Below are 56,678 nucleotides of genomic sequence, written 5' to 3'. Positions count from 1 at the left end.
CGAAGTGGAGGCCGCCGACGGCGAGATCGCCCCACGGGAGACCAGGGCCCCTCGGGTGACAGTCACGGGCGGTGCGCGGGCGGGAGACAAACGGGCCGAAGGCGAAACCGAGGCCACGAGAAGGCTCGAAGGCCTCCTGCTCGGCCTGGCCGCCGGAGACGCCGCCGGCTGGCCCGCCGCCCGCCACAGAGCCGCCCGCATGCCCGACTGGACCCGCCGCCTCACCCGCGAACTGGACACCTTCGCCGAACACAACGCGACAACGACCCTCCCCGTGCCCATCGCCCTGAACCAGCCTCCGGAGCCCCTCCGGCTGGGCCCCTCCGACGACGCCGAGTGGGCGGCCTTCGCCGCTGAAGCCCTCCTGCGCGCCGGCGACGACACCGTCCTGAACGACCTCAGCCGAGAGCGCCGCACCCGCGCCGCCATCGACCTCACCTGGAACGCCCTCGCCAGTGAGGTCGCCGCGGCAGCACAACGCGCCCCCGAGATCGAGTCCGCCGTCCTCCCCCTGCGTGCCCGCATCTCCGTCCGCGCCGGCCTCGGCAACCTCGCCACCGGCCTGCGCCCGCCCGCCACCGGCCACGACAACCCGCACTACTTCGACGACGCCGCCTGCGTACGCGCCTGCGTCCTGGCCGTGGCCCACCCCGGCGATCCGGGACGCGCCGCCGGCCTCGCCGAGTTCGACGCCCGCTACACCCAGGACGGCGACGGTGTCCACGGCGCCCGCGCCATGGCGGCGGCGCTCGCCCTCGCCCTGGCCGGCGCGGACGTCGACGCCTGCGTCACGGCGGCCCTGGCCGAACTCCCCGCTGAGACGGAGATCGGCCGCAACGCCCGGCACGCCCTGAAGCTCGCCGCCGCCGCGGACAGCGCCTTCGCCCTGGTCCCGCCCCTGGAGCACCAGATCGTCGACCACGTCTACAGCTACGGCATCGCCGCCGCCGAGACGGTCCCGGTCGCCCTCGCCCTGGCCACCGCCGCCCGCGGCCGCATCGCCGAGGCGGTCCCCGCGGCGGCCTGCCTGTCCCGCGTCGCGGACTCCGCCCCGGCCCTGGCGGGCGCCCTGACCGGCGCCCTGGGCGGCGGCGCGTCGATCCCCGCCTCCTGGCGGGAGACCTGCCGCACCCTCTCCGGCTGCGCCCTGCCCCGTCTCACCGGCACGGACCTCGTGGAACTCGCCGACCTCCTGGAAGCCGTACAACCGGCCCGCCCGGGTGGATGATGCGGCCATGCAGCCCAAACCACATCAAAACACCCTCCTGGACGAGCGGATCACCGGCGCCCTGGTCGGGGCCGCGGTCGGCGACGCTCTCGGCGGTCCCGTCGAGGGCTACGCGCCCGAGCAGATCCTCGAACGCCACCGCGGCCGCGTCCACGGCATCGTCGGCCCCTGGCACGGCGACGACTGGCGCACGGCCCGCCCCCTCGCCCCGTACCACAAGGGCGACGGCCACGTCACCGACGACACCTTGATGACCCACGCCCTGATCCGCGTCTACACCCGGGTCCGCGACCACCTCGACGCCTACGCTATCGCCGACCACCTGGTCCCGGACCTGATGACCGAGCCGCGCTGGATCCCGGAACTGGAGTCCGAGGCCCTCCCCCTCCAGCGGATCTTCCTGGCGGAGAAGTGGCTGGTGACGAGGATCCACTACGGCCACACCGACCCCCGCGAGGCCGGCACCGGCAACATCGTCAACTGCGGGGCGGCGATGTACATGGCCCCGGTCGGCCTGGTCAACGCGGCCGATCCGCGTGCGGCCTACGCCGAAGCCCTCGACATCGCCGGCGCTCACCAGTCGTCGTACGGCCGTGAGGCGGCGGGCGTCCTGGCCGCTGCCGTGGCGGCGGCGTGCACCCCCGGCGCGACCCCGGACTCGGTCGTCTCGACGTGTCTCTCCCTCGCGAAGGACGGCACCCGGGCCGCGATCGAGCGGGTCTGCGAAGAGGCCCGTCGTCACACGGACTTCGAGTCGGCACTGCGCCCGCTGCGCGAGGCGGTGGCCCCCTACGACACGGTGGGCCCCGACTACCGTGCCCCGTCGCTCGGCGCCCGTCGCCCGTCCCGCCTCCATTCGATCGAGGAACTCCCCATCGCGCTGGGCATGTTGCTCGTGGCGCGGGGCGACTACCGCCACGCGGTCCTCGGGGCGGTGAACTACGGCCGCGACTGCGACTCCATCGCCACGATGGCCGGCGCGCTGGCAGGCGCCCTGGGCTCACCGGTCCCGGAGGAGTGGGCCAAGACGGTCGCGGAGGCGAGCCGCCTGGACCTCTGGGAACCGGCGGCCGCCCTCACCGCGGTGACCCGCGAGATCTTCGCCCGGGACGTGACCCGCCGCCGCACCCACGAGCAGGCCTTCGCGTCCCTCGGAGGCCAGGAATGCTCCGACTGACCTGGGTCCAGCCGGAGGACCTGATCGGCCACGAACTCCGCCAGGCGGCCCAGGACGGCCGGGAGCCGAAAGGTATCGCAGCCCGCTGGCGAGCGGCGGGCGGCCCGGAGGCTCCGGCCACCGCGGGCGCGTCCCCCACCCCGGCGTCCCGATACCTCCGCCAACTGGCTGAGGACCTCCTGGACGAACTGGCCGACCTCCCGAGCGCGTTGGCGGACGACGAACCAACGGAGCTGGAGAAGATCAGGTCCGCCTGCCCCGACTGGCCGGAGCCCGTGGGCACCCCGGCCACCACCCAGCACCGCCTCGAAGCCGCCTGGCTCGGCCGCGCCACCGGCTGCCTCCTGGGCAAACCGGTCGAGAAGCTCCCCCTCGACGCCATCCGCCGACTCGCCCGGTCCACCGGCAACTGGCCCCTCACCACCTACTTCACCGCCCGGGGCGTCCCCGAGGACCTCCTGAGGCAGCACCCCTGGAACCGCCGCTCGGCGAGCACCTCCCTCGCCGAGAACATCGACGGCATGCCCGAGGACGACGACCTCAACTACCCCCTCCTCAACCTCGTCCTCCTCCGACACCACGGCAAGGCCTTCACCACCACGGACGCAGCCCGCGTCTGGCTCGACGAACTCCCCGCCGGCCGCACCTTCACCGCCGAACGCATCGCCTACCGCAACCTCCTCACCGGCCTGGAACCCCCGCACACCGCCCGCCACCGCAACCCGTTCCGCGAGTGGATCGGCGCACTGATCCGCGCCGACGTCCACGGCTGGACCAACCCCGGCCACCCGGCCGCGGCAGCCGAACAGGCCCACCGCGACGCCGTCCTCACCCACACCGCCAACGGCGTCTACGCGGCGATGTTCACGGCGGCCGCCATCGCCGCGGCGGCGAGCGGCGGACACGACATCCACACCTGCCTGCGCACCGGCCTCGCCGTCGTCCCCCCACGCTCCCGCCTGGCCCGGGCGGTCCGCCAAGCCGTCCAACTGGCCCACGAGCGCGAAGACTTCGACACGGTCGTCGACGCACTCCACGCCCTCCACGCCCGCACCCACCACTGGGTGCACGCCGTCCCCAACACCGCCCTGACCGCCGCCGCCCTCACCCACGCGAACGGCGACTTCGCCGGCTCCATCTGCCGCGCCGTGAGCGGCGGCTGGGACACCGACTCCAACGGCGCCATGGCCGGCTCCATCGCCGGGCTGCTGGCCGGACACCCCGCGGCGCTTCCCCACCGCTGGACGGCACCCCTGAAGAACCGGCTGTCGACGTCCGTCGGCGACTTCAACGGCATCGGTTTCGACACCCTCGCCCACCTCACGCACCGGGAGACCCACCGCCCATGACCGCGCCCACGACCGCGCCCCTCACCGGCCTGCGCGTCCTCGACCTCGCCACCCTCTTCGCCGGCCCGATGGCCGCCACCCTGCTCGGCGACTTCGGCGCCGAGGTCGTCAAGATCGAGCACCCGAGGAAGCCGGACCCCTCCCGCGGCCACGGCCCGTCGAAGGACGGCGTGGGCCTGTGGTGGAAGATGCTCGGCCGCAACAAGCGCACCATGACCCTCGACCTGTCGAAGCCCGGCGGCCGCGCCACCCTCCTGCGGATGGCCGCCACCACCGACGTGATCATCGAGAACTTCCGCCCCGGCACCCTGGAGAAGTGGGACCTGGGCTGGCCGGAGCTGTCGGCCGTCAACCCCCGGCTCGTCCTGGCCCGCGTCACCGGCTTCGGCCAGTTCGGCCCCTACGCGCACCGCCCCGGCTTCGGCACCCTGGCCGAGGCGATGAGCGGCTTCGCCGCGATCACCGGCGAACCGGACGCGCCCCCGACACTCCCGCCGTTCGGCCTGGCCGACTCCATCGCGGGCCTGACGACGGCGTACGCGGTGATGACGGCGCTGGCCGCCCGCGAGCGCACCGGCGAGGGCCAGGTCGTCGACATGGCCCTGATCGAACCGATCCTGGCCGCCCTCGGCCCCCAGCCCCTCTGGTACGACCAGCTCGGGCACGTCCAGCCCCGCACCGGCAACCGCTCCCCCAACAACGCACCGCGCGGCGTCTACCGCACCGCGGACGGCACCTGGGTGGCCGTCTCCACCTCCGCCCAGTCGGTCGCGGAGCGCGTGATGCACCTGGTCGGCCGCCCGGAACTGATCGACGAGCCCTGGTTCGCCTCGGGCGCCGACCGCGCCCGGCACGCCGACGTCCTGGACGAGGCGGTCGGCGGCTGGATCGCCGCGCGCACCCGCGCCGACGTCATGGCCGCCTTCGAGAAGGCCGAGGCGGCGGTGGCCCCGGTCCAGGACGTCCGGGACGTGATGGCGGACCCGCAGTACCAGGCCCTGAACACCATCACCACCGTCGACGACCCCGAACTCGGCCCGCTGCGCATGCAGAACGTCCTCTTCCGGCTCTCCGCCACCCCCGGCGCGATCCGCTGGGCCGGCCGCCCGCACGGCGCCGACACCGACGAGGTCCTGACCGAGCTGGGCCTGTCGCCGGACGACGTCACGGCGCTGCGTGCGGAGGGCGCCCTGTGACGGCGTACCCGCTCACCTGGCTCTACGCCCCGGGCGACCGCCCCGACGTGGTGGCGAAGGCCCTCGCCTGCGGAGCCGACGTGGTCGTCGTCGACCTGGAGGACGCGGTCGCCCCCGACCGCAAGGCCTACGCCCGCGCCGCCACCGCCGACCTGCTCGAAGACGTGCCACCCGTCCCGGTCCATGTCCGCGTCAACGCCCTGGACAGCCCCTGGGGCGAGCAGGACATCGCGGCCCTGACCCCGGCTCCCGGGCTCTCCGGCCTCCGCCTCCCCAAGATCACCTCACCCGCCGGGATCACCCACGTCGCGCACCGGGCCGCTCGGGCCGATCTGTACGCGCTACTGGAGACGGCCCTCGCCGTGGAGCAGGCGTACGCCATCGCCTGCGCCCATCCGAACCTGCGCGGCATCGCACTCGGCGAGGCAGACCTGCTGGCCGACCTCGGCGTACGCGACGACACGGGCCTCGACTGGCCCCGCTCCAGGGTGGTCGTGGCGGCCCGGGCCGCCGGTCTGCCCCCGCCGCCCCAGTCCGTCCACCCGGACACCCGCGACCTGGACGGGCTCGCCGCCTCCTGCGCCCGTGGCCGGGCCCTGGGTTTCCTCGGCCGCGCCGCGATCCACCCCCGCCAGCTCCCGGTGATCGAACGCGCCTACCTGCCCACCGGGGCGGAGATCGAGCGGGCGGAGACGGTCCTCAAGGCAGCCGCCACGGAGCGGGGCGCCCAGGCGCTCCCGGACGGCCGCTTCATCGACGCGGCGGTGGTGACGGCGGCCCAGCGCACCCTGTCCCTGGCCCGCCGCCGCTGACATACAGAGAGCGCCCGGGATCCTTCCCCGGGCGCTCTCCGCATGTCACAGGAGGCAGACCGTCAGGTCTTCTTGCCCGACCCGGCCTCGTTCCTGGCCGCGTCAGCCTCGGAGTCGTCCGCGACCTCGTCGTCCTTGCCGGCGTTCTCGGGCTTCTCACCGCTGTCGGCGTCGTCTCCGGAGGCCGCGGCACCCGGTTCGACAACATCCTCGCGTCCGGGCCGCTTCTTCGACGACACCACCAGGTACGTCACCGCGAGCAGGAACACGAAGATCGCGGTCCAGACGTTCAGCCGGAGGCCCAGGATGTGGTGGGCGTCGTCGACCCGCATGTACTCGATCCACGCCCGGCCCGTGCAGTACGCGGCGACGTACAGCGCGAACGCCCGGCCGTGTCCGAGCCGGAAGCGGCGGTCCGCCCAGATGACCAGGAACGCCACGCCGACGCACCACAGCGACTCGTACAGGAACGTCGGGTGGTACGTGCCCGGCACCCGCCCGTCCGACGAGGAGGTGATCTCCAGGGCCCACGGCAGATCGGTGGGCTTGCCGTACAGCTCCTGGTTGAACCAGTTGCCCCAGCGGCCGATCGCCTGGGCGAAGGCGATGCCGGGTGCGATGGCGTCGGCGTACGCGGGCAGCGGGATGCCACGGCGGCGGCAGCCGATCCACGCGCCCACCGCGCCGAGCGCGATGGCGCCCCAGATGCCGAGGCCGCCCTCCCAGATCTTGAAGGCGTCCACCCAGTCGCGGCCCTCGCTGAAGTACAGCTCGTAGTCCGTGATCACGTGGTAGAGCCGGCCGCCGACGAGGCCGAAGGGCACGGCCCAGACAGCGATGTCGGCCACCGTGCCGGCCCGCCCGCCCCGGGCGATCCAGCGTTTGTTGCCGAGCCAGACCGCGACGAAGACGCCGATGATGATGCAGAACGCGTAGCCGCGCAGCGGAATGGGGCCGAGGTACAGCACCCCGCGCGACGGGCTGGGAATGAAGGCAAGTTCCATGGCAAGGTCGACGCTACCGTGCCGGGCCGGGCCCGGGGCGGGCGGCCCGGCTACGGGTCCATAACAGGGGCGGGTGAACGTCCCTCAGCCCTGGTTCGCCTCCTGCACCATCTTCTTCAGCTTGGCCGGGGTCATCGTCCGGTCCTGGTAGATGTTCTCGCCGTCGAACAGCACGGTGGGCGTACCCGAGAAGTTGCCCTTGTTGAAGGCCTGGTGGGACTTGGCGACCCAGGCGTTGTGCGTGCCGTCCTCGACGCAACGGCGGAAGGCCGGGGTGTCCAGGCCGTCGACCTTGCCGGCCAGCTCGATCAGCTTGCCGTTGTCCGCGTAGGCGTCGTCGACCTCCGGGGGCTGGTTGTCGAAGAGCACGTCGTGGTAGGCGGGGAACTTCCCGGCGTCCTGGGCGCAGGCCGCGGCGTTGGCGGCGTTGCGGGAGCCGGTGCCGCGCATGTTGCCGTCGATGAGGGTGACCAGGTGGTACTCGGTCTTCAGCTGGCCGGCGTTCGTCAGCTCGTGGATCACCGGCCGGTACGCCGTCTCGAAGGATTTGCAGGCGGGGCAGCGGAAGTCCTCCCACACCGTGAGCGTGGACTTGGCGCTGTCCTTGCCGACCGGGATCGCGAGACCGTCCTTGCCCTGCGCTCCCGAGGGGGCCACGACGGGGCCCGAGGCCTCGCTGCCGTCGTCCTTGCCGGCGTTGGCCGCGACGACGCCGATCACCGCCGCGAGTCCCAGGACGGCGACGACGGCCCCGCCCACGACCAGCGCGCGCCGGCGCTTGTCCGCGGACTTCTGCTTCTCGCGCTCGACCGCCAGCTTCTCCCGGGCGGTGCGCTTACCCTCACGGTTCTTGTCGCTCACACCCCGGAAACGACCCGGGGAGGCGCACCGCGCCTCCCCGGACCCAGGTCCACCCTTACGAGGGACCTGTATGACTTCCTGCCTTCTTACGCCTGTCCGCGCACGCCCTTGGCGAGATCGCCCGCGAGCCCGCGTACGGCTTCAAGACCGGCGGCGTCGTCCGGGGCGTCCAGCATCGCCTTGACGAAGGCCGAGCCGACGATCACGCCGTCGGCGAAGCCGGCGACCTCGGCGGCCTGGGCGGGGTTGGAGACGCCGAGCCCGACGCAGACGGGCAGGTCGGCGCGCGTGGCCCGAGTGCGTTCCACCAGGCCCTGGGCCTGTGAGCTGACGCTGGCGCGGGTGCCGGTGACGCCCATGAGGGAGGCGGCGTAGACGAAGCCGCTGCCCGCCGCGGTGATCTGCGCGAGCCGCTCGTCCTTGCTGCTGGGCGCGACGACGAAGACGGTGGCGAGACCGTGCTTCTCGGCGTGCTCCCTCCACAGTGCCGACTCCTGCACGGGCAGGTCGGGCAGGATGCACCCGGCGCCGCCCGCCTCGGCGAGCTCGGCGGTGAACCGCTCGACGCCGTAGCGGTCGATGGGGTTCCAGTACGTCATGACGAGGATGGGCTTGCCGGTGGCGGCATGGGCCTCACGGACCGTGCGCATCACGTCGGCGATCTTGACGCCGCCGCGCAGGGCGATGTCGTCGGCGGTCTGGATGACGGGGCCGTCGAGGACGGGGTCGCTGTGCGGCAGTCCCACCTCGACGACGTCGGCGCCGCCGTCGATGACGGCCTTGATCGCCTCGATGCCGCCGTCCACGGTCGGGAACCCGGCCGGGAGGTAGGCGATGAGCGCGGCGCGCCCTTCGGACTTCGCCGCGGCGAGGGTGTCGCTCAACAGCTGCAGGTTGCCGCTCACTTGGCGTCCCCCTCGATCTCGGCGGTGCCGGAGGCGTCCTCGGCGACCTCGGCGTCGGTGTCGTACAGGCCGAAGTAGCGGGCGGCGGTGTCCATGTCCTTGTCGCCCCGGCCGGACAGGTTGACCACGATCAGCCCGTCCTTGCCCAGCTCCTTGCCGACCTCCAGGGCGCCGGCCAGCGCGTGGGCGCTCTCGATGGCCGGGATGATGCCCTCGCTGCGCGACAGCAGGCGCAGGGCCTGCATGGCGGCGTCGTCGGTGACCGCGCGGTACTCGCCGCGGCCGGAGTCCTTCAGGTAGGAGTGCTCGGGGCCGATGCCCGGGTAGTCCAGACCGGCCGAGATCGAATACGGCTCGGTGATCTGGCCCTCCTCGTCCTGGAGGACGTAGGAGCGCGAGCCGTGCAGGATGCCGGGCTCGCCGGCGGTGAGGGTCGCCGCGTGCTCGCCGGTCTCGACGCCGTGCCCGGCCGGCTCGCAGCCGATGAGGCGGACGTCCGCGTCCGGGATGAAGGCGTGGAAGAGGCCGATGGCGTTGGATCCGCCGCCGACGCAGGCGACGGCCGCGTCGGGGAGGCGTCCGGCCCGCTCCAGGAGCTGGCGGCGGGCCTCGACGCCGATGACCCGGTGGAAGTCGCGGACCATCGCCGGGAAGGGGTGCGGTCCGGCGACGGTGCCGAAGAGGTAGTGGGTGTGGTCGACGTTGGCGACCCAGTCGCGGAAGGCCTCGTTGATGGCGTCCTTCAGCGTGCGGCTGCCGGACTTCACGGCGATGACCTCGGCGCCGAGCATGCGCATGCGGGCCACGTTGAGGGCCTGGCGCCGGGTGTCGATCTCGCCCATGTAGATCGTGCACTCGAGGCCGAACAGCGCACAGGCGGTGGCCGTGGCCACGCCGTGCTGGCCGGCGCCCGTCTCGGCGATGACCCGGGTCTTGCCCATGCGCTTGGTGAGCAGGGCCTGGCCGAGGACGTTGTTGATCTTGTGGGAGCCGGTGTGGTTGAGGTCTTCCCGCTTCAGGAAGATCCGTGCGCCGCCGGCGTGTTCGGCGAACCTCGTCACCTCGGTGAGGGAGCTGGGGCGGCCGGTGTAGTGGACCAGGAGGTCGTCGAGTTCCCTGGCGAACTCCGGGTCGTGCTTGGCCTTGTCGTACTCGACGGCCACCTCGTCGACGGCTGCGACGAGGGCCTCCGGGATGAACTTGCCGCCGAACGCCCCGAAGTAGCCTTCGGGGCTGGGGGTTTGACCCTCGGGGTCAGGGATGAAGAACTGGCTGGGCATGCGAATACCTCACGGTGAGTGTGTGTGGAATGCACTGGTCGCCGTGGGGGCGGGAAACGATGGTCGGCCGCGGGCCGTCAGTGGCTTGTCGCGCAGTTCCCCGCGCCCCTTACGGGGCGCTGCTGCCATCGCATGCCGTTGACCTGCCCGGGTTCGTCACCGATGACGTACCTCACCCGGCGGCCGTGTACGCGGCGCGCGGGCGCGCGGCAGCCGCGGGGGCGGCAGCCGCGCGCGAGGCGGGCGTACCGGTCCACGGTCGTCAGGGTGGCTGTCATCGGGGCAAGCCTAGCGGGTGATCAGCCCCGGCCGTGCCGGAGTGCGGGGTGCTCGCCGGCCGCCACCAGGTCCGAGACCGCCGTCCTCGGGTCCTTGCCGGTGACGAGGGACTCGCCGACCAGGACCGCGTCGGCGCCGGCGTTGGCGTAGGCGATGAGGTCGTGCGGGCCGCGGACGCCGGATTCGGCGATCTTGATGATGTGGTCGGGGATCTCGGGAGCCACCCGCTCGAAGGTGCCGCGGTCGACCTCGAGGGTCTTGAGGTTGCGCGCGTTGACACCGATCACGCGGGCGCCGGCGTCGACAGCGCGCTCGACCTCGTCCTCGTCGTGCACCTCGACGAGCGGCGTGAGACCGATGGACTCGGCACGCTCGATGAGGGACTCCAGCGCGGGCTGGTCGAGCGCGGCGACGATCAGCAGCACGACGTCGGCACCGTAGGCGCGGGCCTCCCACAGCTGGTACGACGTGACGATGAAGTCCTTGCGGAGGACCGGGATGTCCACGCGGGCGCGGACCGCCTCCAGGTCGGCGAGCGAGCCGCCGAAGCGGCGCTCCTCGGTGAGGACGGAGATGACGGCCGCGCCGCCCGCCTCGTAGTCCGCGGCGAGTCCGGCCGGGTCGGCGATCGCGGCCAGCGCGCCCTTGGACGGGCTGGAGCGCTTGACCTCGCAGACGACCTTCACACCGTCGCCGCGCAGTGCGGCAGCGCCGTCCTTGGCCGCGGGAGCCTTCGCCGCGCGCTCCTTGAGCTCGTCGAGGCTGACGCGCGCCTGCCGCTCCGCGAGGTCGGCACGGACTCCGTCGATGATCTCGTCGAGCACACTCACGCGAGCGGCCCCCTTCCAGACTCTTGACAGTTCCAGCGACCGATCGGAAAACCGATGGTCACTGCGATGGTATCCGCAGCGGGGCGTAGGCCTCACATCCGGTTGACGCCGGTCCCACTACCTGGACGTCCGCCCGTTGATCAAGGATGGAGCCAGCCACCGAAGGGCAGGTTCCGGACAACCGTGAAGACCAGCAGCAACGCCCCGAGGCTCCACACCAGCCCCGGGCGGGGATCGATCCGCAGCGGGCGCTCGCGAGCCGCGTGCACCACCCATACGGTCCACAGCACGGCGAATCCCAGATAGCCGAGGGTCGCGAGCGCGTTGGCGTGCAGCGCCGCCGGCACGTCCCCGTGCACGAAGGCGTGCGCGCTGCGCAGTCCGCCGCAGCCGGGGCAGTACAGGCCGGTGTGGCGCAGCAGCGGGCAGACGGGGTAGTGGCCGGGTTCGTTGGGGTCCACGGTGCCCACGTAGGCGAAGGCGGCGGCGACGGCCGCGAGCACCCCGGCGGGGACGGCCAGGCGGCTCGGGACGCTCCGCGTCACCCTTCGGCTCTCGGCGTTCACGGTATGCATTGTGCCCCGCACGTGCGTGAGGGGCGTCCCGGCACCCGTGTGCCGGCCGCCCCTCGTGCGACTGCGCGGTGTTCCGCCGGGTCAGCCCTCGGCGCGCGCCGGCTCGCGGTCGCCGGTCATCTCGTGCGGCCGGTGCAGCTCCTTGGGCTGGCCGAGGCCCATCATCCGCATGATGCCGCCGACGACACCGCCGAGGAGCACGACCACCATGCCCGCCCAGAAGCCCACCGGCTGGTCCATCACCATGAACGCGCCCGAGACGCAGAAACCGATGAAGGCGATCGTGACACCGGTCCAGGCGGCCGGGGTGTGACCGTGGCTGCTGCCCGCCATTGCTTGCTCCTCGTTGCTGTGTGCGTGTCTGAGCAGGACGCTCGGGGCCATTGTCCCGCACGCGCGCCCGCCGGGTGAGCGGGGGTACTCCCCCGGGTCCCCCGGGTGGGCTCAGGCCCCGGTCGGGTCCTCACCGCGGTCGAGTGCCTTCCACAGGTCCTCGGGCCGGTCGGGGTCGACGGCGGGGGCCTTGCGGCGCGGCTGGGGCGCGCCGCCGCGCTCGTAGCGGCCGGACATGGCGGGCCACAGCCGGCCGTAGCGCAGGGCGAGCAGTCCGGCCAGGAGGATCAGGACGCCGCCGGCGACCGCGACGTAGGGCCAGGCGGTGTGGCTGAGGGCGTCGACGGAGGCCGAGGTGTCGCCGGAGGCCTGGGCGGCCTGCTCGTCGAGCGCGGAGCTGTCGGAGGCGCCGAGCAGGGCCGCGGCGATGATGCCGGCGCCGGAGAGCGCCAGCAGCGCGGCGACGGCGAAGCGGCCGGTGCGGCGGACGGCGAAGACGGCGACGAGCGCGGCGAGGCCCACTATGGCGAGCGCCGCGGGAACGCCCGTGACGTCGCTGCCCTTGGCGGTCAGGGGGAAGGCGCCACCGGCCACCGTCGCGGTGCCCTGCGACCATTGCTGGCGGGTGGCGAGCAACGCCACGGCCGCACCGAGCGCGCCGCTCAGCAGCGCGACGGCGAGGCTCAGGCGGCCGGCCCGGGCGGATCCGGGGGCTTCGGAAGGGGGGTGAGGTACAGCAGTCACTACCCCACTATCACCCGGACCCCGGGCGAACCGTCACCCGGGGTTCGTCTCAGGCCGTTCCGAGCCGGTTCGCCGTGTGGACGGCCCGCAGCACCGCGGCCGCCTTGTTGCGGCACTCGGTGTCCTCGGCGACCGGGTCGGAGTCGGCGACGATGCCCGCTCCGGCCTGGACGTAGGCGGTGCCGTCGCGCAGGAGGGCGGTGCGGATGGCGATGGCGGTGTCGGAGTCGCCGGCGAAGTCGAGGTAGCCCACGCAGCCGCCGTACAGCCCGCGCCTGGACGGTTCGAGTTCGTCGATGATCTGCATGGCGCGGGGCTTGGGGGCGCCGGAGAGGGTGCCGGCCGGGAAGCAGGCGGTGAGGACGTCGAAGGCCGTGCGGCCCGGGGCGACACGGCCCGTCACGGTCGAGACGATGTGCATGACGTGCGAGTACCGCTCGACGGACATGAAGTCGACGACCTCGACCGAGCCGGGCTCGCAGACCCGTCCCAGGTCGTTGCGGCCCAGGTCGACGAGCATCAAATGCTCGGCGCGCTCCTTGGGGTCGGCGAGCAGCTCGTCGGCGAGGGCCTGGTCCTCCTGCGGTGTGGCGCCGCGCCAGCGGGTGCCGGCGATGGGGTGGACCATGGCCCGGCCGTCCTCCACCTTGACCAGGGCCTCGGGGGACGAGCCGACGACGTCGAACCCGTCGAAGCGGAACAGGTACATGTACGGGGACGGGTTGGTGGCCCGCAGGACCCGGTAGACGTCCAGCGCGCTCGCCGTGCACGGCGTCTCGAAGCGCTGGGAGGGGACCACCTGGAAAGCCTCGCCCGCCCGGATGCGCTCCTTGATGTCCTCGACGGCCACCTGGAAGTCGGGGCCGCCCCACAGCGCGGTGTACTCGGGCAGCTCGGAGGGCGGGAGGACGGCCGGGGGCTGGGCGACCGGGCGGGAGAGGTCGGCCTCCATGGCGTCGAGCCGGGCGACGGCGTCGGCGTGGGCCTCGTCGACGCCGGTCTCCAGGTCGTTGTGGTTGATCGCGTTGGCGATCAGCAGGACCGAGCCCTCCCAGTGGTCCATGACGGCCAGGTCGCTGGTGAGGAGCATGGTCAGCTCGGGCAGCTTCAGGTCGTCGCGCTCGCCGGGGCCGATCTTCTCCAGGCGGCGGACGATGTCGTAGCCGAGGTAGCCGACCATGCCGCCGGTGAAGGGCGGCATGCCCTCCTGGTGGGGCGTGTGCAGGGCTTCGATGGTGGCGCGCAGGGCGGCGAGGGGGTCGCCGTCGGTGGGGACGCCGACGGGCGGGGCACCGAGCCAGTGGGCCTGCCCGTCGCGTGCGGTGAGGGTGGCGTCGCTGCGGACGCCGACGAACGAGTACCTAGACCAGGAGCGGCCGTTCTCCGCGGACTCCAGCAGGAAGGTGCCGGGGCGCTCGGCGGCGAGCTTGCGGTAGAGCGCGACCGGTGTGTCGCCGTCGGCGAGGAGCTTGCGGGTGACGGGGATGACCCGCCGGTCGGTGGCGAGCTTGCGGAACGTCTCGAGGTCCATGGCGGCTGACCTTACTGATCCGTGGCGGAGCCGTCGGGACCGCCGTCCTCGAGCAGCACGTCGGTGTCGAAACACGTGCGCGCGCCGGTGTGGCAGGCGGCGCCGACCTGGTCGACCTTGACGAGCACGGTGTCGGCGTCGCAGTCCAGGGCGACGGACTTCACCCACTGGAAGTGGCCGGAGGTGTCACCCTTGACCCAGTACTCCCGGCGGCTGCGCGACCAGTAGGTGCACCGGCCGGTGGTCAGGGTGCGATACAGCGCCTCGTCGTCCATCCAGCCGAGCATGAGCACCTCGCCGGTGTCGTACTGCTGGGCGATGGCGGGCAGGAGGCCGTCGGGGCTGCGCTTGAGGCGCGCGGCGATCTCCGGGTCGAGGTGACTGGACATGCTGGTCATGGTGACCATTGTGCCGCGCGCCACCGACGGGCCCGATGGAGTGTCCACTGGGCGGACCGGGGGGCCGGCCGTAGGCTGGGGCGCATGTCGACCCATGCCAAGCGTGAACGACTTCTCCTCGCCGACCTGTTGGAGACCGCGGGCCCGGACGCGCCCACCCTGTGCGAGGGGTGGACGACCCGGGACCTCGCGGCGCACGTGGTGGTGCGCGAGCGCCGCCCGGACGCCGCCGGCGGGATACTGATCAAGCAGCTCGCGCCGCGCCTGGACAAGGTGATGGCGGAGTACACCGACAAGCCGTACGAGGAGCTGATCCAGCTGATCCGTACTGGCCCCCCGCGTTTCTCGCCCTTCTCCCTGAAGCCGCTCGACGAGGCGTCGAACATCATCGAGTTCTACGTCCACACCGAGGATGTCCGCCGCGCCCAGCCCGACTGGTCGCCGCGCGACCTCGACCCGGTCTTCCAGGATGCCCTGTGGTCCCGCCTGGAGCGCACCGCCCGCCTGATGGGCCGCGGCGTCCCGACGGGCCTGGTGCTGCGCCGCCCCGACGGCCAGACGGCGGTCGCCCACCGCGGTACCCCGGTGGTCACGGTGACCGGCGAGCCGTCGGAACTGGTCCTGTTCTGCTACGGCCGCCAGAGCGCTGCCAAGGTCGACCTGGACGGTGACGAGAACGCGATCGCGAAGCTCCACGAGACGAAGCAGCTCGGGATCTGAGAAAGCCCCGGCCGCTCGGGGCGGCCGGGGCTTCCGCAAGGCAGGGGGGCGTCACCGCACCGGGTGGCCCGCCTCCCTGAGCGTCTGCTTGACCTGGCCGATCCGCAGGTCGCCGAAGTGGAAGACCGATGCCGCCAGGACCGCGTCCGCGCCCGCCTCGACGGCCGGGGGGAAGTCGGTGAGCGTGCCGGCGCCGCCCGAGGCGATGACCGGGACCGTGACGTGCTTGCGGACGGCCCGGATCATCTCCAGGTCGTAGCCGTCCTTGGTGCCGTCCGCGTCCATCGAGTTGAGCAGGATCTCGCCCGCGCCGAGTTCCGCGGCCTGGTGGGCCCACTCGACGGCGTCGATCCCGGTGCCTTTGCGGCCGCCGTGGGTGGTCACCTCGAAGGAGCCCGACTCCGTGCGGCGCGCGTCCACCGACAGGACCAGGACCTGGCGGCCGAAGCGCTCGGCGATCTCACGGATCAGCTCCGGGCGGGCGATGGCGGCGGTGTTGACGCCGACCTTGTCCGCGCCCGCGCGCAGCAGCTTGTCCACGTCCTCGGCCGTGCGGACACCGCCGCCGACCGTGAGCGGGATGAACACCTGCTCGGCCGTGCGGCGCACCACGTCGTACGTGGTCTCGCGGTTGCCCGACGAGGCGGTGATGTCCAGGAACGTCAGCTCGTCGGCGCCCTCGGCGTCGTACACCTTGGCCATCTCGACGGGGTCGCCCGCGTCGCGCAGGTTCTGGAAGTTGACGCCCTTGACGACCCGGCCGTTGTCCACGTCCAGGCAGGGGATGACTCGGACCGCCAGGGTCATGAATCCTGCTCCTCTAGTGTCCCTCTGAATGCTTCCACTTCCACCGACACCAGGACCCGGGAGTCGATGAAGCCCTGCACGACCAGCAGGGTCGTGACGGGGCGTACGGCGTCGAACAGTTCCTTGTGGGCCCGGCCCACCGCGTCGACGTCCCGGGCGTGTGCCAGGTACACACGGGTGCGGATCACGGACTCGACTCCGAGCCCGAACTCGCCGATCGCCTCCAGGGCGGTGGCGAAGGCCACCTTGGCCTGCTCGTACGGGTCACCGTCGCCGTAGACGACGTCACCCTTGAAGGAGGTCGTACCCGCGACCAGCACCCGGTCGCCCACCGCGACGGCTCGTGCAAAACCGAAGGACTCTTCCCAGGGACTTCCGCTCTGCACACGCCGTACGGTCATGACGACACAGCCTCCAAGGCTTCTTCCAGGGTGAACGCCTTCGCGTACAGCGCCTTCCCGACGATGGCGCCCTCGACACCGAGCGGGACGAGGTCGGCGATGGCCCGCAGGTCGTCGAGCGAGGAGACCCCGCCGGAGGCCACGACCGGGCGGTCGGTTGCGGCGCACACGTTGCGCAGCAGTTCCAGGTTCGGGCCCTGGAGTGTGCCGTCCTTGGCGATGTCGGTGACGACGTACCGCGCGCAGCCCTCCTTGTCGAGGCGCTCCAGCGTCTCGTAGAGGTCGCCGCCGTCTCGGGTCCAGCCGCGGCCGCGCAGGGTCGTGCCGCGGACGTCGAGACCCACCGCGATCTTGTCGCCGTGCTCGGCGATGACCTTGGCGACCCACTCCGGGGCCTCCAGCGCGGCCGTGCCCAGGTTGACGCGCTTGCAGCCGGTGGCGAGGGCGGCGGCGAGGGTGTCGTCGTCGCGGATGCCGCCGGACAGCTCCACCTTGATGTCCATCGCCCGGGCGACCTCGGCGATCAGCTCGCGGTTGTTCCCGGTGCCGAACGCGGCGTCCAGGTCGACCAGGTGCAGCCACTCGGCGCCGGAGCGCTGCCAGGCGAGGGCGGCCTCCAGCGGGGAGCCGTAGGAGGTCTCCGTGCCGGACTCGCCGTGCACCAGGCGGACGGCCTGGCCGTCGCGGACGTCGACGGCGGGGAGGAGTTCGAGCTTCGAGGCCATCAGAGGGTTCCGATCCAGTTGTTCAGCAGCTGGGCTCCGGCGTCGCCGGACTTCTCGGGGTGGAACTGCGTGGCCCACAGGGCGCCGTTCTCGACGGCCGCGACGAACGGCTTGCCGTGCGTGGACCAGGTGACCTTGGGGGCCTCCATCGCCGGGTTGTGCGTCTCCAGCGACCAGTCGTGGACGGCGTAGGAGTGCACGAAGTAGAAGCGGGCGTCCGCGTCCAGACCCGCGAACAGCTGCGAACCGGGCGCCGCCTCGACGGTGTTCCAGCCCATGTGGGGCACGATCTCGGCCTGGAGCGGCTCGACGGAGCCTGGCCACTCGTCGAGGCCCTCGCTCTCCACGCCGTGCTCGATGCCGCGGGCGAAGAGGATCTGCATGCCGACGCAGATACCCATGACCGGGCGGCCGCCGGACAGCCGGCGGTCGACGATCCAGTCGCCGCGGGCCTCGCGCAGGCCCGTCATGCAGGAGGCGAAGGCGCCGACGCCGGGCACCAGCAGGCCGTCGGCGTTCAGGGCCTTGTCGTAGTCACGCGTGATCTCGACGTCGGCTCCCGCGCGCGCGAGAGCACGCTCGGCGGAACGGACGTTGCCGAAGCCGTAGTCGAAGACCACGACCTTCTTCCGCGTCTTCAGGGGGGTGCTCAATTCCACACCTCCAGCCTCACGACACCGGCCGCCAGGCACATCGCGGCGCCGATGGAGAGCAGCACGATCAGGCCCTTGGGCATCTTCTGCTTGATGAAGGAGTAGATCCCGCCGAGGAGGAAGAGGCCGACGACGATCAGCAGGGTCGAGGTGCCGTTCACAGGGCGCCCTTCGTGGACGGGAGGATGCCGACCGCACGCGGGTCGCGTTCGGACGCGTAGCGCAGGGCCCGGGCGAGCGCCTTGAACTGGCACTCCACGATGTGGTGCGCGTTGCGCCCGTAGGGCACGTGCACGTGCAGCGCGATCTGCGCCTGGGCCACGAAGGACTCCAGGATGTGCCGGGTCATGGTGGTGTCGTACTCGCCGATCATCGGCGCCATCTTCTCGGGCTCGGTGTGCACGAGGTAGGGGCGGCCGGACAGGTCGACGGTGACCTGGGCGAGGGACTCGTCCAGCGGGACCGTGCAGTTGCCGAAGCGGTAGATGCCGACCTTGTCGCCGAGGGCCTGCTTGAAGGCGGCGCCGAGAGCGAGGGCGGTGTCCTCGATGGTGTGGTGCGAGTCGATGTGCAGATCGCCCTCGGTCTTCACGGTCAGGTCGAACAGACCGTGCCGGCCGAGCTGGTCGAGCATGTGGTCGTAGAAGCCGACGCCGGTGGAGATCTCCGTCTTGCCGGTGCCGTCGAGGTCGATCTCGACGAGGACCGAGGTCTCCTTGGTCGTCCGCTCCACGCGTCCGGTGCGGCTCATGAACTCTGCTCCTTCTTCAGTGCACGTACCGCGTCGAGGAACGCGTCGTTCTCTTCGGGGGTCCCGGCGGTGACCCGGAGCCAGCCGGGCACGCCGTTGTCCCGGACCAGGACGCCCCGGTCGAGGATCTTCTGCCAGGTCTCGTGGGAGTCCTCGAACCGGCCGAACTGCACGAAGTTCGCGTCCGACGCGGTCACCTCGTACCCGATCGCGAGCAGTTCGGTGACCAGGCGGTCCCGTTCGGTCTTGAGCTGTTCGACGTAGCCCAGCAGCGTTCCGGTGTGCTCCAGGGCGGCCAGGGCGGTCGCCTGCGTCACGGCCGACAGGTGGTAGGGCAGCCGGACCAGCTGGACGGCGTCGACGACGGCGGGGTGCGCCGCGAGGTAGCCCAGGCGCAGGCCCGCCGCGCCGAACGCCTTCGACATCGTGCGGGAGACGACGAGGTTCGGGCGGCCCTCCAGCAGCGGCAGCAGCGAGTCGCCGTGGCTGAACTCGATGTACGCCTCGTCGACGACCACCATCGAGGGCTTCGCCGCCTGCGCGGCCTCGTACAGCGCCAGGACCGTCTCGGGCGGGACGGCGGTGCCCGTGGGGTTGTTGGGGGTGGTGACGAAGACGACGTCCGGCTGGTTCTCGGCGATGGCCTTCCGGGCGGCGGCGAGGTCGATCGTGAAGTCCTCGTGGCGCGGGCCGGAGATCCAGCCCGTGCCTGTGCCGCGTGCGATGAGGCCGTGCATCGAGTACGACGGTTCGAAGCCGATGGCCGTGCGGCCCGGCCCGCCGAAGGTCTGCAGCAGCTGCTGGATGACCTCGTTGGAGCCGTTGGCCGCCCAGACGTTGGCCACGCCGACCTCGTGGCCGGAGGTGTCGGTGAGGTACTTCGCCAGCTGCGTGCGCAGCTCGACCGCGTCCCGGTCCGGGTAGCGGTTGAGGTTCCGGGCCGCCTCACGGACCCGCTCGGCGATCCGCTCGACCAGCGGCTCGGGCAGCGGGTAGGGGTTCTCGTTGGTGTTCAGCCGTACGGGGACGTCCAGCTGGGGCGCGCCGTAGGGGGACTTGCCGCGCAGCTCGTCCCGTACGGGGAGATCGTCGATACGTACGTCGTTCACTTGCCCTGCGGAACCTTCCAGTCGAACCTCGCCTTGATCGCCGCGCCGTGTGCCGGCAGGTCCTCCGCCTCCGCCAGCGTCACCACGTGGTGTGCGACCTCGGCCAGCGCGTCCCGCGTGTAGTCGACGATGTGGATGCCGCGCAGGAAGGACTGGACGGACAGGCCCGAGGAGTGGCAGGCGCAGCCGCCGGTGGGCAGGACGTGGTTGGAGCCGGCCGCGTAGTCGCCGAGGGAGACCGGGGCCCAGGGGCCGATGAAGACAGCGCCGGCGTTGCGGACCCGGTCGGCCACGGCCGCCGCGTCGGCCGTCTGGATCTCCAGGTGCTCGGCCCCGTACGCGTCGACCACCCTCAGGCCCTCGTCGATACCGTCGACCAGCACGATGGCGGACTGCCTGCCGGACAGGGCCGGGACGATCCGGTCGTCGACGTGCTTGGTGGCCGCGACCTGCGGGTCCAGCTCCTTCTCGACCGCGTCCGCGAGGTCGGCGGAGTCGGTGACGAGGACGGCGGCGGCCAGCGGGTCGTGCTCGGCCTGGCTGATCAGGTCGGAGGCCACGTGCACCGGGTCGGCCGTGTCGTCGGCGAGGACCGCGATCTCGGTCGGGCCGGCCTCGGCGTCGATGCCGATCTTGCCGGTGAAGTAGCGCTTGGCTGCGGCGACCCAGATGTTGCCGGGGCCGGTGACCATGTTCGCGGGGGCGCAGGACTCGGTGCCGTAGGCGAACATCGCGACGGCGGTGGCCCCGCCGGCCGCGTACACCTCGTCGACGCCGAGCAGCGCGCAGGCGGCGAGGATGGTCGGGTGCGGCAGGCCGCCGAAGTCGGCCTGGGCGGGAGAGGCGAGCGCGACGGACCCGACGCCGGCCTCCTGCGCGGGCACCACATTCATGATCACGGAGGACGGGTACACGGACCGGCCGCCGGGCGCGTAGAGCCCGACGCGCTCGACCGGCACCCACTTCTCGGTCACGGTGCCGCCGGGCACGACCTGGGTGGTGTGCGTCTCCCGGCGCTGCGCGCGGTGGACGATCCGTGCGCGGCGGATGGACTCCTCCAGGGCCGCGCGCACGGCCGGGTCGAGCTCCTGAAGCGCGCGCGTGAGCGCGGCGGCCGGCACCCGTACCTGATCCAGCCTGACGCCGTCGAACCGCTCGGCGGAATCGATCAGCGCCGCGTCGCCCCGATGATGCACGTCCTCGCAGATCGGACGCACCTTCTCGAGGGCGGCCGCTACGTCGAAGTCGGCTCGGGGCAGCAGGTCACGCAGAGCGGGGCCCTCGGGGAGGGCATCGCCGCGCAGATCGATTCGGGAGATCACGTGCTCAATTCTCTCAGACCCGGGTGAGGGACCGTCCGCGCGTATCAATGGCTGATACAGAACGCCGCAGGAAGACGGAAGATCCACCTCACTTTGTGTGTTCGGTGTGTCACACAGCGGGCATGAACTGGTGTACGAGGGAAGTGACCCGCGAGTACCTGGGGAGGAAGGAAGAGCTGTGACCGAGGGGGCCGGCGTCCGTGCCGGGGATGTGCCCGACGACCTGACCGCGGCCGAGGCCGGCATGTGGCAGGCCTTCCGCAACGGCACCGTGTACGACCTGAGCGGCGGCGACGCCCTGGTGGACGATCCGCACGGCGGCCACCCCTGGGGGGCGGAGCGGACCGTGAGGGCCCGGATCGTGTGCTGGCTGCTCCTCGACGGCCCGCCCGCCCTGGCCGGGCGCGTGTCGTCGCTGAAGCTGATCGGTGTGCGGGTCAGCGGCTCACTGGACCTCGCCGGCGGCACGGTGGGGCCGTACGTCGAGATGCGCCGGTGCCGGTTCGAACAGGACGTGCTGCTGCCGGAGGCCCGCTTCACGACGCTGCGGATGGTGGACTGCTCGGTGCCGCGGCTGGAGGCGGCGCGGGTGCACACGGAGGGCGATCTGCATCTGCCGCGCTGCCGCTTCCACCACGGCATCCGGCTCACGGACGCGCAGATCGGCACGGACCTGATGCTCAACCAGACGATCGTGCACCGGGACCGTAGCGGCCGGTCGATCGCGGCGGACGGCCTGACCGTGGGCCAGGACTTACAAGCCGAGCTGCTGGAGTCGCACGGCGAGCTGAGCCTGCGCGCCGCCACCATCGGTGTCTCCCTGAGCCTGCGCGGCGCGCGCCTGTCCAACCCCTTCGAGCGGCTCGCGCTCAACGCCCCGCAGCTGACCGTCGAGCGCAGCCTGTATCTGACGCCTGCGGGGGTCGGCGCCCAGGCGATGAGCGGGATGACCCCGGCGCAGGGGACGCGGATCCAGCGCTTCGCGTGCGAGGGCGGGATCCGGCTGGACGACGGCCGGTTCGGCGACGCCGTCGACTTCGAGCGGGCCCGGTTCACCCTCGGCGACGACCAGGAGCTGTCGCTGCGCCGGGTGCAGACGCCGGAGCTGCGGTTCCTCGGCGAGCAGCCGGTGCGCGGCCGGGTGGTGCTGTCCGGGGCGAAGGTCATCAACCTGATGGACCGGGCGGACGCCTGGCCGGGCCCGGGGCGGCTGCACATGGGCGGCTTCGCCTACGAGAACCTGGTGCCGCGCGGGCCGTTCCCGCTGGCCGAGCGGCTGGACTGGGTGGCGGCGGCGACCGCCGAGTACAACCCGGAGCCGTACGAGCGGCTCGCGGCCGTACTGCGGGCCGGCGGGGAGGACGAGGACGCCCGCGAGGTGCTGCTCGCCAAGCAGCGCCGGCATCGCGAGAGCCTGCCGATGGCCGCCAAGCTGTGGGGCTATGCGCAGGACTGGACGGTCGCCTACGGGTACCGGCCGGGCCGGGCCGCGGTGTGGATGGCGGTGCTGTGGGCGGCGGGCTCCCTTGCCTTCGCGCAGGCCGGGCATCCCCCGATGAAACGGGGTGAGCATCCGGAGTGGAACCCCGCGCTGTTCACCCTCGATCTGCTGCTGCCGGTCATCGACCTGGGACAGGTGGGTTTCTGGCAGCTGCGCGGCGGCTGGCAGTGGCTGGCGGCGGCGATGATCCTGCTGGGCTGGATCCTGGCGACGACGGTGGCGGCGGGGGCGACGCGGTTGCTCCGACGCAACTGATGGTGCTGGTGTGACCATAATTATTGAACCGTCACAGCTTTACCTTCTCTTGACCGTCGGATGTACAACTTTCCGCAGGTTCCATGAACAGTCTGGCGCCGTCACGACCAGCCGACTTTCAATGGTCGGCACGATGGCAATGCAGCTCCCGTTCATCCGCGCGAGCCGGATGACAAGGACCGCCCCCCACCTCGTCGGCGAGCCGCGCGCCGACGACGAGGTGCTGCTCGACGCGCCCGATGCCCGGCTGAGTCCGGCCCTGGTCGCCGCCGCCCGTGGCGACCACGGGCCGGCCGCCACGCTGCTCCTGGCCACGCGCGCGGCCGGCGAGTGGGAGCGGCGCGACCGGTACGTCACCCGGCTGGCCGCCTTCGCGCGCTCGCGGCCCGAGTGGCTGGACGTCTGGCTCGCCACCGCCCCACAGGACCCCGACGCGCTGCTGGTCGGGGCCCAGCTGGCGGTGGACCGCGCCTGGCGGTCACCGGCCCGGGCCGAGCTGCTGCGCGAGGTGAGCCCGCTGATCACGGCCGCGGCCCGGGGCGACCAGCGGGACCCGGTGCCGTGGCGGCTCGCGCTCGACCACGCCCGGGGCGCACAGGCCGGGCACACGTACTTCGAGGAACTGTGGGCGGCGGCCGTCCGCCGTGCCCCGCACCACTACGGCTGCCATGTGGCCGCTCTGCGCTACCTGGCCACCTACTGGCACGGGTCGCACCACGAGTGCTTCGACTTCGCCGACCGGGCCGCGCAGGACGCTCCGGCCGGCGCGCTCGTCCAGGCCCTGCCGCTGCGGGCCGCCTTCGGCTACCTCACCGACGACTGCGGGCCCGAGGTGCCGCGCGAGCGGCTCGACGCGGCCGCCGACCGGGCGATCGCACTGTCCCCGCGACTGCCGGCGGCCGACCCCTGGCCGGCCCGGATGCGCAACCTGCTGATCTTCGTCCTGGTGTGCCTGGAGCGCTGGCCGGACGCCGCCGAACAGCTGCGCCTGAACGGCCCGTACGCCACCTCCTTCCCCTGGGACCAGGTGTCGGACGACCCGCTCGGCCACTTCCTGCGGGTACGCGACGAGGTCCGGGCCGCGGCGGCCGGAGACCCCTCCGGGCATCCACGGAGTGAACGGGGCGGACGAGTCCGTCCCGGCGACCATTAGGCTTTTGCGTCGTGACCACCGTCCGGCTCCCCCTCTTCCCCCTGAACTCGGTGTTGTTCCCGGGGCTCGTGCTCCCGCTCAACGTCTTCGAGGAGCGGTATCGCGCCATGATGCGCGAGCTGCTGAAGACACCTGAGGACGAGCCGCGCCGGTTCGCCGTCGTGGCGATCCGCGACGGCCACGAGGTGGCCCCGACCGCACCGGGCATGCCCGACCCGACAGCCCTGCCCCAGCGGGGACCGACGGCCGGCTTCGGCACGGACCCGGTCAAGGCGTTCCACAAAGTCGGCTGTATCGCGGACGCCGCGACGATCCGGGAGCGCACCGACGGCTCCTTCGAGGTGCTGGCGACGGGCACGACCCGGGTGAAGCTGCTCTCGGTCGAGGCCTCCGGGCCCTTCCTCACGGCCGAACTGGAGCCGCTGGAGGAGGAACCGGGCGACGAGGCCGCCCCGTTGGCCGAGGGGGTGCTGCGGTCCTTCCGCCAGTACCAGAAGCGGCTGGCCGGCGCCCGGGAACGGTCCCTGGCGACGGGGGCCGACCTGCCGGACGAGCCCGGCGTGGTGTCGTACCTCGTGGCGGCCGCGATGATGCTGGACACCCCGGCCAAGCAGCGCCTGCTCCAGGCCCCCGACACCGCGTCCCGGCTGCGCGACGAGCTGAAACTCCTTCGCTCCGAGACGGCGATCATCCGTAATCTGCCGTCGTTGCCGGCGTCGGAACTGACGCGCGGCCCGATGAGCCTCAACTGAGCGGATCCGCATGGCGAAGAAGTCGAAGAAGCAGCACCAGCCCGGCGGCACCCCCGCGACGGTGGCCCTCACCGCCGCGGGCACGGCGTACACGGTCCACTCCTACGACCACGATCCCGCGCACCCCTCCTACGGCGAGGAGGCGGCCGAGGCCACGGGCGTCTCCCCGGACCGCGTCTTCAAGACCCTGGTCGCGGACGTCGACGGCACCCTGACGGTCGCGGTGGTCCCGGTGGCGGGCCAGCTGGACCTGAAGGCCCTGGCGGCGGCCGTGGGCGGCAAGCGCGCGGCGATGGCCGACCCCGCGCTGGCGGAACGCACGACGGGCTACGTCCGGGGCGGCATCTCGCCCCTGGGCCAGCGCAGGAAACTGCCGACGGTCCTCGACGCCTCGGCCTCGGCACACGCGACGATCTGCGTGTCGGCGGGCAGGAGAGGCCTGGAGGTGGAGCTCGCCCCGGCGGACCTCCAGAAGCTGACCGAGGCGGTCCTGGCGCCTATCGGCCGTTAGCGGCAGCGGACCCCGGGTACGGCCCGGCCGCGAACTCCGGCTCCGGGTCCCGGGGTCCGAACAGCGCCATGAGCCCGAGATGCAGCACCAGCGCGGCAAGCGGCCACGCCAGCAACGCCCCCTTGGCACCCAGCTTCAACGGCGCGTCGAACGTCACGCCCCGCCCGACTTCCCGGGCATGCGCGATCACGTCCTCGGCGGGCCCGAGCCACACCCCGACCCGCCAGGCGAGCAATGATCCGAGCAGCCCTCCGAGGGCCAGTCCGACCACCAGCGGCACACCTCCGCGCCGCCGCAGCAGGAAGACGACCAGCGCACTGACGGCACCGAAGCCCAGACCGAGCAGCGTGAACGTACCGTCGACACCGATGGCCTGCTCCCCCTCGGTGTCCTTGAGGTAGACGACCCAGTTCTTCTCCACCACGTCGCCGACCAGCGGCACGTGCGGCGCGAGCCACCACCACAGCACTCCGAGCAGTACCCCGCCGAGCGCCACGGCCACCGTGATCACGGCGGCCTCCCGCAGTTCGGTCTTCATCCCGGGGCCGTCCTGTCCGTACCAGCCGTGCCCGGCGTACTCGGCATATTCGGCGTGCTGGGACCCGGGAGCCGCAGGCCCGGCGGCCGGCGGCTGCCACGAACCCTGTGCGGAGTGTTCGTGCGGCGGCGGTGGCGGAGTCAGTGGTGCGGTCACCCTGCCATCGTGCCAGTCCCGCTTGTGTGCCGCGTCACCGGACGACCGCTCCGTGCTCAACGGACGGCCGCCCGGCGGTACGCCCAGGTCGCCACGGCCAGCGAGACGACGCCCACGGCCCCGCACACGGCGAGGTCACCGAGCACGAAGGCCCAGTCGGGACGCGGTCCGAACGTCCGCGCGAACGCCTCCACGCCGTACGTCGACGGCAGCAGGTCCCGCGTGAAGCGCACGGCCTCCGGCATCCGGTCCGCCGGCAGCACGCCCAGCAGCAGCGCCGCCGACATGCCCAGCTGCCCGAGCAGTGTGGCCAGTTCCGGCCGGGGCGCGAGCAGCCCCAGCGCCGCACCGAGCCCGGCGAGCGCGGCGCCCGCGAGCGGGATCACGGCCATGAGGATCCACAGATGGGCCATCGGCAGCCCGAACAGCACACAGCCGAACACCGCGGTCACGACGGTCCCGGGCACGGTGAACGACGCGTACGCGCCCGCCGCGCCCAGCACCACGGCCGCCGGCGGCACCGGCAGCGTCGCGTAGTGGTCGAGCCCGCCGCTGGCCCGCAGCTGCCCGAAGTACTGCGCGAGCAGGTTCAGTGCGACGAAGGCCACCACCAGGACCGACGACCCGGCGACGACGGCCTGCGCCTCCGCCCCGTCGTCCACGACCCCGCGCATCAGGATCATGATCCCGATCGACTGGAAGGTCGCCACGAACAGCAGCGGGATCCGCGCCACCCTCGCCCGGGACAGCTGGGCCCGGTACACGGCCGCCAGCGACGGCCACAGCCGTGCCCGGGGTCCGAGCTCGGCCGCGCACGCGGCGGGCTCCTCCAGGGCCAGGGCACTGCCCGGCAGGACATCGGCGGGTACGACACTCACGTCGTGCTGCTCCCCTTCGCTCGGGTCCACTGCGGCAGTCGCCTGTTCGGTACGGATACGGAGGCCGGTGTGCTCACGGCCCGCGCGCCCTGCGCCGTCGTGCTCACACCTTCACCAGCCCCTGCTGCGCGGCACCGCCGAGGGCCAGGTACACGTCCTCCAGGCTCGGCGTGGCCAGGGTGAAGTCGTCCAGGGCGGCGAAGGCGGCCCCGCCGGTGACGGTCGCGACGACCGCCCGGGCCTCCTCGGGCCCCAGCCGGAGCGTCCAGCGGCGGCCCGACTCCACGACGCGGTCCTTCAGCGCGGCCACCTCGGGCACGTGCAGCGGAGCCGCGTCCCGCCACACCAGGTCGACGCGGACCTCACCGGCGACCTGCTCCTTGAGCCCGGCGGGGGTGTCGCAGGCGATCACCCGCCCCCGGTCCAGGACGGCCACCCGGTCCAGCACCGTCTCGGCCTCGATGACGTTGTGGGTGACGAGCAGCACGGTCGTCCCGCGGTCGGCCCGGCGCCGGTCGACGGCGGACCACACAGCCCGCCGCGCCACCGGGTCCATGCCGGTGGTCGGCTCGTCGAGCACGAGCAGCGGCCGCTCCCCCACCAGGGCCGCGGCGAAGCACGCCAGGCGGCGCTGGCCCCCGGAGAGCTTCTTCAGCGGCCGCCCGGCGAGCGCCGTGAGCCCCAGCTCGTCGAGGACGGCATCCCGCTCGCCCCGCGCCTGCCGTACGTCCAGGCCGCGCAGCCGCCCGGTGGTCTCGACGGCGAGCGACACGGTCAGCTCGTCGAGGGCGGTCGACTCCTGCCCGAGGTAGGCGAGGATCCGCGCGGCCCGCTCGGGGTGGCGCACGATGTCGTGCCCGAGAATCTCCACGCTGCCGCGGTCGGGCCGCATGAGCCCGGTGAGCTGGCGTACGAGGGTGGACTTTCCGGCGCCGTTCGGACCGAGCAGGCCGAAGATCTCGCCGCGGCGGATGTCCAGCGTCACGTCGTCCGTGGCCCGGACCTCGGGTGTTCCGGGTGCGCCGCGTCGGCCCCGGACCGCCGGATAGGTCTTGGTCAGCTCGCGCACCGCGCACACGACGCCACCATCGTGCCGAAATGCCTGTGCCGCGTGCTTACTCACAAGGGACGAGACTACGGGGTCGGCGGCCCCGGTCCGCTCTCGGGTCGGCCGATACCGGTAAAACCGCCGGTGGAGAACTCAGTCGTCGAGGGGTGGGTGCTCCACGCCCGTGCGCACGCTGATCTCCCGCCAGAAGCCGGCCCGGATGGCGTACCGGTCCCGCTCGTCGATCTGGTCGTCCTTGTGGGCGAGCAGGCCGAAACGGGCGGCGTAGCGCAGCAGCTCCCCGTCGACACGGTGCGGGACGCGCGGGTACATCCCTGACAGTTTCTGCAGGTGGCTCTGGTCGCCGAGGCGCTCGACCCAGCGCCGGGCGAAGACCTGCCCCACCTCGAAGGGGTCACCGCCGACGGTGGTGATGTCCTCCTCGCGGTCGGCCCACCGCTGCTCGGCGGTGGTCAGCTGGGCGAGCGTCGGCATCGAGGCGGCCTCGGGGGGCTCGGCCGTGGGCCGGTCGACCCACCCTTTGTCGGAGGACCACCGGAGGGTGGCGGAGGCGGGGTGCCGGTCGGGCTGGGTGCCGGGGGCGCGCAGGGCGGCCAGGTCTTTGGGGGTGGGGACCCCTTTGGCGGCCGGCACCCGCTCCTCGGTGCCGTTCTGCCCGGGGCCGGCCGCCGGGTGCCGGGGCTGCGGGTCGGGCCGTTCGGTCGGGGTGCCGAGCGCGGACTCCGGCAGCGGCGCGGAGAGGATCGCGGCGATCTCGGGCCGGGGCGCGGGCTGCGGCGCGCACACCCCGGTGTGGTCCTTGGCGCGGACGGCCTTGGTGATCCACGTGCGGTCCAGGACCCGCCGCTCGTCGGCCTCGGCGACCAGGTCCTCGGACTGGTTGTAGTCGCCGTCGGCGGCCTGGACGGCCCACAGGTGGACGGCGACGCCGTGCTCCTTGGCGGCCATCATGCCGGGCAGCAGATCGCCGTCGCCGGTGACGAGGACGACGTCGGAGCAGGCGCGGTTGCGGGCCAGTTCGGTGAGCTCGGCGTGCATCGCGGCGTCCACGCCCTTCTGCGCCCAGCGGCCGTCGCTGCGGGTCAGGGCGCCGAGCCGGACGGTGACCCGGGGCATCACGCGCAGCCTGCGGTGCTCGGGTTGCGGGACGCGGTCGGGCGCGCCGTCGAACCAGTAGATGCGCAGCAAGGGCTGCTGCGTGTCGGACTCGGCACGTTCTCGCAGGCCCTGGATGAGGGCGGTGTGGTCGACGGTGATGCGGGACCGCGAGGGCTCCCCGGCGAGGAGACTCGCCGCGGCTCCCAGCAGATACCCAGCGTCCACCAGGACGATGCAGCGGTCCACGCGACTCACCCTCTTCCCAGGAGGTTTGCTTCGGGCTTGCTTCGAGTCTGCCCGACGGCGCGGAGGTTAACGGCCGGAACTCGATCTTCGGCGTGGCGTTTCGGGATGTGCCGCTCCGACCAGCCCTGTCACGCACGGTAATTGTCCGACATGCGATCGTTGTCGGCCTGTGTGAATCTGGTCCCGGCCCTGGCCCCTAGTCCCCTACAGGAGGCATCACCATGGCCAAGAACAAGAACCGTGACCGTAAGCAGCAGCGTCCGACCGAGCGTGGTCAGCGGGCGGACCGCAGCCCCGCCTCGCAGACGGAGCCCCAGCCCGAGGTCGAGGTGACCCCCGGCGAGATGACGTCGAGCAAGCGAAAGCGCAGCTTCGGCCACAACTGACGTCCGTGTGACGGGTTGTTGGGCCCGCGCACCTGCATGAGGGGCGTACCCGCTGCCGGGTACGCCCCTCGAGCGCATCAAGAGCCCCGCGTCACCCGGCCAGGCAGGACGGTCCGAGCAGCACCTTCAGGTCACCGAAGAGCGCCGGGTCCGGCTTCACCCGGTGCCGGTCCAGTCGCAGCACGGTCGTCTTGGTCGGCCCCTGGAGCCTGATCCGGACCTCGCTGTCGCCCTTGTGGTGGCTGAGGACCTCGCCGAGGCGGCTGACCAGCGGCGGGGTGACCCGGGTGGCCGGGATGGTGAGGACCACGGGCGCGTTGGTACCCGCGTTCGACAGGTCCGGCACCATCAGCTCCATCGCGACGAGCCGCGGGATGTCCTCACGCTTGTCGAGGCGGCCCTTGACGAACACCACGGCGTCCTCGACGAGTTGCGTCGAGACGAGCTGGTAGGTCGCGGGGAAGAACATGCACTCGATCGAGCCGGCGAGGTCCTCGACGGTCGCGATGGCCCAGGCGTTGCCCTGCTTGGTCATCTTGCGCTGCAGACCCGAGATGATGCCGCCGATGGTCACCACGGAGCCGTCGGAATAGTCACCCCCGGTCAGCTGGGAGATACCCGCGTCTGCCTTGTCGGACAGGATGTGCTCCAGGCCGAACAGCGGGTGGTCGGAGACGTACAGACCGAGCATCTCCCGCTCCTGGGCGAGCAGGTAGGTCTTGTCCCACTCGTCGGGTGAGAACTCCACGTCGAGCCCGAAGCCCGGCTCGCTGGTCTCGGCCTCGCCCATGCCGCCGAAGAGGTCGAACTGCCCCTCGGCCTCCTTGCGCTTGACCGCGACCACGTTGTCGATCATCGGCTCGTAGTGCGCGGTGAGGCCCTTGCGGGTGTGGCCCATGGCGTCGAAGGCGCCGGCCTTGATCAGCGATTCGGTGGTGCGCTTGTTGCAGACCACCGCCTCCACCTTGTCGAGATAGTCCGGGAAGGAGACGTACTTCCCCTTGGCCTTGCGGCACCTGATGATCGACTCGACCACGTTCGTGCCGACGTTGCGGACGGCGGAGAGGCCGAAGAGGATCACCTCGTCGCCCTGGGCCGCGAAGTTGGACATCGACTCGTTGACGTCCGGCGGGAGCACCTTGATGCCCATGCGGCGGCACTCGTTGAGGTAGACGGCCGACTTGTCCTTGTCGTCCTTCACGGAGGTGAGCAGCGCGGCCATGTACTCGGCGGGGTGGTTCGCCTTGAGGTACGCCGTCCAGTACGAGACGAGTCCGTACGCGGCGGAGTGCGCCTTGTTGAACGCGTAGCCGGCGAAGGGGACCAGCACGTCCCACAGGGCCTGGATGGCCTCGTCGCTGAAGCCCTTCTTGCGGGCGCCCTCCTGGAAGAGGACGAAGTTCTTCGCCAGTTCCTCGGGCTTCTTCTTGCCCATCACGCGGCGGAGGATGTCGGCCTCGCCGAGCGAGTAGCCGGCGATGATCTGGGCGGCCTTCTGCACCTGCTCCTGGTAGACGATCAGGCCGTGGGTGACGTCCAGGACCTCCCTGAGCGGCTCCTCCAGCTCGGGGTGGATGGGCGTGATCTCCTGCTGGCCGTTCTTGCGCAGCGCGTAGTTCGTGTGGGAGTTCATGCCCATGGGGCCCGGGCGGTACAGGGCCGACACGGCGGAGATGTCTTCGAAGTTGTCCGGCTTCATCAGCCGGAGCAGGGAGCGCATGGGGCCGCCGTCGAACTGGAAGACGCCGAGGGTGTCGCCGCGCTGGAGCAGTTCGAAGGTCGTGGGGTCGTCGAGCGGGAGGCTCAGGAGGTCGATGTCGACGCCCTTGTTGGACTTCACCATCTTGACGGCGTCGTCCATGATCGTCAGGTTGCGCAGGCCCAGGAAGTCCATCTTCAGCAGGCCGAGCGACTCGCAGCTCGGATAGTCCCACTGCGTGATGGTGACCTTGTCCGTGTGCCTGACCCAGACGGGCACGTGGTCGGTGATGGTCTCGCTGGACATGATCACGCCGGCGGCGTGCACGCCCATCTGCCGGACCAGGCCCTCGACGCCCTTGGCGGTGTCGATGACCTTTTTCACGTCCGGCTCGTTCTCGTACATCGCCCGGATCTCGCCCGCCTCCGAGTAGCGGGGGTGCTCGGGGTTGGTGATGCCGTCCAGGTTGATGCCCTTGCCGAGGACGTCGGCGGGCATGGCCTTGGTGAGGCGGTCGCCCATCGCGTACGGGTAGCCCAGCACGCGCGCGGAGTCCTTGATCGCGTTCTTGGCCTTGATGGTGCCGTACGTGCCGATCATGGCGACCTTGTCGGCGCCGTACTTCTCCGTCACGTAGCGGATCACCTCGACGCGCCGGCGCTCGTCGAAGTCGATGTCGACATCGGGCATGGAGATGCGCTCGGGGTTGAGGAAGCGCTCGAAGATCAGGCCGTGCGGGATGGGGTCGAGGTCGGTGATGCCGAGGGCGTAGGCGACGATCGAGCCGGCCGCGGAGCCTCGGCCGGGGCCGACCGCGATGCCCTGCTTCTTGGCCCACATGATGAAGTCGGCGACCACGAGGAAGTAGCCCGGGAAGCCCATCGAGATGATGGTGTCCATCTCGTACTCGACCTGCTTCATGCGGTCGTCGGGGATGCCGTCCGGGAAGCGGCGGTTCATGCCGCGCATGGTTTCCTCACGGAACCAGCTGACCTCGGTGTAGCCGTCGGGGATGTCGAACTTCGGCATGAGGTCGCGCTTCTCGAACATGCCGGTGGTGTCGACCATCTCCGCGATCAGGCGGGTGTTGGCGCAGCCCTCCTGCCAGGCGTCCGAGGAGTCGATGGCGTACATCTCGTCGGTGGACTTCAGGTAGTAGCCGGTGCCGTCGAACCGGAAGCGGTCCGGGTCGGAGAGGTTCTTGCCGGTCTGGATGCACAGCAGGGCGTCGTGGGCGACCGACTCGTGCGCGTACGTGTAGTGCGAGTCGTTGGTGACCAGCGGGGGGATGCCGAGCTTCTTGCCGATCTCCAGGAGGCCGTCGCGGACCCGGTGCTCGATCTCGATGCCGTGGTCCATCAGCTCCAGGAAGTAGCGGTCCTTGCCGAAGATGTCCTGGTAGTCGGCGGCGGCCTTCAGGGCCTCGTCGAAGTGGCCGAGGCGCAGCCGGGTCTGGACCTCGCCGGAGGGGCAGCCGGTGGAGGCGACGATCCCCTCGGACCACTTGGCGATGGTCTCCTTGTCCATCCGGGGCCACTTCTGCAGCCAGCCCTCGGCGTACGCGTCGGAGGACAGCCGGAAGAGGTTGTGCAGACCGGTCGAGTTCACCGCCCACATCGTCTTGTGGGTGTACCCACCGGAACCGGAGACGTCGTCCCGCTTCTGGTGCGGCTGGCCCCACTGGATCTTGCGCTTGTTGCGCCGGGACTCGGGCGCGACATAGGCCTCGATCCCGATGATCGGGGTGACTCCGGCCTTCTGGGCGGTGTGGAAGAAGTCGTAGGCGCCGTGGAGGTTGCCGTGGTCGGACATGGCGATGTGCGTCATGCCCATCTCGTTGCACGCGTTGAACATGTCCTTCAGCCGCGCGGCACCGTCCAGCAGCGAGTACTGGGTGTGGACGTGCAGGTGCGTGAACGGCGGCTTCGACACGGCTGCGGCCTCCAGGGGAAACGGGGTCGGATGGGGTCCGACAGGCTGCGGGCAGTCTGGGGGACAGCGTCGAAGTCTATGCCTCGGCAGTGACACCCGGAGGGCTGACCCGCGTACCTTCGTGCGAGGCTTCGCGGGCACTCCCGCGGGCCGCCGCACGTTAGGCAGAGGGCGGACCTGCCGCCCCGAAATGTACGCACCAGGAGGCACCCAGCGATGTCGTTCCCGCCGCTCGACGACGAGCACCGCGGTGAGGAGATCCTCGCCGTCTTCGACACCGCCTTCGGGCAGCTGCTGGCCGCCGACCCGGCCGCGTTCCGGGTGAAGTTCCGCAAGATGGCGGCCTCGGCCTTCGCCTTCTACCGGGGCACGGCCGGCCTCTTTTACCACGACCTCGACGAGGAGAAGCGGGGCGGCCCGTACCTGGACGAGCGCACCTCCCGCGTGTGGATCCACGGCGACCTGCACGCGGAGAACTTCGGCACGTACATGGACGCCAACGGCCGCCTGATCTTCAACGTCAACGACTTCGACGAGGCCTATGTCGGCCCCTTCACCTGGGACCTGAAGCGCCTCGCCGCCTCCATCGCCCTCATCGGGTACGCGAAGGCGCTCGGCGACGAGCAGATCTCCGAGCTGGTGACGATCTACGCGGTCGCCTACCGCGAGCGGATCCACGCCCTGGCGACGGGCGCGAAGAGCGACGAGGTGCCGCCGTTCACGCTGGACACCGCGCAGGGCCCGCTGCTGGACGCGCTGCGTGACGCCCGCTCGCTGACCCGCTTCGGCCTGCTGGACTCGATGACGGAGATCCGCGACTTCGAGCGCCGCTTCGCGCCGGGCGGCGGCTCGGTCGAGCTGGACGCGGCCACCCGCTACAAGGTCCTCGCCGCCTTCGACGGCTATCTGGAGACGCTCCCGGACAGCTCGCTGACCCGCCCGGACTCCTACCGCGTGAAGGACGTCGTCGGCCGGCGCGGCATCGGCATCGGCTCGGCGGGTCTGCCGTCGTACAACATCCTGCTGGAGGGGCACAGCGACGCCCTGGAGAACGATGTCGTGATCTACATCAAGCAGGCCCAGACCCCGGCCGTCTCCCGGCACATCACGGACCAGGCGATCCGCGGGTACTTCCAGCACGAGGGGCACCGCACGGTCATCTCCCAGCGCGCTCTCCAGGCGCACGCCGACCCGTGGCTGGGCTGGACCGAGCTGGACGGCGCGGGCCAGCTGGTCGCCGAGGTCTCGCCGTACGCGGTGGACCTCGACTGGGGCGACATCGACGAGGCGGAGGAGATCGCCCAGGTGGTGGCCGACCTCGGCCGGGCGACGGCCACGATGCACGCGGCGGCGGACGACCAGTCCGGCGAGTCCCTGGTGCCGTTCTCCACGGAGCGGGCCATCGACGCGGCGATCGCGGCCGACGAGGAGGGCTTCGCCCCCCTGCTGGTCGACTTCGCGCACCGCTACGGCGCCCGCGCGCGTGCCGACCACCAGACCTTCGTGGACCTGTTCCGCAACGGACGGATTCCGGGTCTGTAACCGGCTTTGGCCATCCGCTCACTCACAGGCACCCTTTAGGGGTCCCCTACAGGCCCCCATGACAGACTCTCCTTTCGCTATGGACATATCCGGGATCCAGCTCAGAGCCGTGCGCGCGGCGCTGTTCACGGCCGTGGTCGTGACGCTCAGCACCGCGTCGCACGTGTTGCTGTCCCGGGCCCCGCTGCCGTTGAACACGGTGGCCCTGCTCACGGCCGCCGTGTTCGCCCTCGCGTACGCCCTGGCCGGACGTGAGCGGACCTACGGCCGGATCGCCGCCCTGCTGATCCCGCTGGAGCTGGCCGCCGACACGATCCTCACCACCGGCCAGCACGTCTGCTACGGCAAGGCGGGCGGGCCGGTCGCCGGCCCGCTGGCCTCGGTCGGCTGGGACGTGCTGTGCGGCGACGGGACCCCGGTGGGAACCCCGCTGGCGCAGGTCGTCGGCGCCGACCCCGGCAGGCTCGGCGGCCTCCTGGCCCACGCCGGCCCGGGCGCGGCCTGGCTCCTGCTCGGCGCGCACGTCGGCGTCGGCCTCATCGCCGCTGCCTGGCTGCGCCGCGGTGAGCGGGCGCTGGCCCAGTTGCTGCGGGCGGTGGCGGCGACCACCTTCCGTCCGCTGCTGCTGGCGGTCGCCGCGGTGGCCGTGCGCCGGACCGCTCCGGTCCGCCGCCTGCCCCGCCCCGCCCACCGTACGACCTCCGCCCTCAGCCTCCTCTTCGTGCACTCCCTGGGACAGCGTGGACCGCCGTGCTCGCCCGCCTTCGCCTGCGCGTGAACAGCACTGAGCACCACAGACCACCCATACGAATCCCGCACACACAGGTGTGCGCGTCCCCATGGAGATCCTCGACATGAGCAAGCGGAACAGCCAGGCGGCGAAGACGGCGGCCCGGGAGCGACTGCGCGTGGAGCGCGAGCGCGAGGCGAAGCGGGCGAAGGCGAGGCGGCAGATCATCGTCGCCCTGTCGATCGTCGGCGTCCTGGCGGCGGCGGGCGGCGTGGGCTACGCCATCGTCCAGGCCAACAAGCCCGACAGCTGGGAGGCCGCGAAGGACGGCAAGCTCGTCGAGCCGGCCAACACCTCGGGCAAGGACGGCACCACTGTCGTCATAGGCAAGGACAGCGCCAAGAAGACCCTCGTCATGTACGAGGACCCGCGCTGCCCGGCCTGCGCCCAGTTCGAGCAGACCATCGGCTCGACCGTCGACAAGGACGTCGAGGACGGCAAGTACAAGATCCAGTTCGTCGGCGCGACGTTCATCGACAACAACGTCCCCGGTGAGGGCTCCAAGAACGCCCTGAGCGCGATGGGTGCCGCCCTGAACGTGAGCCCCGAGGCGTTCCTGGACTACAAGACGGCCCTCTACTCGGCGAAGTACCACCCCGAGGAGACGGACGACAAGTTCAAGGACGACGACTACTTGATCAAGGTCGCGAACACGGTCGACGGCCTGAAGGACAACAAGGCGTTCCAGAAGGCCGTGAAGGACGGCACCTACGACAAGTGGGCACTGCTGATGGCCGAGAAGTTCGACGCGGACGGCAAGAAGTACGACTTCAGCGGCACGCCGACTCTGGTCATGGACGGCAAGAAGGTCACCGGAAGCGACGGCCAGAGCGCTCCCGGAAACACCGCCGAGTACACGAAGGCGATCGACGCAGCCCTCAAGGGCTAGCCGCTTCGCCACGGGTGCCGAACAGGCCACGCCGGCGAACCGGCGCCCGGGTCTGACCGTCGAAGAGCGGGTGAACTTCCGGAGTTCGCCCGCTCCGGCGCGTACCGCTCAGTAACCTGATCGGCTGTGACCAGTCGATACAGATCATCGAATACGTCGGAGGGCCTCAACTCCCTCACCCCGCGCCGCCGTACGGTCGTCAAGGCCGCGGCGGCGACCGCTGTCCTGGCCGGACCGCTGGCGGCGACCCTGCCCGCGCGCGCCGTCGACCAGGCCCCCGCGTTCCTGCACGGCGTCGCCTCCGGTGACCCGCTGCCGGACGGCATCCTGCTGTGGACCCGCGTCACCCCGGTGCCGGAGGCGATACCCGGCTCCGGGGTCGGCCCGGACACCGAGGTGAACTGGGTCGTCGCCAGGGACAAGGCGTTCGCGACCGTCGTCGCCAAGGGCTCCACCACCGCGACGGCCGCCTCCGACCACACCGTGAAGGCCGACATCCGCGGCCTGGAGCCGGGCACCGACTACTGGTTCCGCTTCTCCGCCGGCGGCACCGACTCCCCCGCCGCCCGCACCCGCACCGCCCCGGCGAACGACGCGGCCGTCGCGGGCCTCCGCTTCGGCGTGGTCTCCTGCGCCAACTGGGAGGCCGGCTACTTCTCCCCGTACCGTCATCTCGCGGCCCGCGGCGACCTGGACGCCTGGCTGCACCTGGGCGACTACATCTACGAGTACGGCACCGGCGAGTACGGCACCCGCGACAAGGTCGTCCGCACGCACGCCCCGGCCCACGAGATCGTCACGCTCGCCGACTACCGCGTGCGGCACGCGCGGTACAAGACCGACCCGGACCTCCAGGCGCTGCACGCCGCGGCCCCCGTCGTCGCGATCTGGGACGACCACGAGTTCGCCAACGACGCCTGGCGGGGCGGCGCGGAGAACCACACGGAGGGCGCGGAGGGCGCCTGGTCCGCCCGGCAGGCAGCCGCCAAGCAGGCCTACTTCGAGTGGATGCCGGTGCGCCCCGCGATCTCGGGCACCACCTACCGCCGGCTGCGGTTCGGCAAGCTGGCCGACCTGTCGCTGCTGGACCTGCGCTCCTTCCGCTCGCAGCAGGTCGAGGTCGGCGACGGCGAGGTCGACGACCCGGACCGCACGCTCACCGGCCGCGCCCAGCTCGACTGGCTCAAGGCGGGGCTGAAGTCGTCCGACACCACCTGGCGGCTGGTCGGCAACTCGGTGATGATCTCGCCGTTCGCCATCGGCTCGCTCTCCGCCGACCTGCTCAAGCCCCTCGCCAAGCTGCTGGGCCTGCCGCAGGAGGGCCTCGCCCTCAACACCGACCAGTGGGACGGCTACACCGACGACCGCCGCGAGATCCTTGCGCACCTGCGGACGAACGCGATCCGCAACACGGTCTTCCTCACCGGCGACATCCACATGGCCTGGGCCAACGACGTGCCGGTGGACGCCGGTACGTATCCGCTGTCCCCCTCGGCCGCCACGGAGTTCGTCGTCACGTCGGTCACCTCCGACAACCTCGACGACATCGTCAAGGTCCCGGAGGGCACGGTCTCCGCGGTGGCCTCGCCGGTCATCCGCGCCGCCAACCGGCATGTCCACTGGGTCGACACCGACCGGCACGGCTTCGGCGTCCTGGACATCACGGCCGAGCGCGCGCAGATGGACTACTACGTCATCTCCGACCGCGCGAAGCGCGACGCGACGGCCAAGTGGACGCGCTCGTACCGCACCCGCAGCGGAACGCAGAAGGCCGAGCGCTCCTACGACCCGGTGTAGCCGCCGCTACAGGGTCTCGAGAAAGCCGAGTGCCACCCGCCAGGTGGCCTCGGCGGCCTCGGCGTCGTAGTCCGGCAGGTCGGGGTCGGTGTAGAGGTGGCCGGCCCCGGCGTACCGGTACACCTCCACGTCGGCGCCGGTGCGGCCCATCTGGAGGTACCAGGCGCTGAGCCAGTCGTCCGTCTCGAAGGGGTCCGGCTCCGCCACGTGCAGCTGGACCGGCAGGTCCTCCGCCGTGACGTCCGGCGCGATGTCCGAGGTGCCGTGCAGGAGCAGCAGGCCGCGCGCCTTGTCGTCGCCGAGGGCGAGGGTCTGGGCGATGGAGGCGCCGAGCGAGAACCCGGCGTACACCAGCCCGCGCTCGGAGTAGGGAGCGGCGGCCAGCACGGCCCGCTTCAGCAGCTCCTCCTTGCCGATCTTCTCCTTGTGCTCCATGCCCTCCTCGACCGACTCGAACGTGCGCCCCTCGAAGAGGTCGGGCGTCCACACCTCGTGTCCGGCCGAACGCAGCCGGTCAGCGGCCTGGAGCACCGCGGGCCGCAGTCCATGGGTCGAGTGAAAGAGCATGATGTTCATGAGGCCATGGTGCCAGCCGGGTGTGACCTGCCGGGATCCCGGCACTACCCCCGACGCAACGGAAGTCACATGTTCATGCCCCCGGGAGCCGGTTAGGTTCGGTGGCATGGAGAACCTGCTACGACCGCTGATCGTGGTCGGTGGCTCGGTCGTGCTCACGCTGCTGATCGGCTGGGCCACCGACTTCCTGCTGCGCAAGGCCGACGAACGGCACCACGAGACCCCGCTGTGGGATCTGCTCCGCCGTGGCCGTATCCCCTACCAGCTCGTGCTGTGCGCGGCCCTGCTGAGAGGGTCGTACGACGAGGCCCAACTGCTGGAGAGCCGCGACGAGGCCGTCGGCCGGGTGCTGACCCTGGTGCTGATCGGGGCGACCGCCTGGCTGGTGATCCGTATCGCGGCGGCGATAGTCGAGACGTCGTACAGCCGCTACGCCAGCGCCCGGGCCCACCGTGACCCGGCCAGGGTCCGCCGGGTGCGCACCCAGGTGACACTGATCATGCGCGTGGTGTCCGCGATCGTCGGCGTGGTGGCCGCGGCGAGCATGCTGCTGACGTTCCCGGCGTTCCGCGCGGCGGGTGCCTCGCTGCTGGCCTCGGCCGGCATCCTCGGCATCGTCGCCGGTGTCGCCGCCCAGTCCACACTGAGCAACATGTTCGCGGGATTCCAGATCGCCTTCGGCGACATGGTGCGCATCGGGGACACGGTGGTGGTGGACGGCGAGTGGGGCACGGTCGAGGAGATCACCCTGACCTTCCTGACCGTCCGCACCTGGGACGAGCGGAGCATCACCATGCCGGTGTCGTACTTCACGTCCAAGCCGTTCGAGAACTGGTCGCGCGGCACGCCGCAGATGACGGGCATCGTCTTCTGGCACGTCGATCACACCGCCCCCGTGGAGGCGATGCGCGACAAGCTCCGCGACATCCTGCGCGAGTGCCCGGCCTGGGACGGCCGCGCCTACAACCTGTCCGTCACGGACACCACCCCGAACACCATGCAGGTGCGGGCCCTGGTGACGGCCAAGGACGCCGACGACATCTGGACGGTGCGGGTCACGGTGCGCGAGGAGATGATCCGCTGGCTGACCCGCGAGCACCCGTACGCCCTGCCCCGGGTCAACACGGCGGACGCGGTCCTGCCGCCGGCTGCCGGCGGCAACGGCCACCGCCCGGCCACGGAGGCCGTACCGGCACAGCAGCGCCGCTTCCACGGCAACGGCTCGGGCCGGCCGGAGGGGTGACGACGCGGGCCGGCGCCCGCACGGACGACCGGAGGGCTGCCCGCGCCGCGGGCAGCCCTCCTCCGTGCTGTCGGGTCAGTGGCCGCGCTCGGCGCCGCCGTTGATCTGGATGATCTGCGAGGTGATGTGCCCGGCGCCCGGGGAGGCCAGCCAGTGCAGGGTCTCGGCGACGTCCCCCGGGGTTCCGGCCCGGCCGTTCGAGGTCTCACCGATGAGCCGCGCCCGCCGCTCCTCGGCCATCGCGTCCCCGAAGAACTCGGTGTCCTCGATGTACCCGGGCGCGACCACGTTCGCGGTGATGCCACGCGGCCCCAGCTCCCGGGCGAGATCGTGGGCGTACGGGTGCAGCCCCGCCTTGGCCGCCGCGTACGCCCCGCTCCCGGACCCCCGGTAGGCGGCGATGGAGCTGAGGAACAGCACCCGTCCGCCGGGCTCGGCGAGCCGCGGCTTCAGCGCCTCGGTGAGCAGGACGGCGGTCAGCGTATTGAGCCGGAAGTTGACGCTCCAGGTGTGCGCGACGGCCGCGAGCGGATCGTCGCCCGGGGCGTCGGGTTCGAGCAGCCCGCTGCCCCCGGCGCTGTGCACGAGCACGTCCACAGCGCCCAACTCCCGCTCCACGAAGGCGGCGACACCGCGCACGTCCTCCGGCTCGGCGAGATCGGCGGCGTACGTCAGCGCGCCGGGCACCTCGGCCTTCTCCAGTACGTCGGCCCGCCGCCCGAGCAGCAGCACCCGATCCCCGCCCGCGGCGAACAGCCGGGCCGCCGCGAGCCCAATTCCCGTACCTCCGCCACTGATTACCACGTTTCGTGCCATACGGCCGACCCTACGACGTCCGGATCGGCCCCGGTCAAACCGGCGACCGCAGCGCAGGGCGCCGACTCACCGCAGGCTGCGGACGTCGAGATGCCGCAGCACCCGGTCCACCACCTCGGGATCCGAGCCCGGCTCACTGCGCGCCGCCAGCACCTCGTGCCGCGCCGCGCTCAGCATCTCCTGCTGGATGCGCCGCAACCGCTTCACCCGCCGGGCGCCCTCCCGGTACGCCTCCCGCCGCTCGTCCTCCGCGAGTTCGGGACTGATCCGCACCCCGATGTCGTAGGCCCGCCGCAGCATCTGCTCGGACAGTTCCTCCGGCAGCTCCTCGTTGTCCTCGATCTCCCGCAGTCTCTGCTTCGCCGCCTTGGCCGCCCGGATCGCCAGCGCCTTCGCGAACTCCTTCTCCTGGTCCGTGTCGGCCTTCACCCCGAGCCGCCGCACCAGCCACGGCAACGTCAGCCCCTGCAGCACCAGCGTCGCCATGATCACCCCGAACGCGATGAAGATGATCTCGTCCCGGCTGGGGAACGGCGCGCCCGCATCGGTCTCCAGCGGAATCGCCAGCACCAGCGCGACCGAGGCCACCCCCCGCATCCCCGACCACCACATCACCACGGTCTCGCGCCAGCTCACCGGGATGTCCTCGTCGTAGTCCCGCCGCGCGTGCAGCCGTTTGGTCAGCCAGGTCGCCGGCAGCAGCCACAGCAGCCGGGCGAGCACGACGACGACCACCACCACCGCCGCCCACCAGAGCAGCTCGCCCCACCGCCCGGAGGCCGTGCGGATCGCGTTGTGCAGCTCGAGCCCGACCAGTCCGAACGCCACGCCAGTGACGAGCGTGTCGACGATGTTCCAGAACGTGTGCCCGGCCAGCCGCGTCATGACGTCGTCGGCGTCGGAGCCGTACTCCGCGAGGAACAGCGCGGTGGTGAGCACGGCGAGCACCCCGGACCCGTGCAGCTCCTCGGCCATGACGTACGAGGCGTACGGCACCAGCAGGGTCAGCCCGATCTGCAGGGTCGCGTCGCCGAGCACCTCCATCAGCTTGTTCGCGCCCCAGCCCAGCGCGAGGCCCACGGCCACCGCCACCACGGCCGACAGCACCAGGTCGAGCCCGGCCTTCCAGGGCGAGAACGTCCCGCTGACTGCGGCGGCGATCGCCACGTGGTAGAGGACGATGGCCGTCACGTCGTTGAACAGCCCCTCGCCCTCCAGGATCGACACCAGCCGGCGCGGCAGTCCCAGCTGCCCGGCCACGGCGGTCGCCGCGACCGGGTCCGGCGGCGCCACCAGCGCGCCCAGCGCGAACGCCGCGGCGAGCGGCAGCCCCGGCACGATCGCGTCGGCCACGGCGGCCACGCAGGCCATGGTGACGAACACCAGCGCCACGGCCAGCAGGAAGATCGGCCTCTTGTTCGCCGCGAACTGCCGCCAGGACGTGCGCCGCACCGCGGCGTACAGCAGGGGCGGCAGCAGCAGCGGCAGGATCAGGTCCGGCGCGATCTCGACGTTCGGGACGAACGGCAGCAGCGCGAGGACGATTCCCAGGAGCGTCATCAGCACCGGCGCGGGCATCTTGAACCGGTCACCCACGGGGACGCTGATCACGGCCCCGAGCAGCAGCACGAACAGCAGGGCCAACTGATCCACGGTCAGCGCTCCGGGAGGTCAAGTGGTCACACGACTGACTTCAAGCCTGCCACGCAACTCCTATGACAAACCGTTTCAGCACCCGCCACGGAGAACTAGAGCGAACGCCGCATCCCCTGGTGCGGAAGGCCCGCCTCCAGGTACTCGGGCCCGTACGGCTCATAGCCGAGCCGCTCGTAGAAGCCGAGCGCGTGCGTCTGCGCGTGCAGGTCCACGGCCGCGAGCCCCCGCGCGCGTGCCGCCTCCTCGATGGCCCGCACCAGGGCGGCACCGACACCGAGCCGGCGCGCCGAGCCCGTCACGGCGAGCCGGCCGAGGGAGCCCACGGACGGGCCGGCGCCGGTCTGCGCCACGGCCGCCTCCCCGTGCAGCAGCCGCCCGGTCCCGAGCGGCACACCGTCGTCCCGGACCGCCAGCACATGGACCGCGCCGGCGTCGTACGCGTCGTACTCGAGGTCCTCCGGCACGCCCTGCTCGCCGACGAAGACCTCCTTGCGCACCGCGAAGCACGCCTCCCGGTCGGCCGGATCCTCGGCGACCCGCACCACGTACGGGGTGCTCACGCGTACGTCTCCTCGCGGACCTGTTCCAGGGCCTGGTGCAGGTCCTCCGGGTAGTCGCAGGAGAACTCCGCCCACTGCCCGTCCCCGGGGTGCTCGAAGCCGAGCCGCACCGCGTGCAGCCACTGGCGGGTCAGGCCCAGACGCTTGGCGAGCGTCGGGTCGGCGCCATAGGTGAGGTCGCCGACGCAGGGGTGCCGGTGGGCGGCCATGTGGACGCGGATCTGGTGCGTGCGGCCGGTCTCCAGCTTCACGTCGAGCAGCGAGGCCGCGCGGAACGCCTCGATGAGGTCGTAATGCGTGACGGACGGCTTGCCCTCGGCCGTGACCGCCCACTTGTAGTCGTGCTGGGGGTGCCGCCCGATGGGCGCGTCGATGGTGCCGCTGGTCGGGTCGGGGTGGCCCTGGACGAGCGTGTGGTACCGCTTGTCGACCGTGCGCTCCTTGAACTGGCGCTTCAGCGACGTGTACGCGTACTCCGACTTGGCGACCACCATCAGCCCCGACGTACCCACGTCGAGCCGGTGCACGATGCCCTGGCGCTCGGCGGCGCCGGAGGTGGAGATCCGGTACCCGGCGGCGGCCAGGCCCCCGATGACGGTCGGCCCGGTCCAGCCCGGCGACGGGTGCGCGGCCACGCCGACCGGCTTGACGATCACCACCACGTCATCGTCGTCGTGCACGATCTCCATGCCCTCGACCGGCTCGGCCACCACCTGCACCGGCGCGGGCGCCTGCGGCATCTCGACCTCCAGCCAGGCGCCGCCGTGCACGCGCTCCGACTTGCCGACCACCGATCCGTCGACCGTGACCTTCCCCGCGGCGGCGAGCTCGGCCGCCTTGGTACGGGAGAAGCCGAACATGCGGGAGATGGCGGCGTCGACGCGCTCGCCCTCCAGGCCGTCGGGCACGGGCAGGGTACGGATCTCGGGAAGCGTGCTCACCCGTCGAGTATGCCGGACGGCACCGGCAGGGCCGTACGCGCGCTCAGTCCTTGTGGACGGTCCCGTCCGGGTCGAGCCCCTTGAACGACAGCAGCACGATCAGGATGCCGCCGCACACGATCGCCGAGTCGGCCAGGTTGAAGACGGCGAAATGCTTGGGCGCGATGAAGTCCACGACCGCGCCCTCGAAGACGCCCGGCGCCCTGAAGATCCGGTCGGTGAGGTTGCCCAGCGCACCGCCGAGCAGCAGGCCGAGCGCGATAGCCCAGGGCAGGCTGTAGAGCTTGCGGGCGAGGCGGGCGATCACCACGATCACCGCCGCCGCGATCATGGTGAAGATCACGGTGAAGGCCTCGCCGAAGCCGAAGGCCGCACCCGCGTTGCGGATCGCCTCGAACCTCAGCCAGTCCCCGATGATCTCGATGGGCGGGTGGTGCTCCAGCTTGGCCACCACGATCATCTTGCTGATCAGGTCCAGGGCGTACGCGAACGAGGCGACGGCGAACAGCACCGCGATCCGGCGCCGGCCCCGCCCGGACCCGGGCTCGCCGGCCGGGGTGCCCTCGGAGCCGGGCCGCTCCTTGCCGCCCCCGGCCGCGTCCGGTGTGTCCGGCGTACCGATGATGCGCTCCGCCTCTGCCACGTGAGTCCCTCAACCTAGGTGCCTGACTGAGGACGAGGGTACGACACACCCCGTACGTCCCACGTGCTCAGGAGTCATTCAGAGGCCGGTCAGTACCGGCGCTCCTGCTTCTGCTTGCACTCCACGCAGAGCGTCGCCCGGGGGAAGGCCTGCATGCGGGCCTTGCCGATGGGATTGCCGCAGTTCTCGCACAGGCCGTAGGTGCCCGCGTGCAGACGTTCCAGGGCGCGCTCGGTCTGGAGGAGCATCTCCCGCGCGTTGGCCGCCAGGGCCAGCTCGTGCTCGCGGGTGATGTTCTTGGTGCCGGTGTCCGCCTGGTCGTCGCCCGCGCCGTCCCCGGAGTCCCGCATCAGACCGGCGAGCGACCGCTCCGACGAGGAGATCTCTTCGCGCAGCCGGGTCTCCTCGGACGTCAGCTCGGACCGCGCCTCCTCGACCTCCTCCACCGTCCAGGGGTCCTCGCCCGGACGGACCGCGAGCTCACCGGGATCTGCCGCGGCGACGCGTGCCTTCGGCACGGCGGTCTTCGCCGCCGTGGCCGTGCCAGGAGTCTTCTTCGCAACCACCGTCGTCGCTCCCGTCTGCTGCGCGGCCTCGGCCGCACCCGCCTTCTTGGCCGTGCTGCTCGCGGCCGTGTCCTGTGTGACCGCGCCGGTGCGGGCAGTGCCCTTTCCGGCCGCGCTCTTGGTGGTGGTGCTCTTGCCTCCGGCGACCTTCTCGGCCGGGGACTTCTTGGCGGCGGTCTTCCTCACGGCCGCCTTCTTGCCCGCCGTCTTCCCGACGGCGGCCTTGTCGGCCGGGGCGGTCTTCCCGGCCGCCGCCTTCTTCCCTGCCGCCTTCCCGGCCGGTGCCGCCCTCGCCGCCGATGCCTCGGCCGATGCCGTCTCTCCCGGCGCCTCGGCCGATGCCCTCGCCGTCGATGACCTGACCGTCGATGGCCTGGCCGTCGATGGCCTGGACGCCTGTGCCCTCTCCCCCGGTGCCTCGGCCGGGGCCTTGTTGGCCCTTGCCGTTCCAACCGATGCCGCCTTGGTCGCAGCCTTCCTGGCCACGGCCTCCTCGGCCCCGGCCTCCTCGGCCCCGGCCGGCTTGGCCCCGGCCGGCTTGCTCGCGGTCTCCTTGGCCGCGGCCTTCCTGGCCGTCGCCTTCTTCCCGGCCGCCTTCGTCCCCTCGGCCGCCTTCCCCCCGCCCTCCTTCGCCGCCCGCCCCGCCGAACCCCCCTGCGTGGACTTCTTCCCGCCCACGTCCTTGGCCGCACCACCGGAGGCCTCCGAGGACCTGCCGGACGCCGGCTGCTGTACGGCGGTCTTCTTCGCCACCATGGCCGCGGCCCCTTCACATATTGTGATCTTGCTCGCGCATCGTGCTGGGACGATAAATCGACTCGAGTCCCGCGGCAACGGGGCACACCGCCCGATTCGCCCGCCTCGCGCACGCCGCGCGGCGAACCTGCATCCGTTGTGCCCAGCTCCCCGCCCGGTAATCCGCCGGGCGGGACGTCCCAGGATCCGAACACCCATACCACCCCATTCGGGTCACCAAACCCATTTCGCGCCCCACCCGGCACCTCACCCCCGGCAGCCCCGAAAAACCGGTCGGCCGCCATCCGCGCGGCGCCGTACACTGGGCGGAGCGAAAAGCGTGGATGGGGACGAGTAGCGGCGTACGCAGCCCAGAGCGACCCGGGGACGGTGGAAGCCCGGGGGCGAGCGCGACGTGAAGATCACCCCGGAGCCGCCGGAGGAACGCCGGAGCCAGCGAGCGACGGCCAGTAGAACCGGCATCGCGACCCCAATGAGGGGGTTCGCCGGCGCACACCCCGTGCCGGAGGGCCAAGGAGGGTGGTACCGCGGGAGCGCGCCGAAGGCGGCGCAGGCAGACGTAGCTCTCGTCCCTCCGGACGGAAGGCAGCAAGTCCGCCGGAGGAAGCCCGCTGATGACATCGCCGACGTATCGCCAGGTACCCGCCCAGGTCGACCTGCCCGCCCTCGAGCACGCCGTGCTCGACTTCTGGCGCGAGCAGAAGATCTTCGCCAAGAGCCTGGAGCAGTCCGAGGGCCGCCCCGAGTGGGTGTTCTACGAGGGCCCGCCCACCGCCAACGGCATGCCCGGTGCCCACCACATCGAGGCGCGCGTCTTCAAGGACGTCTTCCCCCGCTTCCGCACCATGCGCGGCTACCACGTGGCCCGCAAGGCCGGCTGGGACTGCCACGGCCTCCCGGTGGAGCTCGCCGTCGAGAAGGAGCTCGGCTTCTCCGGCAAGCAGGACATCGAGGCGTACGGCATCGCGGAGTTCAACGCGAAGTGCCGTGAGTCGGTGACCCGGCACACGGACGCCTTCGAAGAGCTCACGACCCGCATGGGCTACTGGACCGACCTGAACGACCCGTACCGCACGATGGACCCCGAGTACATCGAGTCGGTCTGGTGGTCACTGAAGGAGATCTTCAACAAGGGCCTGCTGGTCCAGGACCACCGCGTCGCCCCCTGGTGCCCCCGCTGCGGCACGGGCCTGTCCGACCACGAGCTGGCGCAGGGCTACGAGACGGTCGTCGACCCGTCGGTCTTCGTCCGCTTCCCGCTCACCTCCGGCCCGCTGGCCGGCGAGGCCGCGCTCCTGGTGTGGACGACGACCCCGTGGACCCTGGTGTCCAACACCGCCGTCGCCGCCCACCCCGAGGTCACCTACGTCGTCGCGACGAAGGGCCCAGAAGGTTCGGAGAAGCTGGTCGTCGCCGAGCCGCTCCTCACCAAGGCCCTCGGCGAGGGCTGGGAGACCACCGGGCAGTCCTTCACGGGCGCCGAGATGGAGCGCTGGACGTACCAGCGCCCCTTCGAGCTGGTGGAGTTCCCGGAGCCGGCGCACTTCGTCGTCAACGCCGAGTACGTCACCACCGAGGACGGCACGGGTCTGGTCCACCAGTCCCCCGCCTTCGGTGAGGACGACCTCAAGGTGTGCCGCTCCTACGGCCTCCCCGTCGTGAACCCGGTCCGCCCGGACGGCACCTTCGAGGAGGACGTCCCGCTCGTCGGCGGCGTCTTCTTCAAGAAGGCCGACGAGAAGCTCACCGCCGACCTCGACAGCCGCGGCCTGCTCTTCAAGCACATCCCGTACGAGCACAGCTACCCGCACTGCTGGCGCTGCCACACCGCGCTGCTCTACTACGCACAGCCCTCCTGGTACATCCGCACCACGGAGATCAAGGACCGGCTCCTCACGGAGAACGAGGACACCAACTGGTTCCCGGACACGGTCAAGAACGGCCGCTACGGCGACTGGCTGAACAACAACATCGACTGGGCGCTGTCCCGCAACCGCTACTGGGGCACGCCGCTGCCGATCTGGCGCTGCGAGGACGACCACCTCACCTGCGCCGGCTCCCTCGCCGAGCTGACCGAGCTGACCGGCACGGACCAGTCGGGCCTGGATCCGCACCGCCCGTTCATCGACGACGTCACGTTCGCCTGCCCGCAGGGCGGCTGCGGGAAGACGGCCACGCGCGTGCCCGAGGTGATCGACGCCTGGTACGACTCGGGTTCGATGCCGTTCGCGCAGTGGGGCTACCCGTACAAGAACAAGGAGCTGTTCGAGGCCCGCTACCCGGCGCAGTTCATCTGCGAGGCCATCGACCAGACCCGCGGCTGGTTCTACACGCTGATGGCGGTCGGCACGCTGGTCTTCGACAAGTCCTCGTACGAGAACGTCGTCTGTCTCGGCCACATCCTCGCCGAGGACGGCCGCAAGATGTCCAAGCACCTGGGCAACACCCTGGAGCCGATCCCCCTCATGGACCGGCACGGCGCCGACGCCGTCCGCTGGTTCATGGCGGCCGGCGGCTCCCCGTGGGCGGCCCGCCGCGTCGGCCACGGCACGATCCAGGAGGTCGTCCGCAAGACCCTTCTGACGTACTGGAACACGGTCGCCTTCCAGGCCCTGTACGCCCGTACGTCGAACTGGGCCCCGTCCGGGGCCGACCCGGCCCCGGCCGACCGCCCGGTCCTGGACCGCTGGCTGCTGTCCGAACTGCACGCCCTCACCGACCAGGTCACCCAGGCGCTGGACACCTACGACACCCAGCGCGCCGGCAAGCTGCTGTCCGCGTTCGTCGACGACCTGTCCAACTGGTACGTGCGCCGCTCCCGTCGCCGCTTCTGGCAGGGCGACAAGGCGGCCCTGCGCACGCTGCACGAGGTCGTCGAGACGGTCACGCAGCTGATGTCCCCGCTGACCCCGTTCATCACCGAGCGGGTGTGGCAGGACCTGATCGTCCCGGTCACCCCGGGCGCTGCGGAGTCGGTCCACCTGTCGTCCTGGCCGGAGGCGGACCTCACCGCCATCGACCCGGAGCTGTCGAAGCAGATGGTGCTGGTGCGCCGGCTGGTGGAGCTCGGCCGTGCCACGCGCGCGGAGTCGGGCGTCAAGACGCGTCAGCCGCTGTCCCGCGCCCTGATCGCGGCGACGGGCTTCGAGACGCTGGACTCCGAACTGCGCACGCAGATCACGGAGGAGCTGAACGTCGAGTCCCTCGCGACACTGAGCGAGGTCGGCGGCTCCCTGGTCGACACCACGGCGAAGGCCAACTTCCGTGCGCTGGGCAAGCGGTTCGGCAAGCGCGTCCAGGACGTGGCCAAGGCCGTCGCGAACGCGGACGCGGCCGCCCTGTCCCTGGCCCTGCGCGAGGGCACGGCGTCGGTCGAGGTCGACGGCGAGACCATCACGCTGGCTCCCGACGAGGTCATCATCACGGAGACGCCCCGCGAGGGTTGGTCGGTGGCCTCCGACTCGGGCGCGACGGTCGCGCTGGACCTGGAGATCACCGAGGAGCTTCGCCGTGCGGGCCTGGCCCGTGACGCGATCCGCCTGATCCAGGAGGCCCGCAAGAACAGCGGCCTCGACGTGGCCGACCGGATCGAGCTGCGCTGGACGGCCACGGACCAGGCGACGGTCGAGGCGCTCACCGACCACGCCGGCCTGATCGCCGACGAAGTCCTCGCCACGGCCTTCGTGAATGAGCACAGCGCCCAGGGCGAGGCGGACGGCACCTACGGCGAGCCCTTCACCGACGAGGGCCTGTCCCTGACGTTCCGCCTGCGCAAGGCGTAACCCTCAGGCCGAAGGCCCGGACCCGCCAAAGATCTTGGCGGGTCCGGGCCTTCGGCGTTGCGTACGCACGAACGCGATTGCGTACGCACGAACGCGAGAACGCAGAACCGAACGCGCACGGCAAAAAGGCGAGGCCCCGGGTAGGAACCCGGGGCCTCGCCCTGAACGCTGCCGACGTCTATGCCGTACTACTGGCCATCAGGCCGTCAGTTGTCATCCTCGTCGATCAGGAAGCCCCGCATCGGCGAGGGCGCCTGACCCATCGGGGACGGGCCCTGCGGACGTACCGGCGCCATCGGCTGGGTCATCGCCGGCGACATCTGCTGCTGACCGCCGTACGACGGACCGGACTGCGACGGACCGCCGCCCATCGTCTGGTTGCCGCCGCCATAGGACGGGGCGCTCGCGCCGGCCGGAGCCATGGAAGGCGCCGGGGACGGCGGGAGGGACGCGGTCGCCGGAGTGCGCGGCGGAGCCAGCGAGTCGTCGGCCTGGGTCTCCAGCTGACGCAGCTGCGACTCCAGGTACGACTTCAGGCGCGTGCGGTACTCGCGCTCGAAGCCACGCAGGTCCTCGACCTTGCGCTCCAGCGTGGCGCGGGCGGACTCCAGGGAGCCCATCGCGACGCGGTGCTTCTCCTGCGCGTCCCGCTCCAGGGCGTCGGCCTTGGCACGGGCGTCACGCTCCAGACCCTCGGCACGCGAACGCGCCTCGCCGACGATCTTGTTGGCCTCGGAACGCGCCTCGGCGATCGCCTGGTCGGCGGTCTGCTGGGCCAGCGAGAGGACACGAGCGGCGCTGTCGCCACCGGGACCTCCCTGACCGGGGCCGCCCATCGGACCGCCCATGGGGCCGGGGCCGCCCATCGGGCCGCCCATCTGCTGCTGCATCTGCTGCTGCATCGGGGGCTGGCCCATCGGACCCGGACCCTGGCCCATCGGACCGGGACCCTGGGGTCCACCCTGACCGCCGGGACCGGCGGGCAGCTGCGGGGCACCGCTCGGCAGCTGGGGCGGACCACCCATGGGGCCACCCATCTGCTGCTGCGGCGGGCCCGATATGCCGGCGGGTACGGGACCACCTGGACCGCGCATGCCCTGCTGCTGCTGCTGTTGTTGTTGCTGCTGCTGATCCTGCTCCGGAGGCTTGCGCATGTTCTGCTGGTTCTGCGCAGCAGCGCGCGTGGCCGCGGCCAGTTTGGCGCGCAGGTCCTCGTTCTCACGGAGTAGGCGGGTCAGTTCGGCTTCGACCTCATCGAGGAAGGCATCGACCTCGTCCTCGTCATAGCCTTCTCGGAGGCGGACGGTCGTGAACTGCTTGTTCCGCACGTCCTCGGGGGTCAACGGCATCTCTTCACCTCAACGTAGTCGTCGGCATTCGGCAAGACCGTAGTTCACATCGCTCACAGCCGACTCACGATCGAGATCAGGATGTAAACGATGATCATCAGTACGAAGAAGGACAGGTCGAGCGCCACGCCCCCGAGACGCAGCGGCGGAATGAACCGCCGCAGAAGCTTGAGCGGTGGATCAGTGACAGTGTAGGTGGCCTCCAGAACGACCACCATCGCCTTGCCGGGTTGCCATGAGCGGGCGAACTGGAAGACGTAGTCCATGACCAACCGGAAGATGAGCACGATGAGGAAGCACATCAGCGCGATGTAGACGACATCCAGAACCACGCTCATGATCGCTTGCTTCCCTCTCCCCTGTGCCCTGCTGTGTAGTGCTGTCTACTGCTGTTTCCGGTGGTGCGTCTCAGCTCTGGTTGAAGAACCCGCCCTCTGCGATGCGAGCCTTGTCCTCCGCCGTGACATCGACGTTAGCAGGCGACAACAGGAACACCTTCTGCGTCACCCGCTCGATACTGCCGTGAAGACCAAACACCAAACCGGCCGCAAAGTCGACAAGTCGCTTCGCATCTGTGTCGTCCATCTCAGTCAGATTCATGATCACCGGGGTGCCTTCACGGAAGTGTTCCCCGATGGTACGGGCCTCGTTGTAGGTCCGTGGGTGAAGCGTGGTGATCCGGTAAGGCTCTCGTTCGGACACGACCTTGGGCATGATCACCGGTGCGTTCTTCTCCAGACTTGCGCGTTCTTGTGTGATGGATGCCACGGGCGCGATGCGCGCCGGGCGGCTGGATTCCGCGGGGAGCGAAGCGGAGCGGGCGGCCGGTTCGCGAGGCGCGGGCGGCTGTACGACTCGTACCTCTTCGTCCCTTTGTGACTGATGTGAGACGTGCGACTGGTGGGACGGCTCGTGCCGCCGGTGGTCCCGCTCGGGCTCCGGGTCCAGTTCGGGTTCGAAGTCGTCGTCGGGGTCGAATCCGCGGCCGTCGTACCCATCGTCCTCCACGAGGCCGAGGTAGACCGCCATCTTGCGCATCGCGCCGGCCATGCTCTGAGTCCTCCGCTCTGTGGTGGATCGGCTGACGACTGCCAAGTGCCCGCGATCCACGAGGTCCTTGAATCCGCCTATCGGCGGCAATGACCATATTTTCTGCTGTGGTCCGACTTCTTGGCGACGTTACCCGAGCCTGGGGCGGACTCCGAGTACCGCGCTGCCGACGCGCACATGTGTCGCTCCGGCCGTCACGGCCTGTTCGAGGTCCGTACTCATCCCTGCCGAGACCATGGTGGCAGCCGGATGACTCCGGCGCAGGTCGGTCGACAAATCCATCAACCGCTCGAAGGCCGCCCGTTCGCGTCCTGCGAACTCCCCGGTGAGCGGCGCCACGGTCATCAGCCCGTCGAGCCGGAGCCCCGGGGCCCCGGCCACGAGATCGGCCAACTCCCCGATTCCGCCGGAGCCGATCCCTCCCCGCTCGCCCCGTCCGCTCACCCCGGCGTCGAGTGCGACCTGGAGAAGACAGCCCAGTTCGCGCCCGGCCCGGACGGCCTCCTTCGACAGCGCGGTGACGAGCTTGGACCGGTCGACGGACTGCACGAAATCCGCGTAACCGGCCACGGATCGCACCTTGTTGGTCTGGAGTTGACCGACAAAATGCCAAGTAAGGGGCAGATCCGCGCAAGCCGCGGCTTTCGGTGCCGCGTCCTGGTCGCGGTTCTCGGCGACGTGCCGCACGCCGAGTTCCGCGAGGATCCGCACATCGCTCGCGGGGTAGGTCTTGGTGACCACGATCAGGGTCACCTCTTCGCGCCCCCGTCCCGCGGCCGCACAGGCGTCGGCGATGCGTCGCTCAACTTTCGCCAGATTTGCGGCGAGTTCGTCCTTACGGTCCGTCATGCCCTATCAGTCCAGCCACACATAGCCCGCGAGCCGACCGGTGGTGCGGTCGCGGCGGTACGAGAAGTGATCGCGCGACTCCAGCGTGCACACCGGCGACTGCTCCCGGTCGCGCACCCCGAGCCGTTCCAGCTGAGCGTGGACTCCGGCGCTCACGTCGACCGCCGGTGTGCCCCAACTCGTCTCGGCGTACGCCGCCGGCTCGACGGCGGACACCTCGGCGCGCATCGCCTCGGGCACTTCGTAACACCGGCCGCAGACGGTGGGCCCGGTGCGGGCGACGATCCGGGAGGGCTCGGCGCCCAGTTCCGTCATCGCCCGCAGCGCGGCCGGGACGACTCCGGCGATCATGCCGGGCCGGCCCGCGTGGGCCGCGGCGGCGATCCCGGCGACGGGGTCGGCGAGCAGCACCGGCACGCAGTCGGCGGTGAGTACGGCGAGGGCGAGCCCCCGGCGGACGGTGACGATCGCGTCGACCGACGGGATCCGGGTCGAAGATCCCCAGGGTCCGTCCACCACCGCCACGTCGGCCCCGTGCACCTGGTTCATCCAGACCACCCGGTCCGGCTCGACGCCCAGGGACTTCGCGGCCAGGTCGCGGTTGGTGCGTACGGCGTCGGGGTCGTCGCCGACCGCCCCGCCGAGGTTGAGCTCCTCATACGGAGCGGCGCTCACCCCGCCCCACCGGTCGGTGAAGCCGAAGTGCGCGCCGCTCGCGCTTTCGCGGTGTCCTATCACGACTGAAGGATCACTTGAGGAAGTCCGGTACGTCCAGTTCCTCGGCCGCGCTGTCCGAGTAGGTCCGCGGCGCCGGCGGGACCGGCGGGGCGACCGGGATGTCCTTGACCGGCTCCGGCGCGGGCTCCGGGTCCTCCTTCGGGGTCACGCTGCCGAGCGATCCGAAGGAGGGGCGGCTCTCGGTCTGCCGTACCGGGGCCGGCTCCTCGCGCTTGGCCGAGGACGAGCCGAGGACGTTGTCCCGCTTGGCGGGCGGCTGGCCGCCGTCGAAGCCGGCCGCGATCACGGTGACCCGGACCTCGTCGCCGAGGGCGTCGTCGATCACCGCGCCGAAGATGATGTTGGCCTCGGGGTGAGCGGCCTCGCTGACCAGCTGGGCGGCCTCGTTGATCTCGAACAGACCGAGGTCGGAGCCACCGGAGATGGAGAGCAGCACACCGCGGGCGCCGTCGATGGACGCCTCCAGCAGTGGCGAGGAGATCGCCATCTCGGCGGCGGCCACCGCGCGGTCGTCGCCGCGGGCGGAGCCGATGCCCATCAGGGCCGAGCCGGCCTCGGACATGACCGACTTGACGTCGGCGAAGTCGAGGTTGATGAGGCCCGGGGTGGTGATGAGGTCGGTGATGCCCTGGACACCGGAGAGCAGGACCTGGTCGGCCGACTTGAAGGCGTCCAGCACCGAGACCTGGCGGTCCGAGATGGACAGCAGCCGGTCGTTCGGGATGACGATGAGGGTGTCGACCTCTTCGCGGAGTTCCGCGATGCCGTCCTCGGCCTGGTTCGCGCGGCGCCGTCCCTCGAAGGTGAACGGGCGCGTGACCACGCCGATGGTGAGGGCACCGAGCGAGCGGGCGATGTTGGCCACGACGGGCGCGCCGCCGGTGCCGGTGCCGCCGCCTTCACCGGCTGTCACGAAGACCATGTCGGCCCCCTTGAGGACCTCCTCGATCTCCTCGCGGTGGTCCTCGGCGGCCTTGCGGCCCACGGCCGGGTTGGCTCCGGCGCCGAGTCCGCGGGTGAGTTCACGGCCGACGTCCAGCTTGACGTCGGCGTCGCTCATCAACAGAGCTTGCGCGTCGGTGTTGATGGCGATGAACTCGACGCCCTTGAGACCGACCTCGATCATCCGGTTGATGGCATTGACACCACCGCCGCCGACACCGATGACTTTGATGACTGCGAGGTAGTTCTGCGGTGCTGCCACGTCGAAGGCCTCTCGCCTCGAGTTACGTGTCGCCGAATCAGCGTGACGCCCTGCGCCCCGCGACCCGACGACTGATGCCGAATGGGACGGTCCGTATCGCCGACCCGAACCCTAACCCTGAAGTTTAGGGTTACCAGTGTGTCCGTTCCTTGGAGTCTTCTGAACAGGACACTAAGTCGACAAGTGGCGCACGTTCAACGAACACGCCGAACCTCCCGTTTTTCTTTTCACCCTATGTGATCAGCCGTAGCACTGCCCAACCAGGGTGCTGGCCTGCGCGGATGTGCGTCAACTCCCTGATGACGCGGGCGCGGTGGGGACACTCACGTCGAAGTACCGCGCACCGGGCGAGGCTTTCATCAGAGCGGTGAGTGTGCGAGCCTTCGCGGCCCCCTTCTCGCTGCTCCCCCAGACGACCGTACGGCCGCCCCTCAACTCCAGCGAGATGTCGTCGTAGGAACGGACCTTGACGGTCCGTGTGTCGCGCGCGACGGCGGCCGGAACCGCGCGGGCGACACCGACCGCCTCGCGCACCAGCCGGGACTCGCCGAAACGGCGCAGGCTCGCGGCGGCGGAGCTGGACCGGGAGAGCGTCAATTCCAGTGCGGCGACGCCTTTCGGGGCTTCGGAAACCGTGGCGAAGCGGACACCTTCATCGTCCACTTCGACGAACTTTCCGCCCTTTTGCACAATCAGAACCGGAGTCCGCTCAACCACTTTCAGGTCGATTCCACGGGGCCAGGAACGGACCACGTCAACCGCGTCAATTCGGGGCATTTTCTGGCGCAGTCGCGTCTCGATCGCATCGGTGTCGACGGAAATCAGCGGCTTCCCGAGCGGAACCTCCGCGGCGGCCTCGACCTGAGCGGGCGTCAGGACCCGGGTGCCGGACACGGAGACATGCTCGGCGCGCAGCCAGTCGGAGCCGTAGAACAGCCAGACCGTCGGGATGCCGAGGAAGACCAGGGCGAGGCCCAGGAGGACGATCGCGCGGAGCCGGGCCCGCCTCGACCGCAGGCGGGGCGGCGGGCCGGACGACTCCTGCTGGCGTTCACCGCGCTCGGCGGTGGTCGATCCGGCCACGCTCCCTGCCTTCCGTCATACAGTCCTATCGGTGTGCACGGCTGGCGGCGATCGCCTCGTACACCATGCCGACGAGCAGATCGTCGGCGTCCCGGCGGCCGAACTCGGCGGCGGCGCGGGACATCTGGTACAGCCGGTGCGGGTCGGCGAGCACGGGCAGGACGTGTCGCTGGACCCACTCGGGGGTCAGCTCCGCGTCGTCGACCAGCAGTCCGCCGCCGGCCTTGACCACCGGCTGGGCGTTGAGCCGCTGTTCGCCGTTGCCGATGGGCAGCGGGACGTAGGCGGCCGGGAGCCCGACGGCGGAGAGTTCGGCGACGGTCATCGCGCCCGCGCGGCAGAGCATCATGTCGGCCGCGGCGTACGCGAGGTCCATCCGGTCCAGGTAACTTACCGGGATGTAGGGGGGCATTCCCGGCATCTGGTGGACCTGCGGCAGTTCGTTCTTCGGGCCGACCGCGTGCAGGATCTGGATTCCGGCCTGCTGGAGCCAGGGCGCGACCTGCTGGATGACCTCGTTCAGGCGGCGGGCACCCTGGGAGCCGCCGGTGACCAACAGCGTGGGCAGGTTCGGGTCGAGCCCGAACGCGGCCCGGGCCTCGGGGCGTACGGCGGCCCGGTCGAGCGTGGCGATGGAGCGGCGCAGCGGGATGCCGATGTAGCGGGCGCCCCGCAGCTTGCTGT

Annotated in this window: 56 protein-coding genes (2 of these 56 only partly in view); 17 read left to right on the top strand and 39 right to left on the bottom strand. The window is 71.3% G+C overall.

Annotated elements, in window-relative coordinates; all coding sequences use genetic code 11:
• The 5 genes in view from IO24_RS0104600 to IO24_RS0104580 are tightly spaced (at most 7 nt apart) and all read left to right on the top strand, a layout consistent with a single transcriptional unit that may run on beyond the window.
• On the top strand, window positions 1-1,228 hold the 3' portion of the coding sequence (locus IO24_RS0104600) for an ADP-ribosylglycohydrolase family protein (protein WP_234335194.1). It extends 11 nt beyond the left edge of the window; the window shows 1,228 of its 1,239 coding nt (coding positions 12-1,239); its start codon lies off the left edge, out of view; the stop codon is at window positions 1,226-1,228.
• Window positions 1,229-1,235: 7 nt separating this feature from the next.
• On the top strand, window positions 1,236-2,405 hold the full coding sequence (locus IO24_RS0104595; RefSeq protein WP_031132083.1) for an ADP-ribosylglycohydrolase family protein: 1,170 nt from the start codon (window positions 1,236-1,238) through the stop codon (window positions 2,403-2,405).
• Window positions 2,393-3,754, top strand: coding sequence for an ADP-ribosylglycohydrolase family protein (locus IO24_RS0104590; RefSeq protein ID WP_031132081.1), 1,362 nt, complete (start codon window positions 2,393-2,395; stop codon window positions 3,752-3,754). The genes IO24_RS0104595 and IO24_RS0104590 overlap by 13 nt, the downstream gene beginning before the upstream one ends.
• On the top strand, window positions 3,751-4,950 hold the full coding sequence (locus IO24_RS0104585) for a CaiB/BaiF CoA transferase family protein (RefSeq protein WP_031132079.1): 1,200 nt from the start codon (window positions 3,751-3,753) through the stop codon (window positions 4,948-4,950). The genes IO24_RS0104590 and IO24_RS0104585 overlap by 4 nt, the downstream gene beginning before the upstream one ends.
• Window positions 4,947-5,762, top strand: a complete 816-nt coding sequence (locus IO24_RS0104580; protein WP_031132077.1) for an HpcH/HpaI aldolase/citrate lyase family protein — start codon at window positions 4,947-4,949, stop codon at window positions 5,760-5,762. The genes IO24_RS0104585 and IO24_RS0104580 overlap by 4 nt, the downstream gene beginning before the upstream one ends.
• Before the next feature lie 62 nt (window positions 5,763-5,824).
• Here IO24_RS0104580 and lgt read toward each other — a convergent pair whose 3' ends face one another.
• The 11 genes from lgt to hisI form a co-directional block, all read right to left on the bottom strand.
• A complete protein-coding gene (gene lgt / locus IO24_RS0104575) occupies window positions 5,825-6,766 on the bottom strand; it encodes a prolipoprotein diacylglyceryl transferase (RefSeq protein ID WP_031132075.1) in 942 nt (313 codons plus the stop codon).
• An 84-nt stretch (window positions 6,767-6,850) separates the two neighbouring features.
• Window positions 6,851-7,627, bottom strand: coding sequence for a DsbA family protein (locus IO24_RS0104570; RefSeq protein WP_031132073.1), 777 nt, complete (start codon window positions 7,625-7,627; stop codon window positions 6,851-6,853).
• An 86-nt stretch (window positions 7,628-7,713) separates the two neighbouring features.
• Complete coding sequence (trpA, locus tag IO24_RS0104565; RefSeq protein WP_031132072.1) at window positions 7,714-8,532, bottom strand: tryptophan synthase subunit alpha; 819 nt, start codon at window positions 8,530-8,532, stop codon at window positions 7,714-7,716.
• Window positions 8,529-9,812 (bottom strand): tryptophan synthase subunit beta, encoded by a 1,284-nt coding sequence (gene trpB, locus IO24_RS0104560; protein ID WP_031132070.1) that lies wholly within the window; start codon window positions 9,810-9,812, stop codon window positions 8,529-8,531. Before trpB ends, trpA begins: the two co-directional genes overlap by 4 nt.
• A 77-nt stretch (window positions 9,813-9,889) precedes the next feature.
• Window positions 9,890-10,090, bottom strand: coding sequence for a tryptophan biosynthesis modulator TrpM (trpM, locus tag IO24_RS42655; RefSeq protein WP_078899150.1), 201 nt, complete (start codon window positions 10,088-10,090; stop codon window positions 9,890-9,892).
• 21 nt (window positions 10,091-10,111) lie between these two features.
• Window positions 10,112-10,921 (bottom strand): indole-3-glycerol phosphate synthase TrpC, encoded by an 810-nt coding sequence (trpC, locus tag IO24_RS0104555; protein WP_031132069.1) that lies wholly within the window; start codon window positions 10,919-10,921, stop codon window positions 10,112-10,114.
• A gap of 140 nt (window positions 10,922-11,061) precedes the next feature.
• Entirely contained in the window at window positions 11,062-11,496 is a 435-nt protein-coding gene (locus IO24_RS0104550; RefSeq protein ID WP_031132068.1) for a DUF2752 domain-containing protein, read from the bottom strand.
• A gap of 81 nt (window positions 11,497-11,577) precedes the next feature.
• Window positions 11,578-11,829, bottom strand: coding sequence for an HGxxPAAW family protein (locus IO24_RS0104545; protein WP_031132067.1), 252 nt, complete (start codon window positions 11,827-11,829; stop codon window positions 11,578-11,580).
• Window positions 11,830-11,940: 111 nt separating this feature from the next.
• Window positions 11,941-12,573 (bottom strand): TIGR02234 family membrane protein, encoded by a 633-nt coding sequence (locus tag IO24_RS0104540; RefSeq protein ID WP_031132065.1) that lies wholly within the window; start codon window positions 12,571-12,573, stop codon window positions 11,941-11,943.
• A gap of 49 nt (window positions 12,574-12,622) precedes the next feature.
• Window positions 12,623-14,104, bottom strand: coding sequence for an anthranilate synthase component I (locus tag IO24_RS0104535; protein ID WP_031132063.1), 1,482 nt, complete (start codon window positions 14,102-14,104; stop codon window positions 12,623-12,625).
• A gap of 11 nt (window positions 14,105-14,115) precedes the next feature.
• Window positions 14,116-14,511, bottom strand: a complete 396-nt coding sequence (gene hisI, locus IO24_RS0104530; protein WP_031132061.1) for a phosphoribosyl-AMP cyclohydrolase — start codon at window positions 14,509-14,511, stop codon at window positions 14,116-14,118.
• 75 nt (window positions 14,512-14,586) lie between these two features.
• On the opposite strand from hisI, the gene IO24_RS0104525 reads away from it, so the two are divergent.
• Window positions 14,587-15,222: a TIGR03085 family metal-binding protein gene (locus IO24_RS0104525; protein WP_031132059.1), complete on the top strand. Its 636-nt coding sequence runs from the start codon at window positions 14,587-14,589 to the stop codon at window positions 15,220-15,222.
• 51 nt (window positions 15,223-15,273) lie between these two features.
• On the opposite strand, the gene hisF is transcribed toward IO24_RS0104525, so the two are convergent.
• From hisF to hisD, 8 genes are read right to left on the bottom strand one after another with little or no spacing between them, the layout of a single operon-like run.
• Complete coding sequence (hisF, locus tag IO24_RS0104520; protein ID WP_031132057.1) at window positions 15,274-16,029, bottom strand: imidazole glycerol phosphate synthase subunit HisF; 756 nt, start codon at window positions 16,027-16,029, stop codon at window positions 15,274-15,276.
• On the bottom strand, window positions 16,026-16,430 hold the full coding sequence (locus tag IO24_RS0104515; protein ID WP_031132055.1) for a RidA family protein: 405 nt from the start codon (window positions 16,428-16,430) through the stop codon (window positions 16,026-16,028). The genes hisF and IO24_RS0104515 overlap by 4 nt, the downstream gene beginning before the upstream one ends.
• A complete protein-coding gene (gene priA, locus IO24_RS0104510) occupies window positions 16,427-17,155 on the bottom strand; it encodes a bifunctional 1-(5-phosphoribosyl)-5-((5-phosphoribosylamino)methylideneamino)imidazole-4-carboxamide isomerase/phosphoribosylanthranilate isomerase PriA (RefSeq protein WP_031132052.1) in 729 nt (242 codons plus the stop codon). The genes IO24_RS0104515 and priA overlap by 4 nt, the downstream gene beginning before the upstream one ends.
• Window positions 17,155-17,796 carry an imidazole glycerol phosphate synthase subunit HisH gene (gene hisH / locus IO24_RS0104505; protein WP_107062896.1) on the bottom strand — a complete coding sequence of 214 codons (642 nt, stop codon included), beginning with the start codon at window positions 17,794-17,796 and terminating at the stop codon, window positions 17,155-17,157. The genes priA and hisH overlap by 1 nt, the downstream gene beginning before the upstream one ends.
• 8 nt (window positions 17,797-17,804) lie before the next feature.
• Window positions 17,805-17,969 carry a hypothetical protein gene (locus tag IO24_RS45555; protein ID WP_031132048.1) on the bottom strand — a complete coding sequence of 55 codons (165 nt, stop codon included), beginning with the start codon at window positions 17,967-17,969 and terminating at the stop codon, window positions 17,805-17,807.
• Window positions 17,966-18,559 carry an imidazoleglycerol-phosphate dehydratase HisB gene (gene hisB / locus IO24_RS0104495; RefSeq protein ID WP_031132046.1) on the bottom strand — a complete coding sequence of 198 codons (594 nt, stop codon included), beginning with the start codon at window positions 18,557-18,559 and terminating at the stop codon, window positions 17,966-17,968. The genes IO24_RS45555 and hisB overlap by 4 nt, the downstream gene beginning before the upstream one ends.
• On the bottom strand, window positions 18,556-19,668 hold the full coding sequence (locus tag IO24_RS0104490; protein ID WP_031132045.1) for a histidinol-phosphate transaminase: 1,113 nt from the start codon (window positions 19,666-19,668) through the stop codon (window positions 18,556-18,558). Before IO24_RS0104490 ends, hisB begins: the two co-directional genes overlap by 4 nt.
• Complete coding sequence (hisD, locus tag IO24_RS0104485) at window positions 19,665-20,990, bottom strand: histidinol dehydrogenase (protein WP_031132044.1); 1,326 nt, start codon at window positions 20,988-20,990, stop codon at window positions 19,665-19,667. Before hisD ends, IO24_RS0104490 begins: the two co-directional genes overlap by 4 nt.
• 178 nt (window positions 20,991-21,168) lie before the next feature.
• Here hisD and IO24_RS0104480 point away from each other — a divergent pair, with 178 nt between their 5' ends.
• The 4 genes from IO24_RS0104480 to ybaK all read left to right on the top strand — a co-directional run bounded on the left by IO24_RS0104480 (window position 21,169) and on the right by ybaK (window position 25,162).
• Entirely contained in the window at window positions 21,169-22,746 is a 1,578-nt protein-coding gene (locus IO24_RS0104480) for an oxidoreductase (RefSeq protein WP_031132042.1), read from the top strand.
• Window positions 22,747-22,867: 121 nt separating this feature from the next.
• The gene (locus IO24_RS0104475) at window positions 22,868-23,899 is read left to right on the top strand and encodes a hypothetical protein (protein WP_031132040.1); all 1,032 of its coding nucleotides are present in this window, start codon (window positions 22,868-22,870) and stop codon (window positions 23,897-23,899) included.
• Window positions 23,900-23,910: 11 nt separating this feature from the next.
• Window positions 23,911-24,651 carry an LON peptidase substrate-binding domain-containing protein gene (locus IO24_RS0104470; RefSeq protein ID WP_031132038.1) on the top strand — a complete coding sequence of 247 codons (741 nt, stop codon included), beginning with the start codon at window positions 23,911-23,913 and terminating at the stop codon, window positions 24,649-24,651.
• A 10-nt stretch (window positions 24,652-24,661) separates the two neighbouring features.
• Window positions 24,662-25,162 carry a Cys-tRNA(Pro) deacylase gene (gene ybaK / locus IO24_RS0104465; RefSeq protein WP_031132036.1) on the top strand — a complete coding sequence of 167 codons (501 nt, stop codon included), beginning with the start codon at window positions 24,662-24,664 and terminating at the stop codon, window positions 25,160-25,162.
• Here the strand turns inward: ybaK and IO24_RS0104460 are convergent.
• From IO24_RS0104460 to IO24_RS0104445, 4 genes are all read right to left on the bottom strand, one after another.
• On the bottom strand, window positions 25,149-25,856 hold the full coding sequence (locus IO24_RS0104460) for a hypothetical protein (RefSeq protein WP_031132034.1): 708 nt from the start codon (window positions 25,854-25,856) through the stop codon (window positions 25,149-25,151). The genes ybaK and IO24_RS0104460 overlap by 14 nt on opposite strands.
• Window positions 25,857-25,912: 56 nt before the next feature.
• Entirely contained in the window at window positions 25,913-26,734 is an 822-nt protein-coding gene (locus tag IO24_RS0104455; protein ID WP_031132032.1) for an ABC transporter permease, read from the bottom strand.
• 103 nt (window positions 26,735-26,837) lie between these two features.
• Complete coding sequence (locus IO24_RS0104450; RefSeq protein ID WP_031132030.1) at window positions 26,838-27,812, bottom strand: ABC transporter ATP-binding protein; 975 nt, start codon at window positions 27,810-27,812, stop codon at window positions 26,838-26,840.
• 123 nt (window positions 27,813-27,935) lie between these two features.
• Window positions 27,936-29,147 carry an NYN domain-containing protein gene (locus IO24_RS0104445; protein ID WP_031132028.1) on the bottom strand — a complete coding sequence of 404 codons (1,212 nt, stop codon included), beginning with the start codon at window positions 29,145-29,147 and terminating at the stop codon, window positions 27,936-27,938.
• A 221-nt stretch (window positions 29,148-29,368) separates the two neighbouring features.
• Here IO24_RS0104445 and IO24_RS45550 point away from each other — a divergent pair, with 221 nt between their 5' ends.
• Entirely contained in the window at window positions 29,369-29,533 is a 165-nt protein-coding gene (locus IO24_RS45550) for a hypothetical protein (RefSeq protein ID WP_167551588.1), read from the top strand.
• A gap of 91 nt (window positions 29,534-29,624) precedes the next feature.
• Here the strand turns inward: IO24_RS45550 and dnaE are convergent, their stop codons facing one another.
• Window positions 29,625-33,164, bottom strand: coding sequence for a DNA polymerase III subunit alpha (dnaE, locus tag IO24_RS0104435; protein WP_031132026.1), 3,540 nt, complete (start codon window positions 33,162-33,164; stop codon window positions 29,625-29,627).
• Between the two features lie 216 nt (window positions 33,165-33,380).
• Between dnaE and IO24_RS0104430 the strand changes: the two genes are divergently transcribed.
• The 4 genes from IO24_RS0104430 (at window position 33,381) to IO24_RS0104415 (ending at window position 38,182) form a co-directional block, all read left to right on the top strand.
• On the top strand, window positions 33,381-34,706 hold the full coding sequence (locus tag IO24_RS0104430) for a DUF2252 domain-containing protein (protein WP_031132024.1): 1,326 nt from the start codon (window positions 33,381-33,383) through the stop codon (window positions 34,704-34,706).
• Window positions 34,707-34,785: 79 nt separating this feature from the next.
• Complete coding sequence (locus IO24_RS0104425; protein ID WP_031132022.1) at window positions 34,786-35,484, top strand: hypothetical protein; 699 nt, start codon at window positions 34,786-34,788, stop codon at window positions 35,482-35,484.
• A 76-nt stretch (window positions 35,485-35,560) separates the two neighbouring features.
• The gene (locus IO24_RS0104420) at window positions 35,561-36,385 is read left to right on the top strand and encodes a thioredoxin domain-containing protein (protein WP_031132021.1); all 825 of its coding nucleotides are present in this window, start codon (window positions 35,561-35,563) and stop codon (window positions 36,383-36,385) included.
• Between the two features lie 126 nt (window positions 36,386-36,511).
• Window positions 36,512-38,182: an alkaline phosphatase D family protein gene (locus IO24_RS0104415; RefSeq protein ID WP_031132020.1), complete on the top strand. Its 1,671-nt coding sequence runs from the start codon at window positions 36,512-36,514 to the stop codon at window positions 38,180-38,182.
• Between the two features lie 6 nt (window positions 38,183-38,188).
• Here the strand turns inward: IO24_RS0104415 and IO24_RS0104410 are convergent, their stop codons facing one another.
• Complete coding sequence (locus IO24_RS0104410; protein ID WP_031132019.1) at window positions 38,189-38,758, bottom strand: dienelactone hydrolase family protein; 570 nt, start codon at window positions 38,756-38,758, stop codon at window positions 38,189-38,191.
• A gap of 106 nt (window positions 38,759-38,864) precedes the next feature.
• On the opposite strand from IO24_RS0104410, the gene IO24_RS0104405 reads away from it, so the two are divergent.
• Entirely contained in the window at window positions 38,865-40,001 is a 1,137-nt protein-coding gene (locus IO24_RS0104405) for a mechanosensitive ion channel family protein (RefSeq protein WP_031132017.1), read from the top strand.
• A 75-nt stretch (window positions 40,002-40,076) separates the two neighbouring features.
• Here the strand turns inward: IO24_RS0104405 and IO24_RS0104400 are convergent, their stop codons facing one another.
• The 6 genes from IO24_RS0104400 to IO24_RS0104375 all read right to left on the bottom strand — a co-directional run bounded on the left by IO24_RS0104400 (window position 40,077) and on the right by IO24_RS0104375 (window position 45,939).
• Complete coding sequence (locus IO24_RS0104400) at window positions 40,077-40,817, bottom strand: SDR family NAD(P)-dependent oxidoreductase (protein ID WP_031132015.1); 741 nt, start codon at window positions 40,815-40,817, stop codon at window positions 40,077-40,079.
• Between the two features lie 66 nt (window positions 40,818-40,883).
• Window positions 40,884-42,470 carry a Na+/H+ antiporter gene (locus tag IO24_RS0104395; protein ID WP_031132013.1) on the bottom strand — a complete coding sequence of 529 codons (1,587 nt, stop codon included), beginning with the start codon at window positions 42,468-42,470 and terminating at the stop codon, window positions 40,884-40,886.
• Window positions 42,471-42,565: 95 nt separating this feature from the next.
• On the bottom strand, window positions 42,566-43,033 hold the full coding sequence (locus tag IO24_RS0104390; RefSeq protein ID WP_031132011.1) for a GNAT family N-acetyltransferase: 468 nt from the start codon (window positions 43,031-43,033) through the stop codon (window positions 42,566-42,568).
• Window positions 43,030-43,974 (bottom strand): RluA family pseudouridine synthase, encoded by a 945-nt coding sequence (locus IO24_RS0104385; RefSeq protein ID WP_031132009.1) that lies wholly within the window; start codon window positions 43,972-43,974, stop codon window positions 43,030-43,032. The genes IO24_RS0104390 and IO24_RS0104385 overlap by 4 nt, the downstream gene beginning before the upstream one ends.
• Window positions 43,975-44,017: 43 nt before the next feature.
• Window positions 44,018-44,617: a signal peptidase II gene (gene lspA, locus IO24_RS0104380; RefSeq protein ID WP_031132007.1), complete on the bottom strand. Its 600-nt coding sequence runs from the start codon at window positions 44,615-44,617 to the stop codon at window positions 44,018-44,020.
• An 89-nt stretch (window positions 44,618-44,706) separates the two neighbouring features.
• Entirely contained in the window at window positions 44,707-45,939 is a 1,233-nt protein-coding gene (locus tag IO24_RS0104375; protein WP_031132005.1) for a TraR/DksA C4-type zinc finger protein, read from the bottom strand.
• Window positions 45,940-46,553: 614 nt separating this feature from the next.
• Between IO24_RS0104375 and ileS the strand changes: the two genes are divergently transcribed.
• Window positions 46,554-49,721, top strand: a complete 3,168-nt coding sequence (gene ileS / locus IO24_RS0104370; RefSeq protein ID WP_031132003.1) for an isoleucine--tRNA ligase — start codon at window positions 46,554-46,556, stop codon at window positions 49,719-49,721.
• 206 nt (window positions 49,722-49,927) lie between these two features.
• On the opposite strand, the gene IO24_RS0104365 is transcribed toward ileS, so the two are convergent.
• From IO24_RS0104365 to murG, 8 genes are all read right to left on the bottom strand, one after another.
• The gene (locus tag IO24_RS0104365) at window positions 49,928-51,070 is read right to left on the bottom strand and encodes a DivIVA domain-containing protein (RefSeq protein WP_031132001.1); all 1,143 of its coding nucleotides are present in this window, start codon (window positions 51,068-51,070) and stop codon (window positions 49,928-49,930) included.
• A 53-nt stretch (window positions 51,071-51,123) separates the two neighbouring features.
• On the bottom strand, window positions 51,124-51,408 hold the full coding sequence (locus IO24_RS0104360; protein ID WP_007448661.1) for a YggT family protein: 285 nt from the start codon (window positions 51,406-51,408) through the stop codon (window positions 51,124-51,126).
• 70 nt (window positions 51,409-51,478) lie between these two features.
• Window positions 51,479-52,120, bottom strand: a complete 642-nt coding sequence (locus IO24_RS0104350) for a cell division protein SepF (protein ID WP_031131999.1) — start codon at window positions 52,118-52,120, stop codon at window positions 51,479-51,481.
• Window positions 52,121-52,249: 129 nt separating this feature from the next.
• Entirely contained in the window at window positions 52,250-52,969 is a 720-nt protein-coding gene (locus IO24_RS0104345) for a YggS family pyridoxal phosphate-dependent enzyme (protein WP_031131997.1), read from the bottom strand.
• Between the two features lie 6 nt (window positions 52,970-52,975).
• Window positions 52,976-53,707 (bottom strand): peptidoglycan editing factor PgeF, encoded by a 732-nt coding sequence (gene pgeF / locus IO24_RS0104340; protein ID WP_031131995.1) that lies wholly within the window; start codon window positions 53,705-53,707, stop codon window positions 52,976-52,978.
• Window positions 53,708-53,717: 10 nt separating this feature from the next.
• Window positions 53,718-54,911 (bottom strand): cell division protein FtsZ, encoded by a 1,194-nt coding sequence (gene ftsZ / locus IO24_RS0104335; RefSeq protein ID WP_031131993.1) that lies wholly within the window; start codon window positions 54,909-54,911, stop codon window positions 53,718-53,720.
• A 288-nt stretch (window positions 54,912-55,199) separates the two neighbouring features.
• Complete coding sequence (locus IO24_RS0104330) at window positions 55,200-55,994, bottom strand: cell division protein FtsQ/DivIB (RefSeq protein WP_031131991.1); 795 nt, start codon at window positions 55,992-55,994, stop codon at window positions 55,200-55,202.
• A gap of 25 nt (window positions 55,995-56,019) precedes the next feature.
• Window positions 56,020-56,678, bottom strand: the 3' portion of a protein-coding gene (gene murG, locus IO24_RS0104325; RefSeq protein ID WP_031131989.1) for an undecaprenyldiphospho-muramoylpentapeptide beta-N-acetylglucosaminyltransferase. 439 nt of this gene lie beyond the right edge of the window; the window shows 659 of its 1,098 coding nt (coding positions 440-1,098); the start codon falls outside the window, past its right edge; the stop codon is at window positions 56,020-56,022.

This window comes from Streptomyces flavovariabilis (genome assembly GCF_000725785.1).
Taxonomy (GTDB): Bacteria; Actinomycetota; Actinomycetes; order Streptomycetales; family Streptomycetaceae; genus Streptomyces; species Streptomyces hawaiiensis.
The sequence above is the reverse complement of the archived record's forward strand: the minus strand, read 5'-3'. Positions and strand labels throughout refer to the sequence as shown.

Bases quoted from the DNA above. Each gene is read 5' to 3' on its own strand.
- IO24_RS0104595 (WP_031132083.1), top strand. From the start codon at position 1,236: ATGCAGCCCAAACCACATCAAAACACCCTCCTGGACGAGCGGATCACC.
- IO24_RS0104590 (WP_031132081.1), top strand. From the start codon at position 2,393: ATGCTCCGACTGACCTGGGTCCAGCCGGAGGACCTGATCGGCCACGAA.
- IO24_RS0104585 (WP_031132079.1), top strand. From the start codon at position 3,751: ATGACCGCGCCCACGACCGCGCCCCTCACCGGCCTGCGCGTCCTCGAC.
- lgt (WP_031132075.1), bottom strand. From the start codon at position 6,766: ATGGAACTTGCCTTCATTCCCAGCCCGTCGCGCGGGGTGCTGTACCTC.
- trpB (WP_031132070.1), bottom strand. From the start codon at position 9,812: ATGCCCAGCCAGTTCTTCATCCCTGACCCCGAGGGTCAAACCCCCAGC.
- trpM (WP_078899150.1), bottom strand. From the start codon at position 10,090: ATGACAGCCACCCTGACGACCGTGGACCGGTACGCCCGCCTCGCGCGC.
- IO24_RS0104550 (WP_031132068.1), bottom strand. From the start codon at position 11,496: ATGCATACCGTGAACGCCGAGAGCCGAAGGGTGACGCGGAGCGTCCCG.
- IO24_RS0104545 (WP_031132067.1), bottom strand. From the start codon at position 11,829: ATGGCGGGCAGCAGCCACGGTCACACCCCGGCCGCCTGGACCGGTGTC.
- IO24_RS0104535 (WP_031132063.1), bottom strand. From the start codon at position 14,104: ATGGACCTCGAGACGTTCCGCAAGCTCGCCACCGACCGGCGGGTCATC.
- hisI (WP_031132061.1), bottom strand. From the start codon at position 14,511: ATGGTCACCATGACCAGCATGTCCAGTCACCTCGACCCGGAGATCGCC.
- IO24_RS0104525 (WP_031132059.1), top strand. From the start codon at position 14,587: ATGTCGACCCATGCCAAGCGTGAACGACTTCTCCTCGCCGACCTGTTG.
- hisF (WP_031132057.1), bottom strand. From the start codon at position 16,029: ATGACCCTGGCGGTCCGAGTCATCCCCTGCCTGGACGTGGACAACGGC.
- IO24_RS0104515 (WP_031132055.1), bottom strand. From the start codon at position 16,430: ATGACCGTACGGCGTGTGCAGAGCGGAAGTCCCTGGGAAGAGTCCTTC.
- priA (WP_031132052.1), bottom strand. From the start codon at position 17,155: ATGGCCTCGAAGCTCGAACTCCTCCCCGCCGTCGACGTCCGCGACGGC.
- hisB (WP_031132046.1), bottom strand. From the start codon at position 18,559: ATGAGCCGCACCGGACGCGTGGAGCGGACGACCAAGGAGACCTCGGTC.
- IO24_RS0104475 (WP_031132040.1), top strand. From the start codon at position 22,868: ATGGTCGGCACGATGGCAATGCAGCTCCCGTTCATCCGCGCGAGCCGG.
- ybaK (WP_031132036.1), top strand. From the start codon at position 24,662: ATGGCGAAGAAGTCGAAGAAGCAGCACCAGCCCGGCGGCACCCCCGCG.
- IO24_RS45550 (WP_167551588.1), top strand. From the start codon at position 29,369: ATGGCCAAGAACAAGAACCGTGACCGTAAGCAGCAGCGTCCGACCGAG.
- IO24_RS0104430 (WP_031132024.1), top strand. From the start codon at position 33,381: ATGTCGTTCCCGCCGCTCGACGACGAGCACCGCGGTGAGGAGATCCTC.
- IO24_RS0104425 (WP_031132022.1), top strand. From the start codon at position 34,786: ATGGACATATCCGGGATCCAGCTCAGAGCCGTGCGCGCGGCGCTGTTC.
- IO24_RS0104420 (WP_031132021.1), top strand. From the start codon at position 35,561: ATGAGCAAGCGGAACAGCCAGGCGGCGAAGACGGCGGCCCGGGAGCGA.
- IO24_RS0104410 (WP_031132019.1), bottom strand. From the start codon at position 38,758: ATGAACATCATGCTCTTTCACTCGACCCATGGACTGCGGCCCGCGGTG.
- IO24_RS0104405 (WP_031132017.1), top strand. From the start codon at position 38,865: ATGGAGAACCTGCTACGACCGCTGATCGTGGTCGGTGGCTCGGTCGTG.
- IO24_RS0104400 (WP_031132015.1), bottom strand. From the start codon at position 40,817: ATGGCACGAAACGTGGTAATCAGTGGCGGAGGTACGGGAATTGGGCTC.
- IO24_RS0104375 (WP_031132005.1), bottom strand. From the start codon at position 45,939: ATGGTGGCGAAGAAGACCGCCGTACAGCAGCCGGCGTCCGGCAGGTCC.
- ileS (WP_031132003.1), top strand. From the start codon at position 46,554: ATGACATCGCCGACGTATCGCCAGGTACCCGCCCAGGTCGACCTGCCC.
- IO24_RS0104365 (WP_031132001.1), bottom strand. From the start codon at position 51,070: ATGCCGTTGACCCCCGAGGACGTGCGGAACAAGCAGTTCACGACCGTC.
- IO24_RS0104360 (WP_007448661.1), bottom strand. From the start codon at position 51,408: ATGAGCGTGGTTCTGGATGTCGTCTACATCGCGCTGATGTGCTTCCTC.
- IO24_RS0104350 (WP_031131999.1), bottom strand. From the start codon at position 52,120: ATGGCCGGCGCGATGCGCAAGATGGCGGTCTACCTCGGCCTCGTGGAG.
- IO24_RS0104345 (WP_031131997.1), bottom strand. From the start codon at position 52,969: ATGACGGACCGTAAGGACGAACTCGCCGCAAATCTGGCGAAAGTTGAG.